The sequence below is a fragment of the Kribbella sp. VKM Ac-2566 genome (assembly GCF_004366005.1).
Classification (GTDB): domain Bacteria; phylum Actinomycetota; class Actinomycetes; order Propionibacteriales; family Kribbellaceae; genus Kribbella; species Kribbella pratensis.
On record NZ_SODT01000013.1, the window covers coordinates 448438 to 504514 of the forward strand.

General features: G+C 69.2%; 57 protein-coding genes (2 of these 57 running past the window's edge). 28 read left to right on the forward strand and 29 right to left on the reverse strand.

All coding sequences use genetic code 11. The features are described from left to right. The 4 genes from EV647_RS32895 to EV647_RS32910 all read left to right on the forward strand — a co-directional run. Positions 1–21: the end of an SDR family NAD(P)-dependent oxidoreductase gene (locus tag EV647_RS32895; RefSeq protein WP_134009924.1), read on the forward strand. The gene continues 729 nt to the left of window position 1, outside the view; 21 of the gene's 750 nt are visible here — the last part of the coding sequence; its start codon lies off the left edge, out of view; its stop codon occupies positions 19–21. Between the two features lie 79 nt (positions 22–100). Next, positions 101–469 carry a cupin domain-containing protein gene (locus tag EV647_RS32900; protein ID WP_133789233.1) on the forward strand — a complete coding sequence of 123 codons (369 nt, stop codon included), beginning with the start codon at positions 101–103 and terminating at the stop codon, positions 467–469. Next, the gene (locus tag EV647_RS32905) at positions 466–879 is read left to right on the forward strand and encodes a hypothetical protein (RefSeq protein WP_134009926.1); all 414 of its coding nucleotides are present in this window, start codon (positions 466–468) and stop codon (positions 877–879) included. The genes EV647_RS32900 and EV647_RS32905 overlap by 4 nt, the downstream gene beginning before the upstream one ends. Positions 880–897: 18 nt before the next feature. Beyond that, entirely contained in the window at positions 898–2589 is a 1692-nt protein-coding gene (locus tag EV647_RS32910; protein ID WP_134009928.1) for a hypothetical protein, read from the forward strand. 37 nt (positions 2590–2626) lie between these two features. Here EV647_RS32910 and EV647_RS32915 read toward each other — a convergent pair whose 3' ends face one another. The 3 genes from EV647_RS32915 to EV647_RS32925 all read right to left on the reverse strand — a co-directional run bounded on the left by EV647_RS32915 (position 2627) and on the right by EV647_RS32925 (position 4472). Continuing rightward, a complete protein-coding gene (locus tag EV647_RS32915; protein WP_134009929.1) occupies positions 2627–3007 on the reverse strand; it encodes a VOC family protein in 381 nt (126 codons plus the stop codon). A 71-nt stretch (positions 3008–3078) separates the two neighbouring features. Then, positions 3079–3813, reverse strand: a complete 735-nt coding sequence (locus tag EV647_RS32920; RefSeq protein WP_134009931.1) for a YafY family protein — start codon at positions 3811–3813, stop codon at positions 3079–3081. Positions 3814–3848: 35 nt separating this feature from the next. After that, on the reverse strand, positions 3849–4472 hold the full coding sequence (locus tag EV647_RS32925) for a VOC family protein (protein ID WP_134009933.1): 624 nt from the start codon (positions 4470–4472) through the stop codon (positions 3849–3851). Between the two features lie 127 nt (positions 4473–4599). Between EV647_RS32925 and EV647_RS32930 the strand changes: the two genes are divergently transcribed. Then, complete coding sequence (locus EV647_RS32930; RefSeq protein ID WP_134009935.1) at positions 4600–6315, forward strand: sodium:proton antiporter; 1716 nt, start codon at positions 4600–4602, stop codon at positions 6313–6315. On the opposite strand, the gene EV647_RS32935 is transcribed toward EV647_RS32930, so the two are convergent. Next, complete coding sequence (locus EV647_RS32935; protein ID WP_134009937.1) at positions 6312–7046, reverse strand: dienelactone hydrolase family protein; 735 nt, start codon at positions 7044–7046, stop codon at positions 6312–6314. The genes EV647_RS32930 and EV647_RS32935 overlap by 4 nt on opposite strands. Before the next feature lie 183 nt (positions 7047–7229). After that, a complete protein-coding gene (locus tag EV647_RS32940; protein WP_134009939.1) occupies positions 7230–8630 on the reverse strand; it encodes a sulfatase in 1401 nt (466 codons plus the stop codon). Between the two features lie 65 nt (positions 8631–8695). Here EV647_RS32940 and EV647_RS32945 point away from each other — a divergent pair, with 65 nt between their 5' ends. The 3 genes from EV647_RS32945 to EV647_RS32955 are packed head-to-tail and all read left to right on the forward strand — an operon-like array spanning position 8696 to position 11857. Then, the gene (locus tag EV647_RS32945) at positions 8696–9829 is read left to right on the forward strand and encodes an ROK family transcriptional regulator (protein ID WP_202876381.1); all 1134 of its coding nucleotides are present in this window, start codon (positions 8696–8698) and stop codon (positions 9827–9829) included. After that, on the forward strand, positions 9826–11439 hold the full coding sequence (locus tag EV647_RS32950) for an alpha-L-arabinofuranosidase C-terminal domain-containing protein (protein ID WP_238177507.1): 1614 nt from the start codon (positions 9826–9828) through the stop codon (positions 11437–11439). Before EV647_RS32945 ends, EV647_RS32950 begins: the two co-directional genes overlap by 4 nt. Before the next feature lie 31 nt (positions 11440–11470). After that, a complete protein-coding gene (locus EV647_RS32955) occupies positions 11471–11857 on the forward strand; it encodes a hypothetical protein (RefSeq protein WP_134009943.1) in 387 nt (128 codons plus the stop codon). Here the strand turns inward: EV647_RS32955 and EV647_RS32960 are convergent. The 6 genes from EV647_RS32960 to EV647_RS32985 all read right to left on the reverse strand — a co-directional run bounded on the left by EV647_RS32960 (position 11835) and on the right by EV647_RS32985 (position 17068). Beyond that, entirely contained in the window at positions 11835–12407 is a 573-nt protein-coding gene (locus EV647_RS32960) for a GNAT family N-acetyltransferase (protein WP_134009945.1), read from the reverse strand. The genes EV647_RS32955 and EV647_RS32960 overlap by 23 nt on opposite strands. Further along, positions 12404–14008 (reverse strand): ATP-dependent DNA helicase RecQ, encoded by a 1605-nt coding sequence (locus tag EV647_RS32965; protein ID WP_134009947.1) that lies wholly within the window; start codon positions 14006–14008, stop codon positions 12404–12406. The genes EV647_RS32960 and EV647_RS32965 overlap by 4 nt, the downstream gene beginning before the upstream one ends. Positions 14009–14042: 34 nt before the next feature. Beyond that, positions 14043–14618: a dihydrofolate reductase family protein gene (locus tag EV647_RS32970; RefSeq protein ID WP_134009949.1), complete on the reverse strand. Its 576-nt coding sequence runs from the start codon at positions 14616–14618 to the stop codon at positions 14043–14045. A 91-nt stretch (positions 14619–14709) separates the two neighbouring features. Beyond that, positions 14710–15450: a class I SAM-dependent methyltransferase gene (locus EV647_RS32975; protein WP_202876382.1), complete on the reverse strand. Its 741-nt coding sequence runs from the start codon at positions 15448–15450 to the stop codon at positions 14710–14712. Between the two features lie 111 nt (positions 15451–15561). Further along, on the reverse strand, positions 15562–16206 hold the full coding sequence (locus tag EV647_RS32980; protein WP_166680482.1) for a VOC family protein: 645 nt from the start codon (positions 16204–16206) through the stop codon (positions 15562–15564). Positions 16207–16246: 40 nt separating this feature from the next. Beyond that, positions 16247–17068 (reverse strand): Fpg/Nei family DNA glycosylase, encoded by an 822-nt coding sequence (locus EV647_RS32985; RefSeq protein ID WP_238177508.1) that lies wholly within the window; start codon positions 17066–17068, stop codon positions 16247–16249. A gap of 34 nt (positions 17069–17102) precedes the next feature. Here EV647_RS32985 and EV647_RS32990 point away from each other — a divergent pair, with 34 nt between their 5' ends. Further along, positions 17103–17777 (forward strand): transglycosylase SLT domain-containing protein, encoded by a 675-nt coding sequence (locus EV647_RS32990; RefSeq protein WP_134009953.1) that lies wholly within the window; start codon positions 17103–17105, stop codon positions 17775–17777. Between the two features lie 11 nt (positions 17778–17788). Further along, a complete protein-coding gene (locus EV647_RS32995) occupies positions 17789–18418 on the forward strand; it encodes a DUF1684 domain-containing protein (RefSeq protein ID WP_202876383.1) in 630 nt (209 codons plus the stop codon). Here the strand turns inward: EV647_RS32995 and EV647_RS33000 are convergent. Further along, on the reverse strand, positions 18398–18826 hold the full coding sequence (locus EV647_RS33000; RefSeq protein ID WP_134009955.1) for a hypothetical protein: 429 nt from the start codon (positions 18824–18826) through the stop codon (positions 18398–18400). The two genes, EV647_RS32995 and EV647_RS33000, sit on opposite strands and share 21 nt — an antisense overlap. A 1-nt stretch (position 18827) precedes the next feature. Continuing rightward, positions 18828–19337 carry a DUF2231 domain-containing protein gene (locus EV647_RS33005; RefSeq protein WP_134009957.1) on the reverse strand — a complete coding sequence of 170 codons (510 nt, stop codon included), beginning with the start codon at positions 19335–19337 and terminating at the stop codon, positions 18828–18830. A gap of 109 nt (positions 19338–19446) precedes the next feature. On the opposite strand from EV647_RS33005, the gene EV647_RS33010 reads away from it, so the two are divergent. Further along, complete coding sequence (locus tag EV647_RS33010) at positions 19447–20169, forward strand: metalloregulator ArsR/SmtB family transcription factor (RefSeq protein ID WP_134010401.1); 723 nt, start codon at positions 19447–19449, stop codon at positions 20167–20169. On the opposite strand, the gene EV647_RS33015 is transcribed toward EV647_RS33010, so the two are convergent. Next, positions 20137–22290 carry a DEAD/DEAH box helicase gene (locus EV647_RS33015; RefSeq protein ID WP_238175059.1) on the reverse strand — a complete coding sequence of 718 codons (2154 nt, stop codon included), beginning with the start codon at positions 22288–22290 and terminating at the stop codon, positions 20137–20139. The two genes, EV647_RS33010 and EV647_RS33015, sit on opposite strands and share 33 nt — an antisense overlap. Positions 22291–22556: 266 nt before the next feature. Between EV647_RS33015 and EV647_RS33025 the strand changes: the two genes are divergently transcribed. Both EV647_RS33025 and EV647_RS33030 read left to right on the forward strand, forming a co-directional pair. Further along, positions 22557–24926 (forward strand): phosphoketolase, encoded by a 2370-nt coding sequence (locus tag EV647_RS33025; RefSeq protein WP_238177509.1) that lies wholly within the window; start codon positions 22557–22559, stop codon positions 24924–24926. A gap of 64 nt (positions 24927–24990) precedes the next feature. After that, positions 24991–25470, forward strand: a complete 480-nt coding sequence (locus EV647_RS33030; protein WP_134009961.1) for a hypothetical protein — start codon at positions 24991–24993, stop codon at positions 25468–25470. Here the strand turns inward: EV647_RS33030 and EV647_RS33035 are convergent. From EV647_RS33035 to EV647_RS33050, 4 genes are read right to left on the reverse strand one after another with little or no spacing between them, the layout of a single operon-like run. Beyond that, positions 25455–26084 (reverse strand): UdgX family uracil-DNA binding protein, encoded by a 630-nt coding sequence (locus EV647_RS33035; protein WP_134009963.1) that lies wholly within the window; start codon positions 26082–26084, stop codon positions 25455–25457. The genes EV647_RS33030 and EV647_RS33035 overlap by 16 nt on opposite strands. After that, positions 26084–26746 (reverse strand): DUF6766 family protein, encoded by a 663-nt coding sequence (locus tag EV647_RS33040; RefSeq protein WP_134009965.1) that lies wholly within the window; start codon positions 26744–26746, stop codon positions 26084–26086. The genes EV647_RS33035 and EV647_RS33040 overlap by 1 nt, the downstream gene beginning before the upstream one ends. 29 nt (positions 26747–26775) lie before the next feature. Next, positions 26776–27258: a vitamin K epoxide reductase family protein gene (locus tag EV647_RS33045; protein WP_238177510.1), complete on the reverse strand. Its 483-nt coding sequence runs from the start codon at positions 27256–27258 to the stop codon at positions 26776–26778. Between the two features lie 2 nt (positions 27259–27260). Further along, complete coding sequence (locus EV647_RS33050; RefSeq protein ID WP_134009967.1) at positions 27261–28169, reverse strand: DUF929 family protein; 909 nt, start codon at positions 28167–28169, stop codon at positions 27261–27263. A gap of 176 nt (positions 28170–28345) precedes the next feature. Between EV647_RS33050 and EV647_RS33055 the strand changes: the two genes are divergently transcribed. Then, entirely contained in the window at positions 28346–28972 is a 627-nt protein-coding gene (locus tag EV647_RS33055; protein ID WP_134009969.1) for an SAM-dependent methyltransferase, read from the forward strand. Here EV647_RS33055 and EV647_RS33060 read toward each other — a convergent pair. Further along, entirely contained in the window at positions 28947–30092 is a 1146-nt protein-coding gene (locus EV647_RS33060) for an MFS transporter (protein WP_238177511.1), read from the reverse strand. The two genes, EV647_RS33055 and EV647_RS33060, sit on opposite strands and share 26 nt — an antisense overlap. An 83-nt stretch (positions 30093–30175) precedes the next feature. Between EV647_RS33060 and EV647_RS33065 the strand changes: the two genes are divergently transcribed. Beyond that, positions 30176–31042: a diiron oxygenase gene (locus EV647_RS33065; protein ID WP_238177512.1), complete on the forward strand. Its 867-nt coding sequence runs from the start codon at positions 30176–30178 to the stop codon at positions 31040–31042. After that, positions 31039–32286 carry an FAD-dependent oxidoreductase gene (locus EV647_RS33070; RefSeq protein ID WP_166680483.1) on the forward strand — a complete coding sequence of 416 codons (1248 nt, stop codon included), beginning with the start codon at positions 31039–31041 and terminating at the stop codon, positions 32284–32286. Before EV647_RS33065 ends, EV647_RS33070 begins: the two co-directional genes overlap by 4 nt. On the opposite strand, the gene sigJ is transcribed toward EV647_RS33070, so the two are convergent. Next, positions 32249–33136, reverse strand: a complete 888-nt coding sequence (sigJ, locus tag EV647_RS33075) for an RNA polymerase sigma factor SigJ (protein WP_134009973.1) — start codon at positions 33134–33136, stop codon at positions 32249–32251. The two genes, EV647_RS33070 and sigJ, sit on opposite strands and share 38 nt — an antisense overlap. A 93-nt stretch (positions 33137–33229) precedes the next feature. Between sigJ and EV647_RS33080 the strand changes: the two genes are divergently transcribed. Further along, the gene (locus EV647_RS33080) at positions 33230–33670 is read left to right on the forward strand and encodes a nuclear transport factor 2 family protein (RefSeq protein WP_134009975.1); all 441 of its coding nucleotides are present in this window, start codon (positions 33230–33232) and stop codon (positions 33668–33670) included. On the opposite strand, the gene EV647_RS33085 is transcribed toward EV647_RS33080, so the two are convergent. Together EV647_RS33085 and EV647_RS33090 are read right to left on the reverse strand one after the other, a co-directional pair. Beyond that, positions 33660–34436 carry a serine/threonine-protein kinase gene (locus tag EV647_RS33085; RefSeq protein ID WP_166680484.1) on the reverse strand — a complete coding sequence of 259 codons (777 nt, stop codon included), beginning with the start codon at positions 34434–34436 and terminating at the stop codon, positions 33660–33662. The two genes, EV647_RS33080 and EV647_RS33085, sit on opposite strands and share 11 nt — an antisense overlap. Positions 34437–34595: 159 nt before the next feature. After that, entirely contained in the window at positions 34596–36272 is a 1677-nt protein-coding gene (locus tag EV647_RS33090) for an ABC transporter ATP-binding protein (RefSeq protein ID WP_134009979.1), read from the reverse strand. Between the two features lie 105 nt (positions 36273–36377). Here EV647_RS33090 and EV647_RS33095 point away from each other — a divergent pair, with 105 nt between their 5' ends. The 3 genes from EV647_RS33095 to EV647_RS33105 are packed head-to-tail and all read left to right on the forward strand — an operon-like array spanning position 36378 to position 38870. Next, entirely contained in the window at positions 36378–37721 is a 1344-nt protein-coding gene (locus EV647_RS33095) for a sensor histidine kinase (RefSeq protein ID WP_134009981.1), read from the forward strand. A 14-nt stretch (positions 37722–37735) separates the two neighbouring features. Then, positions 37736–38362, forward strand: coding sequence for a response regulator transcription factor (locus EV647_RS33100; protein WP_134009983.1), 627 nt, complete (start codon positions 37736–37738; stop codon positions 38360–38362). Positions 38363–38417: 55 nt separating this feature from the next. Beyond that, a complete protein-coding gene (locus EV647_RS33105) occupies positions 38418–38870 on the forward strand; it encodes a hypothetical protein (RefSeq protein ID WP_134009985.1) in 453 nt (150 codons plus the stop codon). A 12-nt stretch (positions 38871–38882) separates the two neighbouring features. Here EV647_RS33105 and EV647_RS33110 read toward each other — a convergent pair whose 3' ends face one another. Beyond that, complete coding sequence (locus EV647_RS33110; RefSeq protein ID WP_134009987.1) at positions 38883–39506, reverse strand: class I SAM-dependent methyltransferase; 624 nt, start codon at positions 39504–39506, stop codon at positions 38883–38885. 80 nt (positions 39507–39586) lie between these two features. Between EV647_RS33110 and EV647_RS33115 the strand changes: the two genes are divergently transcribed. The 3 genes from EV647_RS33115 to EV647_RS33125 are packed head-to-tail and all read left to right on the forward strand — an operon-like array spanning position 39587 to position 42263. Then, the gene (locus EV647_RS33115) at positions 39587–39931 is read left to right on the forward strand and encodes a YciI family protein (protein ID WP_134009989.1); all 345 of its coding nucleotides are present in this window, start codon (positions 39587–39589) and stop codon (positions 39929–39931) included. Then, positions 39928–41118 (forward strand): RNA polymerase sigma factor, encoded by a 1191-nt coding sequence (locus EV647_RS33120; RefSeq protein ID WP_134009991.1) that lies wholly within the window; start codon positions 39928–39930, stop codon positions 41116–41118. The genes EV647_RS33115 and EV647_RS33120 overlap by 4 nt, the downstream gene beginning before the upstream one ends. 17 nt (positions 41119–41135) lie before the next feature. Further along, the gene (locus EV647_RS33125) at positions 41136–42263 is read left to right on the forward strand and encodes an acyltransferase (protein WP_134009993.1); all 1128 of its coding nucleotides are present in this window, start codon (positions 41136–41138) and stop codon (positions 42261–42263) included. On the opposite strand, the gene lexA is transcribed toward EV647_RS33125, so the two are convergent. Both lexA and EV647_RS33135 read right to left on the reverse strand, forming a co-directional pair. Further along, positions 42260–42913, reverse strand: a complete 654-nt coding sequence (gene lexA / locus EV647_RS33130; RefSeq protein ID WP_134009995.1) for a transcriptional repressor LexA — start codon at positions 42911–42913, stop codon at positions 42260–42262. The genes EV647_RS33125 and lexA overlap by 4 nt on opposite strands. A gap of 112 nt (positions 42914–43025) precedes the next feature. Further along, positions 43026–45812 carry a tetratricopeptide repeat protein gene (locus EV647_RS33135; RefSeq protein WP_134009997.1) on the reverse strand — a complete coding sequence of 929 codons (2787 nt, stop codon included), beginning with the start codon at positions 45810–45812 and terminating at the stop codon, positions 43026–43028. A gap of 47 nt (positions 45813–45859) precedes the next feature. On the opposite strand from EV647_RS33135, the gene EV647_RS33140 reads away from it, so the two are divergent. Continuing rightward, positions 45860–46657, forward strand: a complete 798-nt coding sequence (locus EV647_RS33140; protein WP_238177513.1) for a TIGR02569 family protein — start codon at positions 45860–45862, stop codon at positions 46655–46657. Here the strand turns inward: EV647_RS33140 and EV647_RS33145 are convergent. Together EV647_RS33145 and EV647_RS33150 are read right to left on the reverse strand one after the other, a co-directional pair. Continuing rightward, positions 46615–47802 (reverse strand): Cmx/CmrA family chloramphenicol efflux MFS transporter, encoded by a 1188-nt coding sequence (locus EV647_RS33145; RefSeq protein WP_134009999.1) that lies wholly within the window; start codon positions 47800–47802, stop codon positions 46615–46617. The genes EV647_RS33140 and EV647_RS33145 overlap by 43 nt on opposite strands. Positions 47803–47869: 67 nt before the next feature. Next, positions 47870–48445, reverse strand: a complete 576-nt coding sequence (locus EV647_RS33150; RefSeq protein ID WP_134010001.1) for a TetR/AcrR family transcriptional regulator — start codon at positions 48443–48445, stop codon at positions 47870–47872. Positions 48446–48679: 234 nt separating this feature from the next. Between EV647_RS33150 and EV647_RS33155 the strand changes: the two genes are divergently transcribed. Further along, positions 48680–50647, forward strand: a complete 1968-nt coding sequence (locus EV647_RS33155; RefSeq protein ID WP_238177514.1) for a DUF1906 domain-containing protein — start codon at positions 48680–48682, stop codon at positions 50645–50647. Positions 50648–50652: 5 nt separating this feature from the next. Here the strand turns inward: EV647_RS33155 and EV647_RS33160 are convergent, their stop codons facing one another. Beyond that, on the reverse strand, positions 50653–51522 hold the full coding sequence (locus EV647_RS33160; protein ID WP_134010005.1) for a LysR family transcriptional regulator: 870 nt from the start codon (positions 51520–51522) through the stop codon (positions 50653–50655). Between the two features lie 83 nt (positions 51523–51605). Between EV647_RS33160 and EV647_RS33165 the strand changes: the two genes are divergently transcribed. From EV647_RS33165 to ctaD, 3 genes are read left to right on the forward strand one after another with little or no spacing between them, the layout of a single operon-like run. Continuing rightward, positions 51606–52433 (forward strand): alpha/beta fold hydrolase, encoded by an 828-nt coding sequence (locus EV647_RS33165; protein WP_134010006.1) that lies wholly within the window; start codon positions 51606–51608, stop codon positions 52431–52433. Further along, the gene (locus EV647_RS33170) at positions 52433–53233 is read left to right on the forward strand and encodes an LLM class flavin-dependent oxidoreductase (RefSeq protein ID WP_134010008.1); all 801 of its coding nucleotides are present in this window, start codon (positions 52433–52435) and stop codon (positions 53231–53233) included. Before EV647_RS33165 ends, EV647_RS33170 begins: the two co-directional genes overlap by 1 nt. Positions 53234–53288: 55 nt before the next feature. Then, positions 53289–54974, forward strand: a complete 1686-nt coding sequence (ctaD, locus tag EV647_RS33175; protein WP_134010010.1) for a cytochrome c oxidase subunit I — start codon at positions 53289–53291, stop codon at positions 54972–54974. Between the two features lie 261 nt (positions 54975–55235). Here the strand turns inward: ctaD and EV647_RS33180 are convergent, their stop codons facing one another. Continuing rightward, on the reverse strand, positions 55236–56077 hold the 3' portion of the coding sequence (locus EV647_RS33180; protein WP_238177515.1) for a helix-turn-helix transcriptional regulator. Its footprint extends 28 nt past the window's final position; 842 of the gene's 870 nt are visible here — the last part of the coding sequence; the start codon falls outside the window, past its right edge; it ends in the stop codon at positions 55236–55238.

A 56077-nucleotide genomic window follows, 5' to 3' on the forward strand; every position in this document is an offset into this window, starting at 1 on the left:
GGCGGCCGGCTGGCGGTCTGACGGGCCGCGTCACGATCGTTCCCTCGGGAGTCACGCCGTACGGGTGTCCAGCGAAGTTGAACGAGTGGAGGAGGACACCATGCCGAGTGCGAACCTGGCTGCCACGCCGGTGGCGGTCGAGATTCCCGAGTTGACCGGAAGGTACGCCGCGGTGGGCGACTACACCGTTGCGTTCGAGAGCTATCCCCGTGATGTGGACCCGGCGCCGTACTTCGCCGGACTGCCCGACGACCGCTGCCAGTGCCCGCACTGGGGCGTGGTCACGGCGGGGGAGATCACCTTCCGCTGGGACGACCACAGCGAGACGTTCCGGGCCGGCGACGCCTACTACGCCGGACCGGGCCATCTCCCGCTGCTCACGGCGGGGACGAGCATCGTGGAGTTCAGTCCGACAGCGGAACTGGACAAGACGATGGCTGTCGTCGGGGCGAACCTGGAGCGGGCATGAGGACTGTCGCCACCGAGGTCGACCTGTCGGTGGCGCGGGTGGTGGAGTGGCTCGAGACCGGCGTGGCGCCGGACCGGACGTTCGCGGCGGACTGCTTCGCCGACGTGAGCCTGCCGCACTGGCGGGTGCAGTTCGCCACCGGCGCCGCGACGATCGCGGGCCGGCGTCGGTGGCATCCGTACCCGGGCGTGGTCCGGGTCGAGCGTGTCGATCGGACCGAGAGCGGGTTCGTGATGGCGTTCGAGGAGCGGTGGCGGCACGAGGGACAGAACTGGTACTGCCGCGAACAGCTCACTGCCGACGTCGACGATGCCGGTGAGATCACGGAGTTGCGGGTCTACTGCACCGGAGACTGGGACGAGGCGAGGCAGGCCGAGCACGCCGCCGAGGTGACGCTGATCCGGTCGTGAACGCCGTACCGTGATGGTGTGACGAGCCGGCGGGAGACCGAGCTGGCGGCGCGGACCCGGGTGGTTCTCGATGCCGCGGCGGGGCACGTCTTCGGCACCGAGCCGGGGCGGCTCGCGGCCGAACTGTACGACGTACTCGTGCGGACGACCGACGACGCCGGTCGTGCCCGGGTCGCCGCGGCGCTGGCCCGCTGCTGGGCGTACGGCGGGCACGCGGACCGGGCCGCGTCGTTCGCGGACGAGGCGTTGGCGCATGCGGAGCAGGCCGGCGACCCGGAGCTCATCGCGGACTGTCTGGATGCGGTGCTCGCGGCTCACTGGGGACCGGACGAGCTGACGCTTCGGGAGCTGACAGCCGCGCGGTTGGACGAGGTGTCGGCTCACGTACTCGATCCCGAGGCGCGGCTCCGCGGCCATCTCTGGAGCTTGCAGGTCGGCTGGGAGACCCTGCGAGTGCCGGTGATCCAGCGCCAGTTGCGTGCCTTGGAGTTGCTCGCAGCAGAGTCGCCCAGAGCCCGGTTCTTCGCGGCATCCCGGCGGTGGATGTACGACCACGTCCGCGGCGTCGACGCCAGTGAGCTGATCGAGGTCGCAGAAGGTGCTGCCACGGAGGCCGGACTCGCCGATGCCTGGATGGTGACGGGCTCGATGCGTGGGTATACCGCTCTGCACGCCGGCGAGGTCGAGGCCGTTGCCGAGGTCGCGGAGCTGATGGAGCGGTTCGCACGCTCCGAGGGAGTCGTGGAGGTCGCCTCCGAAGCCGCGTCGATCTGGGCCCTGCTCGGTCGTCACGATCGCGCCCGAGCCCTGCTCGAACAGCTCGGCCCGGACGTGCTGGAGTCGCTGCCCCGGGACGTGAACTACCTCCTGAACCTGCACTGCGTACTCGAGGCCGCACTCGCGGTCGGCGACGAGCAGATCGTCGGTACGGCGGCCCGCCTGCTCACGCCGTACGAGAACCGGGCCGTGCTGAATGCCGGAGCCGTCTACTTCCACGGCGTCACCGACGACTCCCTGGCCCGAGCCGCCGCCTTCACGGGCGACCATGCCCGCGCGGACCAGCTACGAGCAAGAGCCCTGGCGACCTACCGCCGCCTCGACGCGACGTGGTGGCAGAACCGCCTGCAGTTCGCATCCGACCCGACCACGCCGGCATCTACCGAGACCGTCGTCCATTTCCGGCCGGTTGGCGACGGGCTGTGGTTGATCGGGTCGGAGGCTCGCCCGCTGCGGGCGCTCCGCGGCTTCGAGTACCTGCACCGGCTTCTGGCTCAGCCGGGCCGGGCGGTGTCGGCGATCGACCTCGTCACCGACGGCACAGCCACGGTGATTCAGCCGGACACCGGTCCGCAGCTCGACCGTCAGGCGGCCACGGCGTACCGGCAGCGACTGTCCGACCTCGCCGCCGAACTTGCCGAGGCCGCCGACTGGGGCGACCTGGCGCGCGTCGAGTCCCTCACCGCGGAACGCGAAGCCCTCCTCGCCGAACTCACCTCGGCCGTCGGTCTCGCAGGCCGCCCGCGCGCGACCGGCTCCACCGCCGAACGCGCCCGGGTAGCCGCCACCAAAGCGATCGCCACCGCCATCGCCCGCATCGAATCGCTGGACCCGCCCCTGGCCACCCACCTCCGCGACGCCATCCGCACCGGCACGACGTGCTCGTACCGGCCGCGCCCGTCCGATCACCTGACCTGGCAACTGTCCGGCTAGCTGGAGAGGTTTGGCGACGCGCGGTGGGTGGGTCGGGTCACGCGGCGGGTGGGGTGAAGACGCCGAACTGGTTGCCGGACGGGTCGCGGAGGTAGGCGAACGCCGGGGTGGCGTCGAGGCGCTTGTTGATCACGGTGCCGCCGAGCTGTTCGGCGTCGGCGCAGGTGGCTTCGATGTCGGCGACCAGGATGTAGAACACCGCGTGGTTCGGCAGTTGCCCGTTGGTGCCGAAGATGCCGCCCATCGGCCGGTCGGCGCCGGAGGCCTTGATGTTGCGGTACTCGAGGCCGGTGGCGGCCAGGGCGCCGTCGGACTCGAAGGTCCAGTCGAACAGGCTGCCGTAGAACTTCTGGGTGGTCTCGGGGTCGTCGGTCGCGACCTCGAACCAGGCCAGCGTGCCGGGGGCCGGAGTACTCATCGATCTCTCTCTTTCATCCGTGGACTTCAGGTGTGCAACGGACCCCACGGTTTCAGCGGTTCGCGACAGCCCTATGTCGGAGTTGGGAAAAGATCTTCGGGACGCAGCGCGGCGTGCGGCAGTTTGGTTTCGTAACCGTCGACCTCCAGATCCCCGGTCGCCAGCGGCCGTGACAGCGGTGTCGCGGTGCGTTCGGCGCGGGTGATCCGATCCATCCGGAACACCCGGTCCTCCTGACGCAGGTGACACCAGGCGGTCAGGTAGGAGCCGTTCGGCCCGACGACGACATGCTGCGGCTCGACCTCCCGCTCGGTCCCGACACCGCCGACATCGGTGTACTCGATCCGCAGCACCTGGTTGTCGCGCACCGCGCGCCAGATCTGCTCCGCGATCTCCCCGTCCGGATCCGGCACCGGCCGCACCAGGAGCCGCACCTTCGCCGCCGCCGTACGCGCCTCGTCGAGATCCCGCTGCGGCATCGCGGCCACGATCTTCTGCAGCGCGGTCCGGGCGTCGCGTGCGAACAGCACATGGTTGCCGCGGCTCAACGCCACCGCGACCGCCATCGCCTCCCGCGCGGTGAAGTTCAGCGGCGGGAGGCTCATCGACCGGTCCACCGAGTACCCACCAGTGCGTCCCTGTTTCGTCGCCAGCGGTACGCCGGCCTGCCCGAGAGCACTGAGATCACGCTCGATGGTCCGTACGCTCACCTCGAAACGCGCCGCCAACTGTCGCGCCGTACGCCCCCGAGGACCCGCCGCCCGCAACTCCTCGGCGAGCGCATACAGCCGATCGATCCGGTTCATGATCGGCACGCTAGCCGCGCCCACGGACAATTCGGTTACTGAGGGAGTTCGGCTCCGGTGCGCTCGGCGAGCATGTACGTGGCGTACCAGGTCGGCCAGTTCTCGTCGGCCTGGCCGGTGCGGGCCTCGTGCTCGCCGTGGGCGGCCGCGGCGCGCCGGAGGGCCGCCTCGAGGTCGTCGACGGAGGTGTACGTCGCGTCGTCGACGCGCCCGGGCAGCCGCTTGGTGACCTCCTGCAGCAGCCAGGTGTTCCCGTCGGGGTCACTGAAGGTCGCGAACGACCCGTAGCTCGACCGCTCGTCCGCCGGCCCGGTCACCCGGCCGCTGGTGTCGCCCGCCTCGAACTGCGCGCCGGGAGCAGCCGGGTGGAAGACCTCGCTGAGCTTGGCACCCTGCGCCAGCAGTTCCGACCGCGCCGCCTCCACATCAGTCACGACCAGGTAGAGCCCTTGCGCAGTCCCCGGCTCGGCCGAGGTGATCTTCGTACCGAACTGGACCGAGGCGGGGGAGCCCGGCGGGGTGAACTGCACGACCCGGAACCCGTTGTCGAACGCGAAGTCCGCGTCCAGCCGCCAGCCGAGGCCGCTGTAGAACTCCTTCGACCGATCGGCATCCGCGACCGGGACGACGACGGCTTCCAGCTTCAGGTCGGTGCTCATGACTTCCTCCAGAGGATTCAACTCGTTCACTGACCTCCACTGTGCGGCCTCGGCGCCCCCGTGACACCAGTGAGAATCCCTGGTCATTACCCGGGCCCACCGGGAGTCGGCCCTAGAGTGCTGTCACGTGGACCATCAGATCGTTCTGATCGCCGGTGCCGGCCTCGCGATCATGATCGCGGCGTCGGTGTTCGCACGCCGGACCGGCGTCGCCGCGCCGCTGCTGCTCGTTGCCCTGGGCATCGGGGCCAGCTACCTGCCGAGTACGCCGGCCATCCACATCGAGCCCGAGATCATTCTCGCGGGCATCCTGCCGCCGCTGCTCTACGCATCGGCGGTGCAACTCCCGGTTCTCGACGTACGGCGGAACTTCGGGCTGATCTCGTGGTTGTCGATCGTGATGGTGATCGTGTCCGCGCTGGTGATCGGGGCACTTGTCCACGCAATCTTCCCGAGTATCTCGTTCGCGCTCGCCACCGCACTCGGTGCGGTCGTGAGCCCGACCGACGCGGTCGCGGCGACCGCGATCGGGCACCGCGTCGGGCTCCCACCCCGACTGATGATCGTGCTCGAAGGCGAGAGCCTCGTCAACGACGCCTCGGCACTCGTCGTCCTGCGTACGGCGGTTGCCGCGCTGGCAGTCACCACCCACTTCAGCCTCGGCCACACGGCGCTCGATTTCGCCTGGGCGGTCGTGGGCGCGATCTTGATCGGGGTAGCGGTCGGCCTACTGACCGTCGTACTGCGGCAGCGTCTGGACGACCCGGTGCTCAACACGACGATCTCGTTCGCCGTACCGTTCCTCGCGTACTTCCCGGCCGAGGAGGCGCACGCGTCCGGCGTACTCGCCGTGGTGCTCGCCGGCCTGCTGACCGGAGCGCTCGGCAGCCGGAAGTTCAGTGCGCGCGACCGGCAGACGCAGGCGACCACCTGGACGACGATCAGCTTCATCTTGGAGAGCGGCGTCTTCCTCGCGATGGGGTACCAGTTGCCGGAGCTCGTCGACGACGCCCGCGCGGAGACGACGATCGGCGAACTCACCGGGCTCGTCCTGCTGGTGGTCGGCCTGCTGGTCGTCCTGCGTTTCCTCGGCCTGGCCTGGCCCTGGCTGCAGAGCCGGTTCGGCCGGGACAACCGAACCGAGCAGGTGAGGGCCCAGCTGGACCAGTTCGAGGAGCACCTGGACTCAATGGAGCCGGCCGGTGCGCGCGAGGAGAACCGGGTCGCTTGGGCGCGCAAACGGCTCGCGCGCGGCCGGGCGGACGCGGATTTCGAGGAGCGCGAACCGATCACCGGCCGCGGCCTGCTGGTGCTCGCCTGGGCCGGGATGCGCGGCGTCGTGACGGTCGCGGCCGCCCAGACGATTCCGGCCGGTACGCCGCATCGCGACACGGTCGTGCTCGCGGCGTTCGTCGTCGCGCTGATCACGCTGGTGCTGTTCGGGATCTCGCTGCCCGCGGTGATCGCGAAGATGCGGTTCCGTCCGGAGAGCAGCGAGGACAAGCGCGACTCGGTGCAAGCGCTGATGCGGCAGATCGGCGAGGCCGCGATCGACGCGGTCGGCCCGCTCGAGGAGCAGACCGTCGACGGTCAGCCTCTCGATCCGGTCGTGGTCAGCACGCTGAAGGACCGGATCGTGCCGCGCCTGGTCTCCGGGAGCCGGCAGCTCCGGGAGACCAAGGCGGACACGCGCGAGCAGATGGAGATCCTGCAGCGCCGCTACCTCGACGCGATGCGCGAAGCCCTCGGGACCGAACGCAGCATCGGCGTCTACAGCTCCGAGACGTACCGGCGGGTCGAAGGATTCCTCGACACCGTCGAACAGCGCTTCAGCACGTCCTAGCGCAGGTGGCGGTTGAAGAACCGCACCATGCTCTCGACCTCGAACCGCGGGACCTCCTTGTGCGCGCCCGCGTTCGCGTGCAGGGACTTCTCAGTCGCCGCGAACGCGTCGAACAACGCCAGCCCGGAATCGCGCGGGATGTGCTGATCGTCCCACTGCAGCAGGAACTCGACCGGCACCTTGATCCGGCGGGCATGCTCGGCGAGCGTCCCGTCGTACCAGAAGATACCGAACACCGCGGCTGCGATCCGGGGATCGGCGGCAGTCAGCGGTACGCCGATCGCGGTGCCCATGTTGAGCCCGAAGTACCCGAACGGGCCGTCGATCTCGGGCAGTCGCTCGAGCGCGTCGAGGGTTGCCTGCCATTCGGGTACGGCGCGCTCGGCGAGATGCAGGTTGTACGGGACGACGATCGGTCCGACCGGTACGCCGGTGCTCATCGCCTCCTGCATCGCGGCGATCTGCTGGTCGTCGAGCGCCGTACGCGGCCGCTCGCCGTGACCGGGCGCGTCGATCGCGACGGCGTGGAAGCCTTCCGCGACGAGGCGCTGGGCGCGGCCGACCATCGGGAGCGCCTTCGCGTCGCGTCCGCCGCCGTGCCCCAGCAGGATGAGCGGGGCGGTCTGGGCGGGCGGTGACCAGAGCATGCCGTGGATGTCGTCGCCGAGGGTGAACTCGCGTTCGAGGACGCCGTTCGTGGTGGTGGTGCTGAGGAAGTGCAGATCAGTCATGGTGGTGCCCTTTCAGGAGTGCCTGGTTGCGGCGCTCCTGGCGACACCTAGTCCGATCGCCCTGCCGTGACGGAGAGAGGGAGCACCCGTCGAGATACAGCGTTCATGGGTCCCACCTCCTCGCGTGAAGTCACGTCCGCCGGTACCGTACTCGCCCGCTCGAAGTGTCCGCCAACGAATTTCTCACCAGTCCGCGACGCGTTCCTGGCTGCGGTCCTCGGTGGCGACGAGGACGTCGAGGAGGAACTCCTGGAGCTCGGTGCGGATGTCTCGGTGCTGCGGGTCTTCCCAAAGGTTCTGCAGCTCGTTCGGGTCGGCGGCGAGGTCGTACAGCTCGCCGGTCCGCTCCCTGTCGGTGGCGGGGGAGCCGTGCTGGACGATGAGCTTCCAATGGTCGCGCCGGAGCATCGTGAGGTGGACCGGGGTCGCGTACGGGTGACCGCTGTTGCGGTACTCGCTCAGCGCCCAGCCGCGACCCGTTGCGCGATTGGTGGCCAGCGGCAGCAGATCCTTTCCCTCGCCGAGGGGCTGCAGTCCGGCGGCGGTGAGGATCGTGGCGCCGAGGTCGATCCACTGGACGAGCTCGGTGTTGCGAGTGCCGGCCGGGATCGTCGAGGGCCAGCGGAGGATGAGCGGGACGCGGACGGCCTCGTCGTACATCATCGGCCCCTTGAGCATCAGCTGATGGTCGCCGAGCATCTCGCCGTGGTCGCTGGTGAAGATAACGAGGGTGTCGTCGCTGAGGCCTTCGGCGTCGAGTGCGTCGAGGATCCGGCCGACCTCCTCGTCGACGAGCGTCACCATCGCGTAGTACGCCGCCTTGACCTCTTGGAGCTCTTCCGGGCTGTACGACGTGAAGCCGCGCGCGTGACCGGCGTACGACTCGTGGGACGCCTCGGTCTGGATCGACGGTTTGCCGATGAGGTCGTCGGGGAGTGGGCGGCTGAGTTCCTTGTCCCGGTAGCGGCGTACGTAGTCTTCCGGGGCGCCGAAGCCGTGGTGCGGGTCGAAGAAGTTGGCGACGAAGAGGAACGGCTTCTCGCGATCACGGGAGTGGGTGAGGAAGTCGATCGTCTGCTCGCCGATCCAATGGCTGTAGTGGATCTCGGCGGGCAACGTGTCGTAGTCGACCTCGGTGCCGGTCAGGTCAGGGCGGAGGGTGTGCAGCCAGCGGTGGTACTCGTTCTCCGACGAGCCCGGGTACGGGTCGTGGGCCCAGCGGAAGACGCGGAAACCGTCGTCGTTCCGCTTCTCGGAACGGCCGCCCAAGCATGCGTTGAGGTGGAACTTGCCGACCAGGCCGCAGTCGTACCCGGCGTCGGCGAGGTCCTTGCTGAACAGGCGCTCGTGGTCCGGCAGTCCGACGCCGTTCGCCCAGAGGCCGTGCTGGTGCACGTACCGGCTGGTCATCAAGCTGGCGCGGGACGGGCCGCAGACCGGGTTCTGCACGTAGCAGTTCTCGAACAGCACGCCCTGCGCGGCGAGCCGGTCGAGGTTCGGGGTCTCGATCTCGTCGTTGCCGGAGGCACCGAGCGCGGAGAACCGCTGCTGGTCGGTGCAGAGGAGCAGAACGTTCGGCCGCATGCGGATCAGTGTATTAAATCTGGAATGTTGACAAAAAGCTGATGCGGCGGTCACAGTCAGGTCCCGTGGGCAGGGAATCGTCCGGACCGCTCCGGCAGCTCCGGGAGACACACGAGGAACGGGTGCTGTCCGCCCTGCGCACCCGCGGTCCGCTGACCCGCGCCCAGCTCGCGGAACAGACGAACCTTTCCCGCGCGACGCTCTCGTCGATCGTGCAGACCCTCCTGAGCAAGCAGGCGCTGACCGAGCGCCGCGGCGAAGATCCGGCCGGCGCTGAACTTCGCGGGCGGGGGCGGCCGGTTTCGGCCCTGACGTTGAATCCGGCCGGTGGACTCGCCCTGGGGATCGATCTCGGGCAGCGCCGGATCCAGGTGACGATCTCGAACGTCGCGCACGAGTTCGTCGCCTCGGGCGCGGTCGCCTGCGCGGAACGTACGTCGTGGGCGCGCCGCGTGCAGCTCGCGCTGGACCTGGTCGACGACCTGACCACCAGCCACGGAATCTCGTTGACCGCGCTCGCCGGCGTCGGCGTCGGCATCGTCGGCCCGGTGGCGGCCGATGCGCGCTCAGAGCGGGCGGAGCTGGTGCGCGAGACCGTTTCGGCGCGGTTCGGCGTACCTGTTCACGTGGACAACAACACGCGGCTAGCAGCGCTGGCGGAGGCGGTGTGGGGCGCAGCGGCGGGCGTCGGCAGCGCGTTGTATCTGCGGCTGTCGTACGGCGTCGGCGGCGGACTCGTGCTCGGTGGACGGCTGTTCGCGGGCGCCGGTGGCGCGGCGGGGGAGCTCGGGCACATCACTGTGGACCGCGACGGACCGGCCTGTCCCTGCGGCGGCCGCGGCTGTCTCGAGCGCTACGTGTCGCTGACGACCCTGCAAGCGCAATGCAACGACATCCTCGAAGCCCGCGACCAGAAGGCCCGCGACCTGGTGACGGACGCCGGCAGGCGCGTCGGCGAGGTTCTGGCCGCGGCCTGCAACACCGTCAACCCGGAAGTCGTCGTGATCGGCGGCGAACTGACCGAGACCGGCGACCACCTGTTCAAACCACTGCAGGCCGCGCTCCGCCGGCACACCCACACCCAGGTCCACCGCACGGTACGAGTCACCCGCGCAGCACTCGGCCCCGACGCTGCCGCCCGCGGCGGCATCGCCCTCGTCCTCACGACCGCTCTCGACCAGGAGGCCTCCCGCCGGTGACTCCCGCCGCGACGATCGACATCCGCCGGGACCGGCGGCACTCCATCGACCCGATGATCTACGGGCACTTCCTGGAGTCCGCGTTCTTCGGCAATATCGAGGGCGGCGTCTTCGACGAAGGCTCACCGCTCGCGTACGGCGGCGACAGTGCGCTTGCGCGGAACGGTCTGCGGAGAGACGTGATCGAGCTCTGCCGGGAACTCGGTCTCCCGGTGGTCCGTTGGCCGGGCGGCAACTTCACGTCGGCGTACCACTGGGAAGACGGCGTCGGACCGCGCAACTCCCGGCCGCGGCGACTCGAGCTGGCCTGGGGATCGGAGGAGAGCAACCACTTCGGGACCGACGAGTTCCTCGCGTGGTGCGCCGAGGTCGGGACTGAGCCGTACCTCGCGCACAGCTGCCGCGATGTCGAGGAGGCGGTCCGTTGGGTCGAGTACACCAACTACGGCGGCGACACCGAGTACACCCGGCGGCGGGCGCGCAACGGCCATCCGGCGCCGTACGGCGTGAAGTACTGGGGACTCGGCAACGAGGTGTACGGCGACTGGCAGATGGGCCACCGCAGCGCCGCCGCGTACGCCGCCGACGCGGCCGAGCATGCCCGCTTCATGCGAGCTGTCGACCCGTCACTCAAGTTCATCGCGGTCGGAAAGACCGACGACCGCGACGGCTGGACCGAGACCGTACTAGGGGCCGTTGGCAACCAGATCGACTACCTCTCGTTCCACTTGTACGGCGCGACGACCCAACTGATCGACGGCGACGCGGAGTACGCCGCGATCGTCGCCCAGTCGCTCTACTTCGAGCAGCAGATCGTCGAGTACTCGGACCTGGTCGGTGGGATCGCAGGCGACCGCCCGCTGGCGCTGGTCCTGGACGAATGGAACATCAGGCACGTCGAGCCCACCACCTGGCCGGAGCCGCAGCCGTCCGACGACGGCGGGACGGTCGCCCGTGAAGTCGACGGCCTAGCGACCCGTCCGGCCCACCGCGTGAACCGGTGGAGTCCGAGAACGCTCGCCGACGCGCTCTTCTACGCCGGCGTCTTCCACGCGCTGCACCGCGCCGGCGGCCGCGAGGTCCCGGTCGCGATGGCGAACACGGTGAACCTGCTGAACGCGAACGGCGTGATCGTTGCCCGTCCCGGCGGTGCCGTGCGCGCGGCGACGTACCACGTCTGGGACCTGTACCAGAACCACCTTGGCCCGATCGCACTCGCGGCCGACGTACGGTCGCCCGGAACATTGACCGCCGTGCGGCAGGGCGACGAGCGCGACCACCACGGCGAGTTCCGCACCTATCCGGCGACCGTCCCGGATCTGGACGTCTCCGCGACCCAGACGGCCGACGGCGACTCGCTTCGCATCGCCGTCATCAACCGCCACCGCGACACCGCGATCCGCGCCGGCCTGAACCTCGACGCGAGTCGAGAAGCCCTGCCGACACGGGCTGCGGCGAAACAACTGACCGCGGACGACGTACTCGCATCCAACAGCCTGACCGCGCCGGACACAGTCAGTTTGCGCGACCTGGGCACCGTCGAACTGACCGACGCGAGCTACGACTTCCCACCTCACAGCATCACCCTGCTGTCCTTCGACCTCACCTAGCCGACCACGTCCGAGTAGTAGGGTCGCGAGCATGGACGGCGACGCGCGGGTGCTGGTGATCGGTCTCGACCCGTACCGGGTTCCCGGGCCGTGGGATCCGGAGCCGGTCGCGACCGGGATTCAGGTCGGGATGGCGGACTTCGCCGCGCACGGCGTCGGCGCACAGACGTGCCTTGTCGGGCTGGACGGCAGCGACGACATCGAGGCGGTGGTGAGCGCGGCGCTTGCGGCACAGCCGTGGGAGTGCGTTGTGATCGGCGGCGGGATCCGGAAGAACGAGGAGCAGCTCGGGCTGTTCGAACGGATCGTCAACCTGACGCGGCAGCATGCCCCAGGCGCGGCCATCGCGTTCAACTCCAGGCCCGACGACACGTACCAGGCGGCCGCGCGCTGGCTCAGCGGAGATCGAGACGCATGAGGATGCGGGGATGCCCGGCGAGGGTCGACGTGGTGTCGGCGGCCTTCGTGAAGCCGGCGTGCTCGAAGTTCTTGCGGATCCCGGCGTACGCCATCGTGAGATCGACCTTGCTGTCGCCGTTGTCGAGCGGATAGGCCTCGACGACCGGCGCCCCGTTCTCGCGCGCGAACTCCACGGCGCCGGCGATCAGCGCGTGCGAAATCCCCTGGCCGCGGTGCCCCGGGCGCACCCGGATGCACCACAACGACCACACCGGCAGCTCGTCCACGTGCGGGATCTTCCGGTTCCGGGCGAACGTCGTCTCCGCGCGCGGCGCGATCGCGGCCCATCCGACCGGCGTGTCACCGTCGTATGCGAGCACGCCGGGCGCGGGCGTCGCCTGACAGAGTTCCTCGACGTAGGCAGCTCGCGCCGGGCCGCGCAGCGAGTTGTTGAGCTTGGACGGGATCCGATAGCTCAGGCAGAAGCACACGTTGGACGTCGGCGACTTCGGCCCGATCACCGCCCGCACATCCTCGAAGACACTGGCAGGGCGTACGTCGATACTCATGGAGCGACCTCGGCTTGCAGGAGTTGGTTGTGGACCATGAACGCCGTACGGAGTTCCTTGTAGCCGACGCGATCGAACAGGACCGTCATCGTGGTGCCGTCGTAGTGCTCGACCAGACCGGGGCCGAACGCGCGATGGACGACCCGGCTGCCGACTGGGAACGGCTGGTCCTCGGGTGGCGCCGCGGTACGGCCGGCGAGATCGTTGTCGCAGTTGCCGCACGGGCCGTCGTACCGTTCGCCGAAGTAGCTGAGCAGCCACTCGCGCCGGCAACCGCCGTACTCCGCGTACGCAGCCATCATCTCGACCCGGGATCTCGCGACCTCGCGACGATCGTGCTCGACGGCCGACGCCGCGGCGACGGCCCGGTCGACGTCGACTCCGCGGGCCAGGTGGAACTGATGGCCGACAGCAACGACCCGGGCGTCGGTCAGCCGGCCCAGCGCGCGCTCGACCCGGGCCGTGCCGAGGCCGGAAGCAGAGGTCAGCGCGGCGATGTCCTTCGGATGGTGTTCGCGGATTGCGGTGGCTACCGCGAGCAGGTCGGCGTCGGTGACGCCGCCGGACGCGAAGAAGCGGTTCAGCCCCAGGTCGGCATGCCGGAAGAACAGCTCGATGTCGGCCGGTTCGCCGTCGCGGCCGGCGCGGCCGATCTCCTGGTAGTACGCGTCCACCGACGACGGCGCCTCGACGTGGCTCACCCAGCGGATGTCCGGCTTGTCGATGCCCATCCCGAACGCGATCGTCGCGACGACGACGCGGCACTCGCCGTCCAGGAAGGTGTCCTGCACCTCGCGGCGTTGTTTCGCGGGCAGGCCCGCGTGGTACGCCTGGGCAGCGACGCCGGCCGTGTTCAGTTCGTGCGCGAGGTCCTCCGCGTGGCGATGCGTGCCGACGTACACGATGCCCGGGCCACGCGACGACCGGACGTGGCTGAGCAGCCGGCGGTTCTTGGTGTCGTCGTCGGCGAACGTGAACACGGCGAGGTTGAGGTTCGGGCGGTCGAACCCGCCGACGACGACAGCCGGGTCGTTCATCTCCAGGCGATGCACGATCTCCTTGCGCACCGGCGGCGCGGCCGTCGCCGTGAGCGCGAGGATCGGCGGTCGTCCCATCGCCCGGACCGCGGCGGCGAGACGGAGGTAGTCGGGCCGGAAGTCCTCACCCCACTCGCTGACCAGATGCGCCTCGTCGACGGCCACCAGCGTCGGCCGGGACGCGGCGAGCAGTTCGAGTACGTCGGGATGCGTGAGTTGCTCGGGGGACAGCAGGACGAATCCGGGCCGGTCGTTCGTCAACAAGTCACGGGCGGCGCGGCGGCCGGCGTGGTCGGTCGCGTTGAGCTCCGCAACCTCGACGCCGGCCGGACGCAACGCCCGCAACTGATCGCGCTGCAACGCCACGAGCGGACTCACCACCACGGTCACCCCGCCGAGCGCCAGCCCGGCCAACTGATAGATCGCTGTCTTCCCGGTTCCGGTGGCCAGCACCGCGAGGACGTCCCGCCCGCCGACCACACCCCGTACGGCGTCCTCTTGTCCCACTCGCAGTGTCTGGAATCCCAGCCGCGCCCGAGCAAGAGCCAGCACGTCAACGGACATCGCGTGCACCCATGCCCGAACGGTAGTACAGCGGTCAGTGCTGCACGGCGTACACGAGCTTCTGGATGCCGTTGGAGTAGGACTCGCTCGAGGTGAGGGTGAGGTTGAGCTTGTCGCGGTCGGCGTCACTGAAGAGCCGCTTGCCGGCGCCGAGCAGGACGGGGAAGACGAGCAGGTTGTACTGGTCGATCAGGCCCGCGTCCGACAGGTTGCGGTTGAGGGTCGCGCTGCCGTTGATGATGATCGGGCCGCCCTCGGTCTCCTTCAGCGCGGCGACGTCGTCGAGGGAGCGGAGGATGGTGGTCTCGCCCCAGTTCGACACCAGGTCGCTGTCCTGGAGGGTGGTCGAGACGACGTACTTCGGCATCGCGTTGTAGCCGGCGAACTCCACGGTCATCCCCGGCCAGACCGGCGAGAACGCCTGGTAGCTGACCCGGCCGAGCAGAAGCGCGGTGGCCTCGGCCTGCTCTTCGCCCTTGAGCGCGTACGCCGCCTCCTCGAACGCGATGTCCTTGAAGGTCCAGCCCGCGTTGCGGTAGCCCGCCTCGCCGCCGGGCGAGTCCACGACGCCGTCGAGAGAGATGAACGCGGTGGTGATGAGGGAACGCATCTGGTGCTCCTTGGTCAAGTGGTGTGTGGTGCTTGTGCCTGAGCGTCGTCCGGGTCGCGGCGGATACGACATCCGTGAAATGTGACGCCGGTCACTTCGCGGTGACGATCCAGGCGGCGGAGTCGAACAGGATGCCGTCACCGCGGTCGTGCGCCGCGAGCATTGCACGCAAGTCGGCCCGAGCGCGCTCGGCGTCGGCCGGGGACAGCTCCGCTAGCAGTGCCAGCGGTTCGCGGAGCTGGAGCAGGTTCTCGTACGCCGTCTCGACGTCGGGACCGTAGTACAGCTGTTCACGCACCGCGGCAAACGTCACCTCGCCGAAGCCCGCAGCCGTGAGGATGCGCCGCGCGACGTCCGGATCCCCGAGCGAGAACGGCGAATCGTCCCGCGCCGTCGCGTCCCCGCCGATCGTCGTTGGGATCGCCTGTGCCCATTCGTTCTCCGCTCGCGCCTGCCAGACCATCGCGACGAGCCGGCCACCAGGTCGCAACGCCCGCCGCAAGTTCGCGAACGCACCCACCGGATCGTCGAAGAACATCACCCCGAACCGGCTGATGCACACGTCGAACGACCCCTCCCCGAAGTCGTACGTCGCCGCGTCCGCGAGGAGATAGCTGATGCGTTCCTCCGCCGTACGCCGTCGCGCCTGCTCGAGCATCCGCTCGGAAACATCCACCCCGACCACATGCCCCCGCCCAGCATCCGCAGCCGCCTCCCGCGTCGTCTGCCCGCCCCCACACCCGACATCAAGCACCCGATCCCCGTCGCGCAGCCCCCAGGCGCCCCGAAACCGCCCCTGCAAGAACCGCATCTCGCCGTCGTAGTCGAACACGCCCCCAGGCTAGGACCTCAACTGGAGATAGTCCCCGGTCACTGGAGACAGGCAATAGCAGGTCCCGACTCCCCATGGCCTATCCCGTGTCCCCGGATCGTGGTTCGGGAGTCAGGCGGCGACGAAGGTGACTGGGGTGCCGTCGGGGTCTTGGGTGTCGGCGGCGGGGGCCGCGGTGGTGAAGGCCAGGTGGGCGATGGTGGCGGCTGGTGGTGGTGCGAGCTTGAGGGTGTCGGGGCCCAGGCGGAAGGTGTCGTCGGATACGCGTTCCATGCCGAGGTGGGTGCCGTAGAACTCGGCCGCTGCCTCGAGGTCGGGTGCCGCGACCGCCACGTGCGCGAAGCCGAGCACCGGGCCCGTCGTGATCGGCGGGACGCGGAACTCTTCCGAGCGCTGGAGCAGTTCGACGCGGACGCCGTTCGGGTCGGACAGAAATGCGAGCCGGCCCTGCCCGCTCCCGGCCACGCGGGGCGACGAGAGCTCGGCGTACCCGAGGGCCATCAGCCGGGCGTAGTCGCCGTCGAGGTCGTCGGTCATGAAGCCGATGTGGTTCAGCCCGTACGTCGCCTGCGGGTCGGGCTGCTCGTGGTGAAGCAGCTCGACCAGCCCGGTCGCGAGCTGGATGTGGACCCGGTGGACGCGCGGACCGGGCATGAACAACCGGTCGACCACCTCCGCCCCGAGCCTGCCGTAGAACGACAAGCTCGCCTCGAGATCCTGCACCCGGCCGCCGACATGGTTCAGCTCGTAGATCACTCCACCACCGTAGCAAGCGCTTTCCGAACGTGCGCTCCGCTCAGCGCGCCTGGCAGAGCCGGCACCACGTCGTACCGCGGCCGCCGACGCGGGCATGCGAAAGCGTCGTACCACATCGCGGACAGGAACCCGACGGATCGTCGCGCCGGCCGGTCAGCCACGTCGGACGCGGCGGCACCCGGCCCGCGCGGACGGACTGCCGCAGAACGGTCCGCATCCTCGCGTGCAAGCGGCGGATGTCGGCGGCATCCAGTTGGGTGCAGGCCCGGCGCGGGTTGATCCGGGCTCTCCAGAGGATCTCGTCGACGAGCAGGTTGCCCAGGCCGGCGACGACGGATTGATCCATCAGTGCCGGCTTCACCTGCCCGCGACGATCGGCGACGCGATCGCGGAGCTCAGGCGCGGTCAGGTCGGCCGCGTCGGGACCGAGCTTGTCGAGCACGCGCTCGATCGCTGCTTGGTCAGGTGCGTAGCGCAGGCCGTGCAGCTTCCGCATGTCGCGAAGACGCAGTTCTCCCTGCGCGAAGCGGAACACGACCCGGTCGAAACGGTGCCGGTCCGCATCCGTCGCCCAGTGCAATGAGCCTGTCATCCCGAAATGCAGCAGGACTGCGGCCTGCCGGCGGGACGGCGTGAGCGGTACGACGAGGTGCTTGCCGTGCCGCCATGGTGGACGGAACTGGTGGCCGGCCAGTGCTCGGTGCAGCTCCGGCCCGGTCACGCCGCGCAGTACGCCGGCATCGAGGACGTCGACCCCACGGATCCGGCGACCGACGGCGTGGTCGGCGAGGACCCGCCGGAAGCCTTCGACATCGGGCAGTTCGGGCACGGTCTCGCAGTACCCGATTGCGGACCGCTGCACGCGTGGCGCTGAGCTGTAGGTTTGAGGAGTGCAGGTGGCGAAGCGATGGGCGTGGGTCGCGGTCGGGGTGCTGGTGGCGGGGGTGTGGGCGGCCTGCTCGGACGACAACAACGACAACGCCGACAAGCCGGCGTCGACCCCGAAGCACTCGACTGCCACCAAACCATCCACGACGAAACCGCCGACGAAGCCCACAGCGACGAGCACGAAGCCGTGGTACGACGACTACGATCCGGCGCACTTCGCGTCCGACGTACGGCGGTACGCGAAGCAGGCTGGGATCAACCCGCAGTTGCTGATGGCAATCTTGTACAACGAGTCGTACAAGCCGCATGATCCGAAGTTCGAGCGGCAGTGGGCGGAGGTGGACTCCGATCCGGCGTTCGGGATCGCGAACATGCACAAGCCCGCGTTCGACGAGACCAAACGCGGCCGGGACTTCGCGAAGCGGAAGTGGGAGGAGCTGCCCGACAACCCCGCGCTGGCGATCCAGGCCGCGGCCTGGCACCTGCACGACCTCGCGAAACGGCTGCCGAGCAAGCGTGCCGATCTCTACACCAAGGACGAGTTGCTTGCCCTCGGCTACAACGCCGGCGGCGGCAACATGCGGATCTTCGCCCGCGGCCGCAAGGCCGGTTCGCAGGCGCAGTCGTACGTCGACCGCCTGCACGACAACTGGGCGAAATCCGCCGAAGCGCTGAAGAGCTGACAGGAGACGCTGTGAACCAACGGAACTTCGGGGCACCCGCGCTGGCCGTCGCCGACTGGCGACGACAGGTCTTCGCGCTCTACCGGGACATCCGCGCCGAGAACGATCCAGCCACCGCCCACGCCCAGTGGCAAGCCGGCCGCAACGAGCTGCTGGCGAACCACCCCGCCTCACCGGTCCCGCCGGAACAGCGCGCGACGTACGCCGGCGCGCCCGTCGCACCGTACCGCACGGACTTCCGTTTCGAGGCGACGATCGAGACGGACGTGAAGCCGTTCAGCTGGGAGTTCCAGTCCGCGACCGACGGCGTGATCCCGTTCTCGCGCGTCGGCGTACTGCAGTTGCCGGTGGGTGACCTGGACGTGTGGTGGCTGGAGTCGTACGGCGGCGGCCTGTTCGTCCCGGTGAAGGACGCGCTGGCCGGTACGTCGACGTACGGCGGAGGCCGCTATCTGATCGACACGGTGAAAGGCGCGGACCTCGGCGGGGACCTTGACGAGTTCGTCGTCGACCTGAATTTCGCGTACAACCCGTCCTGCGCCTACAGCCCGGAATGGACCTGCCCGCTGGCACCGGCGACCAACGTCATCGGCGCCGAGTTGCCGGTAGGCGAGTTGACGTCAGCTTCCACCGACCTCTAGCGCGGTCAACAGGACCAGAACAACGGTCGTGACCGCGAACAGGCCGTGGCCACCCACGACTGCGACGGGGAAGTGCCGTTCCGGAGCATCGGTGCTGGTCGCCACGGAGCCGGCGGATGTGCGGGAGCGATACGTGGGCAACCACCGGGCCAGCATGGTGAAGCCCAGTGCCGCCACCGGCACGAGAAGAACGAACGCGGTCCACGCCAGTGCGTCGTTGTCCACGATCACGTAGAAGATCCACACCACCAGACCGGCCGCGGCCAGGGCGAAGTGGCCGAAGATCAGGGCCGGCGGGAACCGGCTCGCGCTCGGCTTGCGTGGACCGCCGTTGCTGATCCAGGTGTAGAGCAGATAGAAGCCCCCGAGCGCGGTGATCAGCCAGGTGATCAATGCGGCGATAGCCATGTCAGCTCCTCGGTTCGAAACCTTCCGCCTGGTCCTGCTCCTCCGCGACCCGGACGCCGTACCGGAACGCCAGCTTGCCCCCGAGGTAGCCAGAGATTCCCAAGGCCACCAAACTGACGCCCGACAGCACGACCGGCCCGATCGCGACCTGGTCCTCCTCGCCGTGACGCCACCAGGCGTTTGCCGCGTACGCCAGGGTGATGGCGACGTTCAACGTGAGGTGGATCAGCCCGGTCCGGAACGCTCGTGTGCCGCTCGGAAGGGTGAAGAAGTCCAGCAGCCCGACGCTCGCGGCCGCCAGCGCGCCGACGATGCCGATGACGATCAGCCACTCCGAGGAGCGGACCAGGTACGACGCGTCCGACGCCGCGCGGGACCCGATGTCGAAGACGAAGCTCGCCACCCAGGCCCCGATCGGAATCGTGACCAGGACCGGATGGAACGGGTGACCGTACGGGCCCGTGAGCAGTGCACTCACCGGGCGCTTCGCCGCCGTCTGCCGATCGGACATCGGGCCTCCTCATTTCACCAATTGAGTTTGGTCTTATTCATCAGGTTCGGTCAAGATCTCGCGGGTTTCCGGGTTTTCGCCCATCGGGGTGTCCGTTATGGTGAGCAGGGTGAACGACGCGGCGATCGTGGCGCTGGCGGCGCTCGGCGACGAGTCGCGACGCCGGATGTTCGAGTTCGCCCGGCGGGCCGGGCGGCCGATCAGCCGCGACGACGCTGCGGCCGAGGTGGGGATCTCGCGGAAGCTGGCGGCGTTCCATCTCGAGCGGCTGGTCGAGGCGGGGTTGCTGCGGTCGCATTTCGAGCACGTCGCCCGGCTGCGGAAGGTGGGCCGGGCCCCGAAGCTGTACGAACCGGTGGGCACCGACCTCAGGGTGTCGATCCCTCCGCGTCAGCCGGACCTGCTCGCGGAGATCCTGCTCGACGGCGCACTCAGCGACGAGCCGGTCAGCCCCCTGGAATCGGCGCGCCGGGCCGCGTTCCGTCGTGGCGAGAGACTGGGCGAACAGGAGCGGGCGCGGTCCCGGCCGGGGCGGCTGAGCGCCGAGCGGGCGCTGACGTTGTCGGAGGCAACTTTGTCGGGCGCCGGCTTCGAGCCGGTCCGGCCGCGGCCGGGGTGTGTGCGGTTGCGCAGCTGCCCCTTCCACCCGCTGGCGGAGGCGCAGCCGGAGGCAGTGTGCGGTTTCAACCACGCCTTCGTGTCCGGCCTGTTGTCCGGTCTGGAGGCGAACACTGTCGAGGCGGTCCTCGACCCCGACGGCGGTGAGTGCTGCGTGGAGATCACCGCCGCCGGAATTGCGTCAGACCGTGGCTTCGAGGGCTCGGGTCAGTAGGGCGGCCAGGGCCTCGAGCTGGAAGTCGGCGGAGGAGCCGACCTCTTCGTCGGAGCCGTCGAGGGCCTTGGCGGCCAGGCCGGCCTTGGCGTCGATCAGGTCGGCCACCCGGGTGTCGATGGTCTGCGCGGCGATGATCCGCCACGCGGTGACCGGCTCGTCCTGGCCGATCCGGTGCACCCGGTCGATGGCCTGGGTCTGCTCGGCGTTCGTCCAGGACAGCTCGGCGAGCACGACGTTCGACGAGACCTGCAGGTTGAGGCCGACGCCGGCGGTCAGCAGCGAGCAGACCGCGATGGACACCTCGGGATCGTTGACGAAGGCATCGATGTTCTTCTGCCGGGTCCGTGCGGTCTGGTCGCCGCGGATCGACGAGTACTTGATGCCGCGCTCGGCGAACAGCTCCTCGGCGGTGTCCATCACCTCGATGTGGCGGGCGAAGAACACCACCTTGCCGACGTTCTGCGCGAGCTGTGCCGCGTAGTCGGCGGCCAGCCCCGCCTTCGCCTGACCGATCCGGCGGAACAGGCTGAACACGTTGTCGCCGGTCTTCTTGTTCGCCATCTCGGCCCGCTCCCAGCCGGCCACCTGGCGGACCAGGTCGTGGTCGATACCGTCCACGACGATGCCCAGGCGACGGGTCTCGAGGGCGGTCCGGTACCGCTCCACGAGGCGGTCCGCGAGCTCCCGCTCGGCGGCCCGGATCGAGCGCCCGGCGGCACCGTCGAGCTCGACCGGGAGGTCGGCGATCCGGCGGGCCGGGATGTCCGCGGCCACGTCGACCTTGCGGCGCCGGACGATCCCCATGTCGATCACGCTGGCCCGCGCGGCCGCGTTGAACCCGGGGTCGGCCGGGGTCAGGTCGGTCGCGTCGAGCTTCTCCATCAGCTCGGCCCGCGGCGCCTTCTCGTCGATCCAGCCGAGGAACTCCCAGATCGCGGTGAAGTCCTCGATCGAGTTGATCAGCGGCGTACCGGTGAGGGCCATCAGCAGCGGCCGGGCGGTCCGGCTGCGGATCCGGTTGGACAGGTCGAGGACGTTGCGGGACCGCTGCGACTTCTTGTTCTTGATGAAGTGCGCCTCGTCCACGACCATGCCGCGGAACCCGAGGTCGCCGAGCCAGCCGACGTGCCGGTCGAGGATCTCGTAGTTCACGACCACGATGTCCGCGAATCCGTCGATCGTGTCGCCGTCGCCGTGGATGACGGTCGGCGTACGGCGGGGTGTCCAGAGGCCGGCCTCGCGGGCCCAGTTCGTCTTCACGACGTTCGGCACGACGACCAGCAGGGGATACGCGTCGGCGGCCTGCGCGGCGAGCAGTGCCTGGGCAGTCTTGCCCAGGCCGGGTTCGTCGGCGAGCAGGAACGTCCGGTGGCCCTGCGCCGCGGCTTCGATCAGCCCCGCCTGGTGCGGCATCAGTTCGAGGCCGCGGCGGCGGAGCGCGTCGATGCCACCGGCCAGCTGGAGCGACTTCGGCTCGGGCAGATTCATGGTGGCCGAGGCCGCCGCGTGCTCGAACGAGCGCAGCAGCGGCCCGATCAGCTCCCAGCCGCCGAGCCGGCTCGGCTTGGCCGCGCGGGCCGGGGCGTTGGAGAAGTCCGGGGCGAGGAACGGGTTCGCGAGCTGCCGCGCCACGACCGCCTGCGGCACCACCCGACGGGTCTGCGTCTCCGGGGGAGCGGCGGGTTGCTCCGGCTCCGGCTCCTCGGGCGCCTCCATCCCGGCGTCCTCCAGCATCTGCCGCCGGAGCGCGGCCGCGGCCTCGGAGATCACCGCGTCCTCGGCCAGCAGGCCGAGCAGCGAGGGCTCCATGGCGGCGGTCTTCGCCAGGATCGTCGCGATCCCGTCGAGCCGCCGGAGCTGCTCGGTGCGGTACGCCTCGGTGGCGGACTCGGCGCCGTTCACCCGGGCCCGCTCCTCGCGGACCAGCAGGGCGACGACCTGGAACTTCGTCCGGGTCGACGGCTTGATCGCAGCGCGGGTGACCGCGGCCTCGACCTCCCGGACGGCCTGTGCGAGGACCTGGATCAGACCGTCGGACTCACCGTCACGGACGCGACGCCGGCGACGGGGAGCGGAACGGGTAGCGCCGGGCTGGCGCTGACCTCGTCGGGCCAACATTTCCTCCTGTGTCGTGCCACGGCGGAGCCGTGACGGAATACCGGACCACGCGGGGACCGACCCGCCGACGGGGCGCGACCCCGTGACGTACCCAATGACGTGCAGAGGGCCGTTCAGAGGGTCCTCCAGGAACACGGCTCAGAATGCACCGCTCCTGTGTGCGCGATCGAGATCCCATGCTACCCGCACTCGGCCGAATGTTGCAGACCGGCACCGGGTACCAGCCCGGAACACGAAGAACTTCGCCGATCTTCGAAGGGCCCACCGTGGAGCAGATCGAGACCAAGGCACTGCGCGACGACGAGTTGCGAAGGATCGACGCGTACTGGCGCGCGGCCAATTACCTGTCCGTCGGCCAGATCTATCTGCTCGCCAATCCGCTCCTGCGGGAGCCGCTGCGACCGGAACACATCAAGCCGCGGCTGCTCGGCCACTGGGGGACGACGCCCGGGCTCAACCTGATCTACACGCACCTGAACCGGGTCATCAGGCAGCGGGACCGGGACATGTTGTTCGTGACCGGCCCTGGACACGGCGGGCCGGCGTTGGTGGCGAACACGTGGCTGGAGGGGAGCTGGACGGCGGCGTACCCGAACACGACGCGGGACGAGGCCGGGATGGGGCGGCTGTTCCGGCAGTTCTCCTTCCCGGGAGGTATCCCGAGTCACGTGGCGGCGGACGTGCCGGGCTCGATCAACGAGGGCGGCGAGCTCGGCTATTCACTCAGTCACGCGTACGGCGCTGCCGCCGACAACCCGGATCTGGTCGTGGCCTGTGTCGTCGGCGACGGTGAGGCCGAGACCGGTCCGCTCGCGGCGTCGTGGCACTCGAACAAGTTCCTGAACCCGGCGCGCGACGGCGCCGTACTGCCGATCCTGCACCTGAACGGCTACAAGATCGCCAACCCGGCGTTGCTGGCGAGGATCGGTGACGAGGAGCTGACCGCGCTGATGCGGGGATACGGGTACGAGCCGTACCTGGTCGACGGCGCCGAGCCGGCCGAGGTGCACCAGGCGCTGGCGGCCACGCTGGACCGGTGCCTGGACCGGATCGACGAGATCCACCGCGAGGCACGGTCCGCGGATCAGGCACCCGCGCGCGCCGCCTGGCCGATGATCGTGTTGCGTACGCCGAAGGGATGGACGGGTCCGCGAACGGTCGACGGCGAGCAGGTCGAGAACACGTGGCGATCGCATCAGGTGCCGCTGTCCGGCGTCCGCACGAACGAGGACCATCTGCGTCAACTGGAGGACTGGCTCCGCAGCTACCGGCCGGAGGAACTGTTCGACGAGCAGGGCCGTCCTGTCCCGGAGCTCCTCGAGCTCGCACCGGGTCCGGAGCGGCGGATGGGATCGAGTCCGCACGCCAACGGCGGTGTGCTGAGCCGTGACCTCGAGCTGCCGCCGGTGGAGGAGTACGCCGTACCGGTGAAGGTGCCCGGCGCCGAGGACGGGGAGCCGACGAAGGTCTTCGGCGCGTTCCTCCGGGACGCCTTCCGGCGGAACCCGGACAACCTGCGGCTGTTCGGCCCGGACGAGACCGAGTCGAACCGTTTGAGCGCGGTCTACGAGGAAACCGGGAAGCGGTGGCTCGCCGAGCGCCGGGACACCGACAACCACCTCGCACCGGACGGCCGCGTGCTGGAGATCCTCAGCGAACACACCTGCCAGGGCTGGTTGGAGGGGTACCTGCTCACCGGGAGGCACGGTCTGTTCTCGTCGTACGAGGCGTTCGTCCACATCGTCGACTCGATGGTCAACCAGCACGCGAAGTGGCTGAAGACGATCAACCGCCTCGAGTGGCGGCGGCCGGTCCCGTCGCTGAACTACCTGCTCACGTCGCACGTCTGGCGGCAGGACCACAACGGGTTCTCGCATCAGGATCCGGGGTTCATCGATCATGTGGTGAACAAGAAGGCCGAGGTCGTCCGGGTCTACCTGCCGCCGGACACGAACACGCTGCTGTCCACGATGGACCACTGCCTGCGGACGCGGAACTACATCAACGTCGTGGTCGCCGGCAAGCAGCCGCAGCCCAACTGGCTCGACTGGGACGAGGCGGCGGTGCACTGCGCTCGAGGTGTCGGCGTGTGGGACTTCGCGAGCAACGACGAGGGCGACCCCGATGTGGTGATGGCCTGCGCGGGCGACGTACCGACGATGGAGACGCTGGCCGCGGTCGACCTGCTCCGCGAGCACCTGCCGGACCTGCGGATCCGGGTCGTGAACGTCGTCGATCTGATGCGGCTCCAGGACGCGACCGAGCATCCGCACGGGCTGCCGGACGCGGAGTACGACGCGCTGTTCACCACGGACAAGCCGGTGATCTTCGCGTACCACGGCTATCCGTGGCTGATCCATCGCCTCACCTACCGGCGGCACGGTCATGCCAACCTGCACGTCCGCGGCTATGTCGAGGAGGGTACGACGACCACGCCGTTCGACATGGTGGTCCGCAACAACCTGGACCGGTACCACCTCGCGATGGACGTCATCGACCGGGTGCCGTCGCTGCAGTCCCGCGCAGTGTCGACGCGGCAGTACTTCGCGGACCAACGCACCCGCCATCGTGCCTACGTCACCAGGCACGGCGAGGACCTGCCGGAGGTCCGGGACTGGCGCTGGTCAGCCGGGTAGCTCGACCGCGACTGCGACGCGGCCGGCATCTACAGTGGCATCGGGTCCTAGCTTGGGAGGGCGAATGGCAGAGGATTCGCATGTGCTGGAGGCCGGGCACGCTCCGACGCCGTTCACGGCCGCCGAGATCCGGGACGCGACGACGGTGGGGAAGTCCATCACGCGCCGCGTCGAATCGGTCGGCGCGGAGCCGTTCCTGCTGATCAGCACGTACGTCGAGTGCGACGAGTCCGGCGCCACGCTGGAACGTTCGCAGCGGTCGCTCGACGGCGCTCCGCTCGGCGAGCCGCAGGTGATGAAGACGACCTGGCTGGACCTGCAGCGGCACGCCTCGTTCACGGCCGACGGTACGACGATCGAGCCGGAACGGATCGAGACCGCGATCGGCGCGCTGGACTGCCTGCGCTACACCGTGCGGGACGGCGGGACCGACGAGATCTTCTGGTTCGCGACCAGCCTGCCCGGCATGCCGATCCAGCAGCTGACCCGGACCGACGGGCGGATCGTGGCATCCGTCTCCGTGGTCGACTACACGGCCTCCTGACCGAGCAGGTCGACCGCGACCCGGAGATCGTCGACGAAGCGTTCGAAGTCGCGCCGGAACTCCTCGGACCGAACCACAGATGACGGATGCACGGTGGCCACGGCCGGCAGGCCGCTCGGCAGCTCCACCCGTTTGCCGCGCTCTTGCGTCACGCGGAAGGTGGAGCCCAGGAGAGCCTTGGCCGCGACCGAGCCCATCACCACGACCAACGAGGGCTTCACGATCTCGAGCTCGCGGCGCAACCAGGGATGGCATGCCGTGATCTGACTGGCAGCGGGCGTCTTGTGGATCCGTCGCTTCCCCTGCCGTTCGAACCGGAAGTGCTTCACGGCGTTCGTCAGATACACCTCCGACCGCACGATCCCGGCCTCGGCCAGCGCCTTGTCGAGCAGATGCCCGGCCGGACCGACGAAGACGTGCCCTTCCTTGTCCTCGTGGTCGCCGGGCGTCTCGCCGACGAGCATCATCCGCGCCCGCACCGGTCCTTCACCGGCGACGGCCTGCTCGGCGTCCTGCCACAGGTCGCAGCCGCGGCAGTTGCCGAGCTCCGCGCGTACCTTCCGCATGCCGCCCTGCTGCGGCACCCACTTCTCGGCTCCGGGATGTTTGGTCATCAGCCGCCCGTTTCGGAGTGCGGCGCGTGCACCGGTTTGGACTGCGCCGAGCGCCGCTGCCGCAGATAGATCGACCCGCCGATGATCGCCGCGACGGCCAGGAACTCGCTCTGCCAGTTCTGCAGCGACTCGTACCAGAACTGCGAGGTCCCGAGATACTGCCAGGTCGTCACCGCCGTGCCGCCGTGTTGCAGCTCCTCCTCGCTGTACGTCGCCGCGCCGGTTGCCGCGTGCAACCAGAACGACAGCAGGAACACCAGGCCGAACGCGATCGCCAGCGAGTTCTCGTACAGCCTGAGAATCAGCTCGGAACCGTGCCGTACCGGCCACGGCGCGGTCCGGTCGGACCGATGGTCGCGGGGATCCTCGTCCTGCGGCGCCGGCTCGTCGATGGGCCGGGACTCGGCCGAGCCCTTCTGCACCAGGTACGCCGTGAGCAGGACGTACATGAACATCTGCAGGAACTCGGACTCCCAGTTCTCGAACACCGCCTCGCCGAACGACGACGAGCCGACGTACTGCGCGAACGTCTGCGGCGCCTGGCCGTGCTCGGTGAGCTCGGAGTTGTCCTGGGCGTGGCCGACGACTGCCAGGCCGATCAGGAAGCAGAAGAACAGCACCAGGTTTGCCAGCAGTAAAGCCCGCAGTCGTAGCCATCGCATGCGGCTCCAGTACCCGCTGCGACGCTATTTCATGACGCGGGCGGGACCAGGGCCAGGCGGATGATCACCAGCGCGAACAGAACCAGCGTCAGAGCGTGAACGACCGTGCACCACAGGCAGATCGCGTTGATCTGGAACAGTTCGGCCCAGATCAGGTAGCAGACGAACACGACTCCGGTCAGTACGCCGGCCAGCCGCAGGCGGCTCGGCCACGGTGACGACGTACGCCACATCTGCGGCACCGAGAGGGCGGTCATGCCGGCGAAGAACGCGAGGCCGAGCAGCGCGACCGGGATCCCGAAGACGTTCGAGTACTGGCTGCTCGTCACCTTGGCGCAGTTGACCACCCCGGTGTCCGGGCACGCGAGCGTGGTGCCGGCGGTGAAGTGCTCGTAGGTCAGGTACGCCGCCACCGCGAGACCGGCGACCGACACCACCAACGTGGCCCAGGGGATCCAGCCCAACGAGGTCCGGGACGGGTGTTGTGCGGTTTCGGTGCTTGAACTAGGCACGCTCAGCCCTTCGCCGCGCCGAGCTTCGCCGCCGCCGCTGTCACCGCGTCGGTCGAGCAGACCTTCGCCGGCTGGTTGTTCGTCAGCTTGCAGATCGCTGCCGTGTACACGTTCGCGGAGCCGTCGACCGCCTTCGCGATCGGGCTCGACGGGTCCTTGAGCGCGTCCGCGATCTCGGTCTGCGTCTTACCGGCCAGCAGATCCGGGCTGTACGTCGCCCCGGACCCGACGTACTTGCCGCCGAGATCGATGAACGGGATCGAACCGTCGCTGTCGACGTACGGCGGCTTGTTGTACGTGTCGAACGTCTTCTGGTCCTCGGCCGTCGGGGTGTCGAGCGGCTTGTACCCGTTCCCGACCATCTCGTTCGTGGTCGTCTCGACGCCCGTGAACGCGAGGTACTGGCTGGTGTACGTCGCTCCGTGGAACGACAGCGTCGGCGTGTTCGGGAAAACGTCCTCGGACGCGGAATGCGTCGTACCGAGGTTGCTGAACGTCCCGAACCGGGACAGTGCGACGGTGACCGGCCAGCGCTCCGCGGCGCAGTACGGGCAGAACTCGGCGCCGATGTAGAGCACCTTCGGCTTCCCGTCCGCGGTCAGCGCCGGCGCCGTGATCGCCGACGGGGCGGCCTTGACCTCACTGGTGCCGACCGCGGCGAACGTCGAGTCGGGGATCGAGGAGAGCGCGGTGACGAGACCCGCGTCGGCCGCGCCGCTCGGACCGGTCGCGGTCTTCTTGCCGCCGCCGACCAGCCGGATCGTCACCAGGCCGCCGACGATCACCACGACCAGGACGACCGCGCCGACCGCGAGCAGCAGGCGCCGCCGCCGCTCCGCCTGCTGCTGGGCGGCCAGCTGCGCCGCGATGCGCTCGCGGGCCGCAGCCTTCTGTTCGACACGCCGTGCCATGACTCTCCTCTGATCGCGCGCAGGCTCCTGAAGGACAACTATCCATCGCCCCCGGAAGTTCCTGCCTCTCCGTCACCGAGAGATTACAGATCGCGCGCGTTGTCACCGGACCTGGGGAGGATTCCTTCCCGGATCGGGCAGGAAAACCTCCCCAACACCTGTCTAGGCTGCGGGACATGGACTGGCAGGCGTGGCACACGAAGTACGACGATCCTGAATCCGCACTGTCGCGGCGGTTGGAGGCGGTGCAGGCGCAGGTACGCGCGGCACTGGATCGAGCCCCGGCGGGTCCGGTTCCCGTGATCAGCCTTTGCGCGGGGCAGGGCCGAGACCTCATCGACGTACTGGAGGACCATCCGCGGCGTGGCGACGTACAAGCGCGGCTGGTCGAGCTCGACTCTGAGTTGTCGGCGTTTGCCCGCGAGCGGGCGAGCGGTCTCGATCAGGTCGAGGTGATCACGGGCGACGCGTCGCTGACCGATCAGTACGTCGGTATGGTGCCGGCTGAGCTGGTTCTGCTGTGCGGGATCTTCGGCAACATCACGTCCGCGGACATCGAGCGCACGGTCGCGACGACCCCGCAGCTCTGCCGCACCGGCGCGACGGTGGTCTGGACGCGCCATCGCGACGAGCCGGACCTGGTGCCGACTGTCTGCGACTGGTTCGAGGCGCGCGGCTTCGAGCGGGTGTGGGTATCCGCTCCGGAGGCCGATTTCGGAGTGGGCGCGCACCGATTCACCGGCGTACCGGAACCACTGGTGACAGGGCAGAGGCTGTTCAGTTTCGTGCCGGGCGCAGCATGAGCAGCCCGAGCGCGAGGAGTACGGCGAGGGCGAGATAACCCACATCGAGTACGGCGACTGTCGCGACCGTGGCGACGAGCAGCGGACCGCCTGCATCGCCGAGTTCGCGTCCGAGCTCGGCGGTGCCCATGGTCTGGCCGAGTCGCTCGGGCGGCGTACTAGCGGCCAGCGCCGCGAACCCGAGCGGTGTGATCACACCCGTGCCCGCACCGATCAACGCGGACGCGATCAGCAGGAACGCAACGCCGGGCAACGCGGCGCAGACGAAGCCGACCGCTGCCAGACCCAACCCCAGTGCGATGCCGGTGCTCGTCGTCAGCTGGCCGGCGTCGAGTGCGCGGCCCGTCCGCGGTTGCACGACCGCCGCAGTCGCCGCGAGCAATGACACGGCCGCGCCGGTCGCGATCGTGCCGAGCCCGTCCGCCGCGCCGGTGACCGGCAGGAACCCGACACCGACCGACAATGCCGCCGTCGCAGCCGCGAGCGCCGTGGTGGGGCGCAGGAACACCGGGTCGGTGATCCGCCGCGCAAGATCCAGCAGGGTCTGCCGGGTCCGCGGCAACGGCGGCACCGCAGGTACGGCGATGAGTGCCCAGACGGCAACGCCGGCGGCGAGAACAGTCATCACGCCGAACAACAACCGGAACCCGCCGAGCCACACCAACCCACCACCGAGCAATGGCCCGGCCGTGTACCCGATGCTCTTGTAGAACCCGTAGCTACCGAAGGCGCGCCCGTGCTTCGCCGATGGATTCAACCGGGCAACCAACGCCGAGGCGGCGGGGGAGAAGGCCGAGGCCGCCGCACCCTGTCCGAGGCGCGCAACCCACAACCAGCCGGGCCGGTCCACGAGCACATAGGTTCCTGAGGCAATCGCGAAACCGGCGAGTCCGAACAGCAGCATCGGGCGCGCGCCGATCCTGTCCGCGATCGTGCCGAACACCGGTTTCAGCAGCACCTCCGCCCCGTCGTACAGGGCGAGCAGCAAACCGAGCGTGAGGAGCGACGTGACGGCGTCGGACGAGGAGGCGCCGAGGTTCGCCGCCACCGCGTGCGCGCCGAACGCGGTCGTGAACCCGGCCGCGTACAACGGCGACATCGTCATCGCTCGATCCGTCACAGGGAGGAATGTAGTCCTCGACAGGATTTGAACCATCGAGTATGTTACATAGACGATGTCATATCGACTCGGAGGTGTGCTCGATGGACAAGACCGCTGAGCGGTTGCTGGGGTCGGCGAGCCGGTTGTCCCGGGACCCGGAGACCGAGATCGACTGGGACGCTCCGGTCGGCGACGGGTACGGGATGTCGCCGGAGTGGAGCACGCTCTACGGGACGCCGTACTGGGACGAGCTGACCGAGACGCAGCAGCGGGAGCTGACCCGGCACGAGTCCGCGTCGGTGGCAACGACCGGGATCTGGTTCGAGATGATCCTGCAGCAGATGATCCTCCGGGACGTGTACGACAAGCCGCCGCGGAGCGCCGAGTTCCAGTGGGCGCTGACCGAGATCGCCGACGAGTGCCGGCACTCGATCATGTTCGCTCGGGCGACCGAGCGGATGGTCGAGCCGGCGTACCGGCCGCGGCTGCTCGCGCGCGAGCTCGGCCGGATGTTCAAGACGGTCGCGACCGGTGAGACGGCGTACGCCGCGATTCTGGTGGCCGAAGAGGTACTGGACGTCATGCAGCGCGACTGGATGCGGGACCGCCGGGTCGAGCCGCTGGTGCGGACCGTGAACCACATCCACGTGGTGGAGGAGTCGCGGCACATGGTGTTCGCGCGTGAGGAGACCCGTGAACGGCTGGCCGGCGCGGGGCGTGCGCGGCGCTGGGTGAGTGCGCTGGTGATCGCGATCGCCGCCGACATGATCGTGTCGAGCATGGTGGGTCGTGAGGTCTACGCGAACGTCGGGCTGGACGCCGAGCGCGCCGTCGGCGAGGCGCGGCGCAACGAGCACCACCGGTCGTTGCTGCGGACAAGCTGCGCGAACCTGATGGACTTCCTCGGATCGGTCGGGCTGCTGACGCCCGCGGCGGCCCGGGTGTATCGGCGGACCGGTCTGCTGTGAGTTATGTGATCTCGGGGGAGTGCTGCTCCGACGCGAGCTGCGTCGCGGTCTGCCCGATGAACAGCATCCACCCGTCGCCCGGCGAGCCCGGGTTCGGCGCCGGGGTGAGTCTGTTCGTCGATCCGCGGACCTGCATCGACTGCGGGGCGTGCGCCGACATCTGTCCGGTCGACGCAGCGCAACCGGCCGACCAGGCGGCGCCTCAGGACGTGCAGTGGAACGCGGCGTACTTCGCGGAACGGGAGCCGCTCGAGGCGACGGACCTGGACAGCTGGGAACCGCCGTCGTACCAGGTCTGGGGCGACGGTCCGCGCCGGGTGCTCGTCGTCGGCGCCGGACCGGCCGGGATGTACGCGACGCGCGAGTTGTTGCTGCGGACAACGGCCGAGGTGACGCTGGTCGACCGGAGTGACCGGGTCGGCGGCCTGGTGCGGTTCGGTGTCGCGCCGGACCACCCGCGGACCAAGCAGATCATCGACACGTTCGAGCGGATCGTCGGGCACTCCCGGGTGCGCTGGCTGCCGGGCACCGACGCCGCTTCGATGACCAGCGGGTACGACGCGGTGATCCACGCGGTCGGAGCGCGCCGCAGCCGGCGGCTCGGGATCATCGGCGAGGAGGCGGCCTGCACCGCCGAAGACTTCGTTGCCTGGTGCAACGGGCGTCCCGGTGCGTCGCTGCCGGTCGAGCTGAACGGACCGCGGGCAGTCGTGGTCGGGAACGGGAACGTCGCGATCGACCTCGCGCGGATCCTGCTGAGCGACGAGGAACGCCTGCGCTCGATGGACGTGACCCCGGAGGTACGTCGCACGCTCGCGGCCAGCGGGATCAAGGAGGTCGTGCTGCTCGGTCGGCGCGGACCCGAAACCGCGGCGTACACGGAAACGGCGTTGCAGGAGTTGCTCGCCGCGGCCGGCGACCGGGTCGAGCTCCGGTACCACGCCCGGCCGACCAGCTGGACGTCCGACGGGCTGACGCTCGACTCCGGCGAGACGATTGCGGCGGGCAACCTGTTCACCGCGATCGGGTTCGAGGGCCAGGCGATCGACGGGCTGCCGTTCGACGCGGAGCGCGGGATCGTCCCGAACGTCCGCGGCGCCGTCGTCGGCCGGTCCGGTCACTACGTGGCGGGCTGGATCAAACGCGGCGCTCGCGGTGGGATCGGCGTCAACAAGGCCTGCGCCCAGGAGACCGTGACGACGCTGGTCAGCTCTTCCAGGGCTGCAGCTTCTCCGGGTTCCTGATCGCCCAGATGTTCGTGATGTGGTCGCCGGCCACGTCGAACGCGATCACGGTCTCGACGACACCTTCGAACTCGATCACCAGCCCGGGCTGACCGTTGACCGTGCGCTCGATGAGCGTGCGGCCGAGGTTGAACACCGGGAGATCGGCGAAGTACTGCGCGACGTCGGTGCCACCGTGCACCGGCGCGAGCGAGGCCTTCACGATGCCGCCACCGTCGGCGACCGCGGTGACCTCGGGATCGAGCAGATTGACGAGGGCCGCGATGTCGGTGGCCTCCCAGGCCGCCTTGAACTCCCGCACCAGCTCCGCCCGCCGCGCCGACGGCGCCGCGGGGTGCTCGGCCTCCCGGATCCGGCGCCTGGCCGACGAGGCCAGCTGACGGCACGCCGCCGGTGTCCGCCCGACGATCTCGGCGACCTCCGGGAACGGGTACCGGAACACGTCGTGCAGGATGAACGCGACCCGCTCGGCCGGCGTCATCGCGTCGAGTACGACGAGGAACGCCATGTTCACCGACTCGTCCAGCGTCACCCGGTCCGCGGGGTCGGCGGATCCGGTGTTCCACTCGGTGGTTTCGGGCAGCGGCTCAGGGATCCATTCGCCGACGTACCGCTCCCGCCGGGCGCGGGCGGACCGCAGCAGGTCGAGGCAGATCCGGCTCGCGACCTTGGTCAGCCACGCAGCGGGGTTGTCGATCGCCTGCTGCTCGTCCGGGGTCATCGCGTACCAGCGCGCGTACGTCTCCTGGACCACGTCCTCGGCGTCGGCCAGCGACCCCAGCAGGCGGTACGCGAGATTGATCAGCTGCCGCCGCTCGCTCATGATCGCGCTCAGGCCCGGGTCACTCATGTCGGTCCTCTCCTCGTTCATACCTGGTACGACGGAACAGCCCGGCGAACTGTGAGGTCTGACAGTTCACGGCGGCATCTCGTCGTACCGGTCATGACTACACAGAACGCTGTATCCGAAGTCGAGATCCGCGAACGTGTCGACGTCCTGCTGGCGGCGATCCGCAGCGGCGACCTGGACGCGGTCAGGACCATCTTCGCCCCGGGCCTCGTCTCCTTCGACATCGAGCCCCCGCTGCGGCACCTCGGGGCGGAGAAGAAGTGGGCGAACTGGGAGCGCGTCTTCGAAGTCTTCGAGTTGCCGCTCGAGTACGAGGTCCGCGACCTGACCGTTCTCGTCGACGGAGAGCTCGCCGTCGTCTACGCCGTCAACCACATGAACGCCGCACTGCGCGGCGCGGGCAAGATCGACTACTGGCTGCGCTGGACGGCCGCCTGGCAGAAGATCGACGGGCAGTGGCTCATCGTCCACGACCAGGTCTCCGTCCCCACGAACTTCCAGGACCGCACCGCGGCGATGGATCTCATGCCCTGAGCCAGGCCGGCCACGGGCGCAGCTCGCCGGCCGCCTCCGCCAGCGCGGTCAACGCCTGCTCAACGGTGGGATTGGGCATGAGCAGGAACCGCAGGCTGTCAGGCAGCTCACCGCAGGCTTCGGCCAGCGTCTGGCCGAGGCTGTAGAGGTCCATCGCGGCGGACACCGGCTCGCAGGCCTCTTGCGCCGGTGACGCGTAGCCGAGCGTACCGACCGGGTGACCGGCCGGCTGTGCGCTCCCGATGGCCCTGGCACTGCCGTAGTCGATCAGGACTGGTCGACCGTCGCGCAGGACGATGTTGTCCGGTTTCACGTCGAGATGAGCGAGACCACGCGCGTGCAGTGCCATCAGAGCCGGAAGCAGCTGAGATCCCAGGAGAGCGGTCTCCTCGACGCTCAGAACGCCGTTCTCCTCCAGTTCGTCGCCCAGCGTCGGGCCGTCGACGTACTCGACGAGAACATAGGGAATCGCGGCGTCCGTGCCGTCGCCCAGCAGCCTCGGGACGGCCGGGTGAGAGTTGCCGGACAGCGCGGCGGTCTCACGGCGCAGGGACTTGACCGCGCGGGGGTGCTGGATCTGGTGAGGGCGAGCGGCCTTGAGGACGGCCGGTGCCCAGAGTGCGACCGACCAGACCAGCCAGGTCTCGCAACGATGGCCGACGCCGAGGCGTTCGACGGCGAACGTTCCGCCAGGCAGTTCGCAGCGCTCGGCCCAGTCCCAGACGGGCAGTCCGTCCTCGGTGTCTGTCTCTATGTCGGCTAACACGATTCTCTCCAGCAAGATCGAAGCCTGCCGCCGGGAGGCCGCCCGGCGGCAGGCTGGTGGGTCAGCCGCGCGAGCGGCTGCGGGAACGGCTGCGGCTGCGCGAACGGGACCGGCTCCGGGACCGTCCGTGGTGCATGACAGGCTTGATACGCATCGGATTCACCTCCTTCCAGCGAGTTGGTGGTCGAGGGTGACGACCCGGTCGGCGATCGCCGCCAGGTCGCGATCATGGGTGACCATCAGCACCGTGCGGTGTGCGGTCGTGGTCCGGATGGCCTCGATCACCGCGGCCGCGGAGACCGGGTCGAGCGAGGCGGTGGGCTCGTCGAGCAGGACCATCGGCGCCGGCGAGACGGCGGCCCGGGCGAGCGCCACCCGGCGGCGCTGACCGCCCGACAGCCGTACGCCGCTTTCGCCGAGCGGGGTGTCGTAGCCGAACGGCAGCCGGCCGGCGAACTCGTCCACCAGGGCGGCCCGCGCGGCCGCGACCACGCCGGCCCGGGTGGCGTTCTGGTTGCCAAAGGCAATGTTCTGGGCGATCGTCGCGTCCAGCAGCCACGGGTCCTGCGGGACGAAGGCGAGCCGGTCCCGCAGACTGCGCTGGTCGCAGTCGCGGATGTCGACTCCGTCGAGCAGGATGCGTCCGGCATCGACGTCGTACAGGCGCAGCAGCAGGTGGAGTGCGGTGCTCTTGCCGATGCCACTCGGGCCGAGCAGACAGACGGTCTCGCCGGCGGTGATGTCGAGGTCGAACCGGTCGAGCACGGGGCGCCCGGGTTCGTAGCCGAAGGTCACGCGCTCGAACCGGATGCCGGAGCGCAGCCTCGGTGCCGGCCGGGCGTCAGGGCGATCCTCGACCGCCTCGTCGCAGTCGAGCACCTCGCGGACCCGAACGGCGCTGGCGCCGGCCTTGGCGAGTACGACGGACAGCCGGGTCAGGCCGCGGACGGGGGAGTAGAGGTCCCGGAGGTACGCCAGGATGACGAGAAGCTGGCCGACGGTCAGGGCCCCGGCCAGGACGTGCCGTCCGCCGACGACCAGGACCAGGGCCGCCCCGATCGCCAGGACGATGTCGGCCATCGGGGTCCAGCGCGCATCCACGTCGACGGCGCGCAACTCGACGTCGAGGACGGCGCGGTTCCGGCTGCCGAAGATCGCGGCGGCCCGGTCGATCCGGCCGAACGCCTGGACGGCGCGAACGTTCCGGAGCAGGTCGGTCGTTGCCCCGGCCAACCGTCCGGCCTCCGCACGGGCGTCCCGCTGTGCGGCGCGGATCCGTCGGCGCTGCCGGACCGCGAGGACGCCGAGCACCGGTGCGACGGTGAGTCCGACCAGTGCGAGCTCGGGGTCGAACGCGATCAGCAGGGCGAGTACGCCGATCAGCATCACCGCGTCGGGAAGCAACGACGTGGTCACCGCGACAACCGCGTCGAGGAGCCGGCCGACGTCCGTGGTGAGCCGCGAGACCAGCTCGCCACTCCGCATCCGGTCGTGCCACCTCAGCGACCGCGTCATCGTGCGCTGGAACATCGTCGCCCGCAGCGCGGCACCGATCCGCTCAGCCGCGCCTTCGACGGTCCGCAGGCTCGCCATGTCGAGCACACCGATGACGGCGGACAGCACGACGCTGCCCGTGCCGGCGAGGACCAGTACGGCAACGGGTGCGCCGGCTGCCGGCGCAGGACCGAAAGCATGGTCGACAGCGAGCGCCAGCGGCCACGGGCGGAGCAGCACCGCGCCGACCCGCAGTACGACGAGGCCTGCCGCGGCGGCGAGCGAAGGCAGCTCGACTCGTGCGGCGGGCCCGGCGACTGCGAGCGACATCGGAAGCTTCATGCCGACCACGCTCTCCGCAGGCTGGTCGGCTTCGGTAGTGCACCTTGGTACTAGGACCGTTGTCGGGCTGCCGTGCCGCGGTGGGCGCACCCTACGATCCCTGACATGGGGAGACTCCGACGCGCGGACCGCGGCCAGCTGACCGAGCGCACCAGACAGCACGGCTCCACGGTCGGGTTGCTGGTGCGCTTCACAGCAGCCGGTGTGATCGTGCTGCTCTCGCTGGCCGCGCTGATCGCCTTCGTGGCGCGGCAGGCCGGCGTCGAGCAAGCGACCGAGTCGGCCCGGCAGGTCACCTACGTGACAGCGCGGGGTGTTGTTGAACCGCGACTGGACGCTGCGGTGGTGGACGGGGAGCCCGCAGCGCTGCGATCGTTCGACGCGGCGATGCGGAAGTACGTGTTGCAAGGGTCCCTGGTCCGGGTGAAGTTGTGGAACGCCGACGGCCGGATCGTGTACTCGGACGAGCCGCGACTGATCGGTCGGCAGTTCCCTCTCGGACCCGAGGAGCAGGAAGCGCTGCGGCGGCAGGGCAGCAGTGAGTCCGAAGTGAGTGACCTGAGCCGGCCGGAGAACCAGTTCGAGATCCCGTACGAGAAGTTGCTCGAGGTGTACGTCGGGGTGCGGGGGACCAATGGTGAGCCGATGCTGTTCGAGGCGTACTTCGAGTATCAGGCGGTCACCGCGGCGGGACAGGCCGCGTGGAAGCGGTTCGCGCCGCCGTCGTTGGGGGCGTTGCTGGTGCTGGAGTTGGTGCAGATTCCGTTCGCGTGGTCGCTGGCCCGGAGGGTGCAGCGGCAGCAGCAGGACCGGGAGCGATTGCTCCAGCACGCCGTCGACGCCTCGGACGCCGAGCGCCGGCGCATCGCGGGGGAGTTGCACGACGGCGTCGTGCAGGAGCTGACCGGGTTGAACTATGCGTTCGATGCGATGCGGCTCGGTCACCCGACCGACGACCAGCGGGCGGAGTTGATCGCGGACGGCGCCGGGCGGCTGCGGGCGAGTATCGGATCGCTGCGGTCGTTGCTGGTCGACATCTATCCGCCGAACCTCGCCGAGGAGGGGCTGGCGTCGGCGCTGGCCGAGCTGGCAGCCGGACTGGAGCGGGCAGGGGTCGAGGTTCGGCTCGAGACCGACGGCGCGGAGGAGCTGCCACCGGCTGTTGCGGCGCTGTTGTTCCGGACCGCGCAGGAAGTGGTGCGGAACGTCGCTGCGCACAGCGGAGCCGCCGAGGTGCTCATCAAGGCCGGTCGCGTCGACGGGCGTGCGGTGCTGATCGTCGACGACGACGGGCGCGGATTCGACGAGTCGCGGCTCGGAGAGCGCAGTAGCGACGGGCACCTCGGGCTACGCTCGATCGGCGACCTGCTGGCCGAGTCGGGCGGCACACTGACTGTCCGGGCCGCGCCCGGCCAGGGGACACGGGTGGAAGCCGAAGTGCCGGTGTGACAGGGGGAGAGCGGATGATCCGGGTGTTGATTGCCGACGACCATGCGATCGTCCGGACCGGCTTGTCCCAGTTGCTGGGTACGGCGGACGACATCGAGCTGGTCGGGGCCGCCGGGGACGGTGCCGAGGCGGCGACGATGGCGGCCGAGTTGCGGCCGGACGTCGTACTGATGGATCTGTCGATGCCGGGGACCGACGGGATCGCGGCGACCGAGCGGATCGTCGCGGCGGCTCCTGAGGTGCATGTGCTGGTGTTGACGTCGTTCAGCGATCAGACGCGGATCCTGGACGCGCTGCAGGCCGGGGCCGAGGGGTACCTGCTGAAGCACAGCGAACCCGAAGTGATCCTGGCCGGGATCCGGGAGATCGTGTCCGGTGGCTCGCCGCTGGATCCGAAGGCGGCCCGGGTGCTGCTGACGAACCGGCGCTCGCCCGGGCCTGAGACGAAGCTGACCGACCGGGAACAGGAGGTGCTCGCCATGGTCGGCGCGGGCCTGCCGAACAAGACGATCGCCCGTCGGCTGGGGATCAGCGAGCGGACCGTCAAGGCGCACCTCACGAACGTGTACCAGCGCCTGGGCGTCACGGACCGCACGCAGGCTGCCCTGTGGGCCCAGCGTCAACGCCGCGACGACGACTAGGTACTAGTACCAAGGTCCGATGGTGCCGGGACGCCGGTTGCGACACGATCGAGTCATGAACGGCCACCCGGAAGACGCCGACGACGTACGCCGACGGCCTGTGGTCCTGCACGCCGGTCAGTCCGAGGCGACGGCGCCCCGTCGTACCCGGCGCTACCTCGCGTGGGCGGGCACCGGACTGCTCGGAGTGGTTGCGGCGGGAGGCCTGGTGGCCGGTGGTACGGCGGTGTGGTCCGCGTTCGACCCTGGGACACCGGGCCGGTCTCCGGCGCCGCTGTGGTTCCCACCGCCGGAGACGATCACGCCGCAGAGCGAGAAGGTCACCCCGACCCCCGACGACCACGGCGGCGACCGCACGCGCACGCCGAGCCCAACCGCCACCACGGAGCCCGGTGACGACAAGGGCGGCGACCGCACCGGGTCGGGCAAGTCCAGCACGACCAGCGGGTCGACGTCCGGCAAGCACGGCTCCGGAAAGTCCTCGGACGACGGCCCCAACCACCACTGACTTCAGGTGTCTTCAGGGCCGGCGGGCGGTGCCGAGGATGTGTGGGCTGGCCGGGGTTACCTGGCCGGGTGGGAACGCGAACTGTTCGACTTCCTCGATCACGAAGCCGGCCGCGGTGATCGCCTCCGCGGTGTCCCGGTGCACGTGACAACCACCCACGAACAGCGGCCACAGAGTCGCGTCCGCGACCCGCTGAACCGTCTCCAGTCGCCCGCCGTCCGCGGCCACATGCTCGTAGAACCTGAGTTCGCCGCCCGGCCGCAGGACCCGCCGTGCTTCGGCGAGTGCGGTCTGCTGATCCGGGACCGAGCAGAGAACGAGCGACATGACGACGACATCTGCCGATGCGTCTGCAGCGGGCACGTGGTCCGCCGTACCGTCGACGACCTCGACCGGAACAGGTGCCGTCGCGGCCTGACGCGTGGCCTGGGCTCGGAGATAGGGCTCAGGCTCGACGGCGAGGACGCTGACCACATCGGCGGGGTAGTGGGCGAAGTTGCCGCCGTCACCCGCACCGACCTCGACCACCCGGCCTTGCGCTCCGGCGAGCAGCCGGCGCCGATGATCGGCCGCGCCCTGCTCGTCCATGGCGGGCCGAACCCGCGTGTAGATCCGGGCGAACAACGGACGTCTCATGCACCCACCATCGCAGATTGTCGGATCGCGGCACGGGCCGATCGTCTCCTGAGCGAGACTGTCCTCAAGGAGGTATACGGGTGAAGTACGTGCTGATGTTCATCGAGACCGAAGAGTTCGCGACCGAGTTCGCGGCCCTGGCGCCGGCCGAGAAGGAGGAGGCGTACCGGCGGGTGTACCAGTGGTTCGACGACCACGCGGACAAGATCACCAACCGGGGGAGCAAGTTGCAAGGCCGGGAGACCGCGACGACGGTCCGGCTGGACAGCGGGCAGCTGACCACCGACGGGCCGTTCATCGAGGGCAAGGAGGTCGTGTCCGGGTTCACCGAGATCGACGTCGAGGATCTCGACGAGGCGCTGCGGATGGTGAAGACCTGGCCGGCCTGCCCGGTGATCGAGATCCGGCCGGTCGCCGAGATGTGAGTACCGAAGACGAATTGGCCCGCGTGGTGCGTGACCACGCGGGGCGGTTGGCCGGGGCGTTGGTGTCGCTGCTCGGGGACTTCTCCGCCGCCGAGGACCTGGTCCAGGACGCCGTCGAGATCGCGCTGAAGCGCTGGCCGGTCGAAGGTATTCCGGAGCGACCGGACGCGTGGCTGTTCACGGTCGCGAAGCGCCGCGGTCTCGACGTACTGCGTCGGCAGCAGAACTACCGCGCGAAACTCGCGCTCCTGCAACCGTCGGAGCAGCCGCCGGCGGATGACCGGCTGCGCTTGATCTTCACCTGCTGCCACCCGGCGTTGGCACGCGAGGCTCAGGTGGCGCTGACGCTCCGGGTGGTGTGTGGTCTGACGACCGCCCAGATCGCGGCCGCGTTCCTGGCATCCGAGTCCGCCGTCGCGCAGCGGATCACGCGCGCGAAGCGCAAGATCACCGACGCCGGCATCCCGTACCGGATCCCGCGCGACGACGAGCTCCCCGACCGCCTCAACGAAGTACTGACGGTCATCTACCTGCTCTTCAACGAGGGCTACCTGTCGAGTACGGCGGAACGCTCTCACTCGCGCGATCTCGTCGACGACGCCGAATGGCTGACCGCGCTGCTCCACGGCCTCCTGCCCAACGAACCCGAGGTAGTCGGCCTGCTCGCCCTGATCAGACTGCATCGAGCCCGTACGGCGGCCCGCTTCACGCCGGCCGGCGACCTCATCCTCCTCGAGGACCAGGACCGTACGTCGTGGGACCACGCGGCGATCGCCGACGCAACCGCTCTCCTCATGCGCACCGCCCGCAGGCACCGCGCACCCGGCCCGTACCAGCTGCAGGCCGCGATCGCCGCCTGTCACAGCGAGGCACCCACCTGGGCCGAGACGGACTGGCCGCAGATCCTCGTCCTCTACGACATGCTCCTGACGCTGCAGCCGACACCCGTCGCCGGTCTGCACCGAGCCATCGCGCTGTCCTACGTTCGCGGACCTGCAGCCGCCCTCGCAGAGCTCGACGGAATGACCGCCGGCCTCCAGCAGTACTCCCTGTTCCACGCAACCCGCGCACAGCTCCTCCGCGACCTCGGCCGCACTGCCGAGGCCCATGACGCCGACGAGCGTGCCGCCGAGTTGACCGCCAATCCGGCACAGCTCGGGTTGCTCAAGGAGCGCCTGGCCCGCTGAGCCACCATCCTTGCTCCATGGGTGCGGAGGGGCGGGGCGAACGGTTGTGGTTTCTCGACTGGTTGCGTGTGATCGCGGTGTTCGGGGTTTTCGTGTTCCACACCCTGCGGCCGTTCGACGACGGCGACTGGCATGTGAAGAACGCGCAGACGAGCGAGGGGATCTCGGTCGCGATCGCGTTCCTGGGGTTGTGGGGGCTGGCGTTCTTCTTCATGATCTCCGGCTCCGCCGCGTGGCTGGCGCTGCGGTGGCGGAGCGCGCTCGAGTTCCTCCGAGAGCGCTCTTTGCGGTTGCTCGTCCCGTTCGTCGTCGCGTACGTGCTGCTCTCACCGCTGCAGTACTTCATCGAGGAGCATCACAAGGGCCGGTCGACGTCCTCGTTCCTCGGCGATGCGGGGACGTTCTTCAGCGATCTGGCCGGCGATGCGCCGCTGTGGTTACGCGACACGTACCACCTGTGGTTCCTGATCTATCTGATCCAGTTCGCCGTACTCGGACTGCCGGTGTTCCTGTTGCTGCGCGGTAAGACCGACTGGATTGCGCGACGGTGTCAGCGGCGCGGGTCGATCCTGTTGCTCGCCGTACCACTCGTGCCGATTCACCTGGTGCTGCTCGCTGCGCCCGGTCCGGAGCATGGGTGGGGCGAGTTCGTGTTCTTCTTCGACTTCTTCGTCGTCGGGTATCTGGTGATGTCGGACGAGAGACTCCTGGCCGCAGTACGACGGGACGCCGTACCAGGGCTGATTCTCGGCATCGGTGCGTTCGTGCTCGGTGTCGTCACCGGCATCATCGACTTCCTCGACGGCTGGTGGCCGAGCCCGGGCTACTCCTGGCCGTACGCCTGGTACTCGCCGCTCATCACCCTCGCCGTCTGGGGATGGCTGGTCGCCGTCCTAGGTCTCGGCCTCCGCGCCCCCGCCCTCCAACGGCCACTACCCCCGCGCCTGGCCCGAGCCGCCATGCCCTACTTCATCATCCACCAGCCGGTGATCCTCGCAATCGCCTACTTCATCGTCACCTGGCACACCAACCTCTGGCTCAAGTACGCCGTACTCCTACCCACGACCTTCGCCATTTCCGCCCTCCTAGCCTGGCTTCTGTCATCCACCCCCGTGATCAACCAGTTGTTCGGCGTGAAGCGTTAGACGCTGCGGAGGACCGAGACGACTACGCCGAGGATGGTGGCGTTGTCGCCGTCGATGACTTCGTAGGCGGGGTTGCGGGGTTCCAGGTAGACGTGGTTGTTGCGGCGGCGGTAGACCTTGACCGTTGCCTCGTCGTCGAGCATCGCGGCGACGATCTGGCCGGAGTGGGCTTCGGACTGCTGGCGGACGACGACGATGTCGCCGTCGCAGATCGCGGCGTCGATCATCGACTCGCCGCGGACGCGCAGGCCGAAGACGGTGCCGCGGCCGGTCAGTCCGCGGGGGAGTTGGAGTACGTCGTCCACGTGCTCGATCGCGGAGATCGGCGTACCGGCCGCGATGTCGCCGACCACCGGCACCGGCACGTTGTCGTCGCTCGTCGCCCCGGCAGCCGGCTCCTGGAGGAACATCCGGACGTCGATCGGCCGCGAGACCGACGGGCTCCGGCGGAGGAACCCCTTCTCCTCGAGGCTGGCCAGGTGCTTGGACACCGACGACGAGGAACGCAACCCGACCGCGTCGCCGATCTGCCGGCTGCTCGGCGCATACCCGTGCCGCGTCACCCAGTCCCGGATCACCACCAGAATCCGTTGCTGCCGCTCCGGAAGCGCCCCGGTGTCGAGGTCGCCGAACAGGTCGAGATCAGTCACCGCGGAAGTTTAGATCGCCCCCGCCCGGCCAGCGCACACCGACTCGCGAGGAGCCGTGCGTCGGTCCATCACCCGAAGAGCAAGCGTGCGATCGAATCGCTGTGCGCGCCCGTCAGTCCTGACTCAGGAGGGCGACGAGCTGCTCACGGTCGAGGTCCTCGGATCGTGGGGCGTGGATGCGGTCGCAGATGATCAGCGCCTCTTGCCACGCGGCCTTGGCCTCGGCGATCCGGCCGACCGCGCGGTACGTGTGCCCGAGATTCGTCAGTACGACGGCCTCGCCCCAGGGGAACCCGAGGTCGCGGTGCAGGCGCACGGACTCCAGGTGGCAGCTGAGCGCTTCGTCGTACCGCCCGCGGGAGCGCTCGATGCCGGCGAGCGTGTCGAGGACGGAGCCCTCACCTCGGTGGCTCTGGATGGTGCGGTAGTAGCGGATCGCCTCCCCGGCGGCCTCGGCCGCTTCGTCGAGACGGCCGGCTGCGTGGTACATCGCGGCCATGTTCCCGAGCGTGTTCGCCTGTCCGCGTTCGTCTCCGAGCCGCCGCTTGATCGCGAGCGCCTGGTGCGCGAGGTCGATCGCCTGGTCCGTCCGGCCGAGCATGTCGTGCGACACCGACAGGTTGCCCAGGCCCCGGGATGCCTGGAGGTCGAGGCCCGCTGCGCGGAAGATCTCCACCGACCGTTCGAAGTGGACGATCGCGCGTTCGCAGTCGTCGCGCTGATCCATGTAGCGCAGCCCGAGCGTGTTGTTGATGAAGGCCTCGGGCAAGGGATCGTCGAGCCGGGTGCAGCTGTCCTGGGCGAGCAGGAGGAGTTCGGTGAGCAGGTCCAGGTCGCGGCCGCTGAGATCGCCTTCGCACGACTCGACGAGTTCGTAGGTGTGCCGGTCGTGGCCGGTGGCATGGGCGAGCCGGATCACCGCGGCGAGCGTCTGCCGCTCGTCGTTGTACCACTGGACGGCTGCCGCGGCGTCCGGGAACTGCTGCGGAGTGATGCCGGCTGCTGGTGGAGGGAGCTTGCGGTCGGATCCACGGTCGTCGCGCAGCAACCGTGCGTTGTAGCCGGTGTGCGTGTACCAGCTGAACAGCCGCTCCAGCGCCTCGGCGCGGTCCGGACGCAGCCGGCCCAGTTCGGCGGCGTGTGCGCGGACCAGGTCATGCATCTCGAAGCGACCGTTGCCGAGATCCTCCACCAGGTGCAGGTCGGCGAGCCGGGCGAGCAGGCGACGGGTGTCCGTAACTGTTGCCCCAAGCAACGCAGCGACGGCCGGTACGGCGAAGTCGCTGACCGGGAGCAGACCGAGGTGCTCGTACAACCGCGCCGTGGCGCCCTGCAACGCCCGGTGCGACCACGAGAAGATCGCGCGCAGATCGGTTGCCTCGTCACCACCGTCGAACGTGTCGAGGACCGACTGTTCCGCGTGCAGCTGCGCGAGCAGTTCGGCGACCTGTTGCGGCGTCCGTCCGGTGGCGTGCTCCGCGATGATCGCGAGTGCGAGCGGCAGGTGCCGGCAGCTCCGGGCGAGTTCGCTGACATGGTCCGTCTGGGTGTCGGGCGCGATCGATCGGATCAGCCGCTCGGACTCGACGGGTGGGAGCTCGCCGAGTGTGATGCGATGGGCGCCGTCGCGGACGACGAGGCTGCGCAGCCGGTCCCGGCTGGTGGCGATCACCAGGCAGCCTCGGGCGGGCAGCAGTGGGCGGATCTGCTCGGCATCGCGCGCGTTGTCCAGCAGGAGGAGCATGCGCCGGCCGTGCAGGGTGCTGCGGAGCAACGCGGACTGGGCTGCTTCGTCGCTCGGGATCCGTTCGGCACGCAGGCCGAGACCGCCGAGCAGCAGCCGGAGCGCCGCGGTCGTCGGCATGGCGTCGCCCGGACCGAATCCTCGAAGGTTGAGGTACAGGTCGCCGTCAGGGAACAGGTGCCGCACCCGGTGCGCCCACCTGATGGCCAGACTCGTCTTCCCCGCGCCGCCGATGCCGCAGATCGCCGCGATCACGGTCGCCGGATCCTTCTCGTCGGGCGCAGGCAGCAGTTCGTTGAGCTCCTTCAGCTCGTCCTCGCGGCCGGTGACCCTGCTGTTCTCGGCGGGGAGTTGCCGGGGTACGACGACGGGCGGGTCCGTGGCGGGTCCGGAGTCCGGTGTTGAGTCGGGTTGGGCGTCCGCGGCGAGCAGTTCGGCGTACAGAGCGCGGAGCTCGGCACCCGGATCGACTCCGAGTTCGTCGGCGATCAGACGGCGTACGTCGTCGTAGCAGGCGAGCGCCTCCGCGTGGCGGCCGGTGAGGTCGAGCAGCCGGATCAGGCGCTCCCACAACGGTTCGCGGAGCGGGTACTGCGCGGTGAGGTCGCGGACCTCGACGAGCAGCGGCTCGAGGACACCGCCGGCGATGTCCAGGTCGATCCGCCGCTCCCGGGCCGCGAGATAGCGCTCTACCAGACCGGGGAGGGCGGCCGTGGTGAACCAGTCGGCCGTCAGGTCGGAGAACGGCGTGCCGGTCCACAGATCGAGCGCCGCCGCGGTCGCCTTGCGTTCATCGGCCGGCACGGGGAGTCGGTGTGCGCGCTCGAGTTCGTCGGTGAAGCGGAGTACGTCGATGTTCTCGCGGGGGAGCGTGAGCGCGTAGGCCTCGGGATGCGCGCGGATGACCTCGGGGCCGAGCAGGGTGCGAAGCCGGGAGACGCAGGTCTGTACGGTCGGGCGCAGACGGTCCGGCGGCTGCTCGCTCCAGACCCGGTGTCCGATCGCCTCGATCGGCACTGGTTCACCTGTCGACAGCGCGAGCACCCCGAGCAGATCCCGCAACCGCGGCGCCGAGACGCGGGCCTCGGTCCCGTCCACGAAGACTCCGAACGGACCGAGGAGCCTGACCTCGACCTGCCTCGCACCGCCACCCATTCAGCCTCCCACCGCCGCGTCAACCCTAGCGATGAAAGAGTGCAGTTATGCAGGGACCGTCGCGATTGGTGCTGGACGCTTTCGGCCTGGCAGAGCCGCCCGTTCGGTTGGCCGGGGGACGGGGGGAGACCTGGCGTTCCGGAGCGGTCGTACTCAAGCGCGCCGACGCGGAGTCCGGATGGCGCGCCGAGGTGTTGGACAGCTTGCCGGAGTCCGGAGACTTCCGGGTGCCGCGGCCGGTGCGGGCCCGGGACGGTGCGTGGGTCGCGTCCGGATGGGAAGCCAGCGAGCTGCTGGTCGGTGCGACGGATGTGCGGCGGCAGGACGAGATCCTCACCGCCGCGACCGCCTTTCACGAGGCCGTTGCCGGGCTGCCGCGGCCGGAGTTCATCGACAGCCGCCACGATCCGTGGGCGGACGGCGACCGCGTCGCCTGGCGAGAACAGTCGGTCGACGGAAGTCCGGCGTACGTCGACCTGGTCGGGCCGCTCGTTGCCGCGTGGCGGCCGGTGGACCTGGCGGCGCAGGTGGTGCACGGTGATCTGCCGGGAAACGTGATGTTCGCCGACGGTCTCCCGCCGGCGATCATCGACTGGCCGGTCTACTGGCGACCGCCGTCCTGGGCGGCGGCAGTCGCGGTCGCCGACGCACTGTGCTGGTACGCCGCCGAACCGGAGCTGGCTGCACGATGGGCGCACCTGCCGGAGTGGGGCCAGATGCTGGTGCGCGCGCTGATCTACCGCATGACGACCGACGACCTCGCCGGCGGTGCCGCGACCTGGACGGACGACCGACGCGCGGCCTACGCGCCGGTCATCGAGCTCGCGCTCTCGTACGCCGGCTGAGTGCTCCGGCCCGCGGCCCGGACGGCGAGCGGAATGGTGCCGAAGGCAAGCACTCCGAGACCCGCGCCGATCCAGCCGACCGCGGAATAGCCCGCGCCCGCGTCGAGCGCCAGGCCGCCGAGCCAGGGCCCGACCGTGATGCCGACGTTGAAGGCCGAGATGTTGAAGGCGGCGGCGAGCGTCGGCGCGGATCCGGCGACGCCGAACACCCGCGAGTTCACCGCCGGGTTCGTGGCGAAGCCGAACGTCCCAACACCGATGATCGCGGGAATGGCGAGCCACGGTGTGCCGGTCGCGAGCGCGAGCAGGATCGCCGCGGCGACCACTCCGGTCAGGCTGATGACGAGCGTGCTGAAAGGTCGCCGATCCGCGGTGCGTCCGCTGATCGTGATCCCGACCAGCGCGCCGACGCCGTACAGCGCCAGGATCACCGGCACCCAGGCGGCGGACAGCCCGGTGGTCTCGGTGAGCAGGGGAGCGAGGTAGCTGAAGATCACCAGGATCGCGCCGGTCGACAGTGCCGTCGTCCCGTACGCGAGCCAGAGCTGCGGATTCGCCATGCTGCGCAGCTCGAGACGCAGCCGGGGAGCACTCTGTCCGCGTCCCCGCGGGATGGTCGCGGCGACACCGCCAATCGCGAGGACCGACAACAGGGCGACCGCCCAGAACGCCGACCGCCAGCCGAGGTGCTGGCCGAGCAACGTCCCGGCAGGCAGCCCGACGATCGTGGCCACAGTGAGACCGCCCGCCAGGACGCTCATCGCCTTCGCACGTGCTTCCGGTCCGGCCAGTTCGATCGCGGTCACCGAGGCGACCGCCCAGAATCCGGCGTACACGAAGGCGCCCGCGACCCGGGTCGCGAGCAGCACGCCGTACGACGAGGTGAGGGCGCCGGCCACATGGGTCAGCGCGAAGATCGTGAGGAAGACGAGCATCGCCGCGCGCCGGGACCAGCGCAGCGTTGTGACGGCCAGGATCGGTGCGCCGACGAGCATGCCGACGGCGAACGCGGAGATCAGCAACCCGGCCGCGGGGATGGAGACGTTGAGATCGGTCGCGATCTCGGGGAGCAGACCGGCGAGCATCAGCTCGGACGTGCCCTGGGCGAAGATCGCCAGGCCGAGCAGGTAGACAGCGCGGGGCATCGGAGCCTCTCAATATTAGATCGGTCGGTTCAAAATCTGGGCGTGCTGAACCGAGAGCCGGCAGGAATCAGAAACTGCGCAGCGTCGCCTCGACGACGATCCGCTGACTCTCGGGTGTCGCGCCACGGCGGGCGGCCACGCGCAGGCCGCCGAGAACGGTGAAGACGTACGTCGCGAGCCCGGCCGCGTCCTGCTCCGGGTCGAGCTCACCGGCGGACTGCGCCGCCTGGATGGCGGTCGTCAGCGCGGCGAGTTTCGCCTCGTGGTCGCGATCGAGGAGATCGACGACCTCGGCGTCCTTCGGGCCGAGCTCCACGATCGTGTTGATCACGAAGCAGCCGGCCGGCTCGTCGGGATCCGGCTCCACCGCGGTCCACAGGATCTGCCGGACCCGCTCGCGGATCGGCAGTGTCGCGTCCTGGATGACCTCGAGTTGGGCGGCGGTGAAGCGATCGACGTACCGCCGCAGGGCACGGTCGAACAGATCGCGCTTGCTGGTGAAGGTGTTGTAGATGCTGCTCCGGCCGAGTCCGGTCGCCGCGCAGAGGTCCTGGGTCGAGGTGGCCTCGTAGCCCGACGTCCAGAACACCCGCATCGCGGCATCCACGGCACGATCCTCGTCGAAGGTCCTCGGTCTCGGCATGCCGCCGAGCCTAGCATGTTATGGACCGATCGATCCAAAACAGACCGCCCGACGGCTGAACTTGCTGCGCCGATAGCATCTGGGCATCGAGGCGAGTGCCGGATGCTCTTCGACAGGAGCGCAGGCGCTCGCCTTCACTTGGGGGCACCGTCCAACGATGAACTGGGGAGCAATGTGAGGTTGTTCAGACCTGGGGGGCTCGCTCTTGCCCTTGGCCTGGTCGCCGGAGTCGCTTTGAGCGGGCCGGCCACCGCTGAAGACACCAAAACCGTCTCGTACCGCGGCTACCAAGTGACCGTCCCGGCCAGCTGGCCGATCGTCGACGTAGCCGCCAACCCAACCACCTGTGTCCGACTCGACCAGCCGGCCGTGTACCTGGGCCGCAGTACGGCGCAGTCCAACTGCCCCGCGCACCTCGTCGGTCGGAGCTCCGGCCTGATCCTGGAGCCGCTGACCACGTCGCAGCCGTCCAGCGACGGACTGCTCCGTCGCGCGGTCACCGACGCGGGCGTGCTCGCGACGGCGTACTACGCGCCGGGGTCGGAGCGTGCGGCGAGCGACCTGCTCGCGACCGGCCGGGTGGTGACGAAGACGTCGTCGGTACGAGTGGCCGAGCAGGCAGCCGTGACTCCCACGATCGTTGCAACCGGCAACTTCGCGGGCCAGGGTTTCGACGCCTGCGACGCGCCGCCGCAGTCCACCATGGACGCGTGGCGGCCGAACTATCAGGGTATCGGCGTCTACATCAGTGGCGGAGTGCGTACGTGCGCCACGCAGCCGAACCTGACCTCGGACTGGGTCGCGACGAACGCCGCGAAGGGCTGGCAGTTCCTGCTCCTCGACGTGGGTCTGCAGGCGCCGTGCACGACGAGGTTCCCGGCCGCGAGCCGCATCTCGCCCATCCTGTCGACGGCAGTCACCCAGGGCCGGAACGCAGCGATCAACGCGGTGGCCGCGGCGCAGGCGCTCGGGTTCGCGCAGCGGAGCGCGATCTACAGCGACATCGAGGGCTACCCGTCGACTGCCGTGTGCAAGGCGTCCGTGCTTTCGTACCTGAGCGGCTGGACGCAAGAGCTGAACTCGCGTGGCTACCTCGGCGGCGCGTACGTGAGTGCTTCGTCGGGCGGCGCGGATCTGGCCAGCGCCTACACGAGCACGGCCTACACGCGACCGGACAACATCTGGTTCGCGCACTGGGGTTACACGCCCGTCGGGTCGACTCGGTACATCCCGGATACCTACTGGAACAACCACCAGCGGGTCCACCAGTACGCCAACCTGACTGAGACCAACGGTGGCGTGACGCTGAACATCGACAAGAACTACCTGAACCTGACCGCTCCGCCGCCTCCGGTGAGTAGCTTCAGCGTGTCGGGTGGGGTCGCGGCTGCCACGCTGCGGTGGACGAAGCCTGCCAGCACGACGCTCGGGCAGATCATGGTGCGCGCCGCATCGGGCTCGACGCCGCCGCAGCTGCCGACGGCTGGTACGCCGATCTACAACGGCACCGCGAGCATGTTCACCCACACCGGGCTGGCGAATTCGGCCAGCTACGCGTACCGCGTGTGGGTCAAGGACAGCAAGGGCAAGATCGGCCCGGGCGTCGACGTACGGCTGGTCGGTTCGAAGGCGACGATCGGGGCGAGCGCGGCCTCCATCATGTACACCGGCGCGGTGACGCTCTCGACGGCCGTGACCCGGCTGGACGGCGCCAAGTTGGCCGGCGTACCGGTGGTGCTGTACTCGAAGGCGAAGAACGCCAGCAAGTGGTCGACGGTCGGCACGTTCACCTCCGACGCCAACGGTGTGGCGAAGGCGACGCAGAAGCCGGCGGTGTCGACGTACTACATGTGGGGCTACAACGGAGCCACCGGCGTGCTCGGGACGCGGAGCGCGGCGGCGCTCGTGCAGGTCCATCCGGCGATGTCGGCGTACCTGACTCCGGCGGCGATCAGGCTCGGCGGATCGACCTTGCTGTACGGCTACCTGAATCCGCCCCATGCGGGTACGACGGCGTACCTGCAGCGTCGCTCCGGTACGTCGTGGGTTGCCGTGACGACCGGGAAGCTGACGACGAACGGGAAGTACGCGTTCTCGATCAAGCCGACCGCACGCGGCACGTACACGTACCGCGTGGTGTGGCTGGCGGACGCTGACCACCAGGGCACGCAGACGGCCTCGAAGGTCCTGACCGTCAGTTAGGCCAGCTAGATCAGGGCGGCCGCCGCACTCTGCGCGAGCTCGATCGCGTGCGCCGCAAGCGGTGAGTGCGTGCGGCCGGCCTGCCACAGCAAGACGATCTCCCGCGGCGGGAGTTCTGGCGTGAGTTGATGCAGCGCCAGACTCTCGTCGTCGCGGAGTACGGCGAGACGCGGCATCAATGCCGCCCCGAGGCCCGCACGGACCATCGCGAGTAGTGCCTCGTTGCCCTCGGTGCGGAACACGACCTGCGGGCGGATGCCGCGGGCGTTCAGGAAGTCTTCGATGACGGCCTGGTGGCAGATCGCGGGATGCGCGACCAGTGACAGTCCGTCGAGCCTCTCGAGTGCGACCGGCCCGGCCGGGAAGTCGCCGGGCCTCGCGACGAGGAAGTACGGGTCGTCCAGGAGCTTGAGGTTCTCGATGCCGTCGCCGCCCCGGCCGTCGAAGAACATCATGTCGAGCCCGGCGAGGTCGGGATCATCGGTCTCCTCCTCGAACAGCCGGATGTCACATCCCGGATGCGCGTCGCGGAGTCCGCGGATCACCTGCGGCAGCAGCGTGTTCGACACGGTTTGGAACGTGCCGATGTCGATTCGGCTGTCGCCGGCCCGGAATCGCTCGATCCCGTCGCGCATCTCGTCGGCGCGACGCAGCAACTCACGTCCGTGCTGCAGGACGACGGTGCCCAGCGGGGTGATCCGGACCGGCTTCGGCCCACCGGGCCGGTCGAACAGCGGACCGCCGGCTGTCTTCTCCAGGACCGCGATCTGCTGGCTGACGCTCGACTGCGTGTACCCGAGCCTGCTCGCGGCGCGGCCGAACGATCCCTCGTCGGCGACAGCGGCCAGCGTCGCCAGATGACGTAACTCGTACATGCCGACACTCTATCGCCGATGGCGATCGCTTTGATAAGAATCAATCGCTTTTCACGATGATCGTCCGCTTCTACGGTCGAAGCATGACAACTTCCGCAACTTACGCAGTCAACAACGTCGAACTCAGCGCGGAGACGTACGGCGACCCGGCTGATCCCGCGGTCCTGCTGATCCATGGCGCCGGAGCGTCCATGCTCTGGTGGGACGCCCGGCTGTGCACCGAACTGGCGGCGCGCGGACGCTTCGTGATCCGCTACGACCAGCGCGACACCGGCCGCTCGACGTCGTTCCCGACCGGCGAACCGGGCTACGCGATGAGCGACCTGGCGGCGGACGCCGTCGGTCTGCTCGATGCGCTCGGTGTCGAGCGGGCGCACGTGGTGGCGGAGTCGATGTCCGGCGGTACGGCGCTCATGCTCGGCGTCGACCACGCGTCGCGAGTCGCTTCGCTGACGTTCGTGTCGACGAGCACCGGCGACGACGGGCTCCCGCCGCCATCGGCTGACATGCCACGGTTGGGTACGCCGGACTTCGCCGACGCCGCTGCGGTCGAGGAATACGTCGTACGGTCGATCGAAGCCGAGGCGGCCGGTCACTTCCACGAAGCCGAGGCCCGCGCGCTGGTGCGGGAGGACATGGCGCGAGCGCGGAACTACGAGGCCTCGCTGACGAACCACTTCGCGATGACCTTCGACGGCCCGCGGAACGGTGGCTTCGGGGACCTGACGATGCCGGTCCTCGTGCTGCACGGCGATGCGGATCCGCTGCTCCCGCTGCCGCATGGTGAATCGATCCGTGATGCGGTACCAGGCGCTCGGCTAGCAGTGCTGGCGGGCATGGGACACGGACTGTCGGCGCCGTACTGGAAGACCTTTGTCGACGAGCTCGTCGCCCACACTGAGGAGCGCTGATGAAGTTCGCGATCTGGCTGCCGCTGTTCGACGAGTTGTCCGATCCGAGGGAGGTCGCGCGGCTCGCGGCGGCGGCCGAGGAGGCCGGGTGGGACGGGTTCTTCCTCTGGGACCAGTTGTGGTGGCGGGAACCGATCCGCGAGGTGTCGGATCCGTGGATCACGATGAGCGCGATGGCGACCGCGACGGAACAACTGCGGCTCGGGCCGATGGTTTCACCGATCGCACGCCGCCGACCGACCAAGTTGTTGCGTGAGACAACAACCCTGGACCGGCTCTCGGGCGGCCGGTTGATCCTCGGCGTCGGGCTGGGCAGCGACCGGTTCGCGCAGGAGTACTCCAGGACCGGCGAAGAAGTGGACGACCGGAGGCGAGCCGAGCGGATGGACGAGACGCTGGACATCCTCACCGCAGGGTGGTCGGGGGAGCCGGTGAACCACCACGGCAAGCACTACCTCGTCGACGACGTGCAGTTCCTGCCGCGCCCGGTGGCCGGCAAGGTGCCGGTGTGGCTCGCCGGGTTCCCGGGCAATGCGAAGCCGGTCCGGCGGGCGGCGCGGTACGACGGATTCTTCCCGGTGAACCTCACGTCACCGGATCAGGTGGCCGAGCCTGCCGCCGTACTGCGTGAACTTCGGGGCGATCTGGACGACTACGACATCGCGGTGGCCCTGGAGCCGTCGGTCGATCCGCGCCCGTACGCCGAGGCAGGGGCGACGTGGTGCCTGATGGACGTCGACCCCGCGACGCTGCGACTGGCCGACGTACGCGCGATGATCGCTGCCGGGCCCCAAAGCTAGCTGATCGCGATCCATAGGTGTCTAATCGAAGGGAAGCGGCAATACGGAGGAGCGCATGGCCACTGTCAGCGGGCATGCCGGAGTCACCGAGCGCACCTCGACCGCTGCCGAGGTGGGGCGGCGGCCACTGGGGCAGGTGATCGGCCGGCTGTTGTCGACGACCGACCACAAGGTGATCGGCCAGTTGTACCTCGTCACGTCGTTCGCGTTCTTCCTGATCGCCGGCGTGATGGCGCTGGTCATCCGCGCCGAGCTGGCCGAGCCGCGACTACAGATCGTGAACGAAGAGGTGTACAACCAGCTCTTCACGATGCACGGCACGATCATGCTGCTGCTGTTCGCGACGCCGCTGTTCGTCGGGTTCGCCAACGTCATCATGCCGGTGCAGATCGGGTCGCCGGACGTGGCGTTCCCGCGACTGAACATGTTCAGCTACTGGTTGTTCCTGTTCGGCGGGTTGATCACCCTCGGCGCGTTCCTGAGCCCGGGCGGGGCGGCCGACTTCGGCTGGACGGCGTACGCGCCGTTGAACGGAGGGATACGATCGCCGGGGATCGGGGGAGACCTGTGGATCATGGGACTGTGGATGGCCGGTCTCGGCACGATCCTGGGTGGCGTCAACTTCATCACCACGATCATCACCATGCGCGCTCCGGGAATGACGATGTTCCGGATGCCGATCTTCTGCTGGAACATCCTCATCACGTCGATCCTGGTGCTGATCGCGTTCCCGATCCTGGCGGCGGCCCTGCTGGTGCTGGAGGCGGACCGCACGCTGGGCGCGCACGTGTTCGATGCCGCGAACGGCGGTGCGATGCTGTGGCAGCATCTGTTCTGGTTCTTCGGGCATCCCGAGGTGTACATCATCGCGCTGCCGTTCTTCGGCATCATCACCGAGATCCTCCCGGTGTTCAGCCGCAAGCCGATCTTCGGGTACTACGGCCTCGTCGCGGCGACGCTCGCGATCGGGGCGTTGTCGATCGCGGTCTGGGCGCACCACATGTTCGTGACGGGCGGCGTGAACCTGCCGTTCTTCTCGTTCATGACGTTCCTGATCGCCGTGCCGACCGGGGTGAAGTTCTTCAACTGGATCGGCACGATCTGGGGCGGGTCGGTCTCGCTGGACACGCCGATGCTCTGGTCGGTGGGGTTCCTCGTCACGTTCCTGTTCGGCGGTCTGACCGGGATCATCCTCGCGTCGCCGGCGCTGGACTATCAGTTGAACGACTCGTACTTCGTGGTCGCGCACTTCCACTACGTCGTGTTCGGCACTGTGGTGTTCGCGATGTTCGCGGGGTTCTACTTCTGGTGGCCCAAGCTGACGGGGCGGATGCTCGACGAGCGGCTGGGCAAGTTGCACTTCTGGTTGCTGTTCGTCGGCTTCCACACGACGTTCCTGGTGCAGCACTGGCTGGGCGTCGAGGGGATGCCGCGGCGGTACGCCGACTACCGCGCGGGCGAGGGCTTCACCGTGCTGCACCAAGTGTCGACGGTCGGCGCGTTCGTCCTCGGAGTCTCGACGTTGCCGTTCCTGTACAACATCTACAAGTCGCGCCGCACCCCACGGGTGGAGGTTGACGACCCATGGGGCTGGGGCCGCTCGCTGGAGTGGGCAACGAGCTGCCCACCACCTCGCCACAACTTCGAGAAGCTGCCCCGAATCCGCTCCGAGTCCCCAGCCTTCGACCTCCACCACCCCGACCTCGCCATCAACGCCCACGGCGAAGAACTCGAGGTCTGACCCCCGCACCAAGCTGCTCCACCGCGCGGCGAGCAGGATTCACCGCTGCCGAGCCACCGCCTGCCGCCGGCCAGGCCTCCCGGGAGCCGAATCTGGGGAGGATCTCCAGCCCACATCGGGAAAAATCCTCCCCAACCCACCGCCACCCGCTCGGACCCCGGACGCACGCCTTTCCGGAACATTTCGTCACCGGCTGGCAGTTTGTTCCGCAAACCACCACCACGGATCAGTCACAACCGACGACCGGCGGGCGCGAGCGGTCTACGGCAGGCGCGCGAGGAGGCGGGTTAGTTGTTGTTGGGTGTGGTGGGGTGACGGGCTGGTGGAGGCCAGGAGGTCCAGTGCTTGGGTGTAGGCCTCTACGTCGTCGCGTTTGTCCAGGTAGAGCGCGCTGGTCAGGTGCTCCAGGTAGACGATGTCGGGCAGGTCGCGTTGCGGGAAGCGGAGCAGGCTGAACGCGCCTCCGGTGGCGGCGTGGCCGGGGCTTTCGAGGGGAACGATCTGCACGGTCACGTTCGGGCGGGCGACGGCTTCGCGGAGCGCGTCGAGCTGGCTCCGCAGTACGTCGGTGCCGCCGATCGGCCGGTGCAGCACGGACTCCTCGATGACAGCCCAGAGCTTGAGCGGCGGCTCACGGTCGAGCACCCGTTGCCGGCGGGTGCGCAAGGCGACGACCCGCTCGATCTCGTTGTCGGTACGAGCCCCGCCAGGCGTGAGCTGCGCGACGGCGCGCGCGTAGTCGGCGGTCTGCAGGAGGCCGGGCACGAACTGGATCTCGTACGTCCGGATCAGCTCGGCGGTCGCTTCGAGCCCGAGATACGAGTCGAACCACTCGGGCGTGACGTCCCCGTACCGATGCCACCAGCCCGGGTCGTTGGCCTCGCGGGCCAGCCCCAGCAGCCGATCGCGCTCGCGGGCGTCCTGCACGCCGTACAACGTCAGCAGGTCGGAGACGTCACGTTCCTTGAACCCGACCCGGCCGAGCTCGAGGCGGCTGATCTTCGACTCCGAGGAGCGGATCGCCCAGCCGGCATCGGTGCGGCTGACGCCGGCGCGCTCACGCAGCTCCCGCAGATGACTCCCGAGCATCATCCGCAACGCCG

What these genes read in the sequence shown, in the direction of transcription:
- EV647_RS32915 (WP_134009929.1), bottom strand. Translation starts at nt 3,007, where the DNA reads ATGAGTACTCCGGCCCCCGGCACGCTGGCCTGGTTCGAGGTCGCGACC.
- EV647_RS32935 (WP_134009937.1), bottom strand. Translation starts at nt 7,046, where the DNA reads ATGACTGATCTGCACTTCCTCAGCACCACCACCACGAACGGCGTCCTC.
- EV647_RS32965 (WP_134009947.1), bottom strand. Translation starts at nt 14,008, where the DNA reads ATGTCCGTTGACGTGCTGGCTCTTGCTCGGGCGCGGCTGGGATTCCAG.
- EV647_RS33030 (WP_134009961.1), top strand. Translation starts at nt 24,991, where the DNA reads ATGGCAGAGGATTCGCATGTGCTGGAGGCCGGGCACGCTCCGACGCCG.
- EV647_RS33000 (WP_134009955.1), bottom strand. Translation starts at nt 18,826, where the DNA reads ATGGCTATCGCCGCATTGATCACCTGGCTGATCACCGCGCTCGGGGGC.
- EV647_RS33170 (WP_134010008.1), top strand. Translation starts at nt 52,433, where the DNA reads ATGAAGTTCGCGATCTGGCTGCCGCTGTTCGACGAGTTGTCCGATCCG.
- EV647_RS33145 (WP_134009999.1), bottom strand. Translation starts at nt 47,802, where the DNA reads ATGCCCCGCGCTGTCTACCTGCTCGGCCTGGCGATCTTCGCCCAGGGC.
- EV647_RS33125 (WP_134009993.1), top strand. Translation starts at nt 41,136, where the DNA reads ATGGGTGCGGAGGGGCGGGGCGAACGGTTGTGGTTTCTCGACTGGTTG.
- EV647_RS33090 (WP_134009979.1), bottom strand. Translation starts at nt 36,272, where the DNA reads ATGAAGCTTCCGATGTCGCTCGCAGTCGCCGGGCCCGCCGCACGAGTC.
- EV647_RS33140 (WP_238177513.1), top strand. Translation starts at nt 45,860, where the DNA reads ATGCAGGGACCGTCGCGATTGGTGCTGGACGCTTTCGGCCTGGCAGAG.
- EV647_RS33050 (WP_134009967.1), bottom strand. Translation starts at nt 28,169, where the DNA reads ATGGCACGGCGTGTCGAACAGAAGGCTGCGGCCCGCGAGCGCATCGCG.
- EV647_RS32920 (WP_134009931.1), bottom strand. Translation starts at nt 3,813, where the DNA reads ATGAACCGGATCGATCGGCTGTATGCGCTCGCCGAGGAGTTGCGGGCG.
- EV647_RS33095 (WP_134009981.1), top strand. Translation starts at nt 36,378, where the DNA reads ATGGGGAGACTCCGACGCGCGGACCGCGGCCAGCTGACCGAGCGCACC.
- EV647_RS32905 (WP_134009926.1), top strand. Translation starts at nt 466, where the DNA reads ATGAGGACTGTCGCCACCGAGGTCGACCTGTCGGTGGCGCGGGTGGTG.
- EV647_RS32970 (WP_134009949.1), bottom strand. Translation starts at nt 14,618, where the DNA reads ATGCGTTCCCTCATCACCACCGCGTTCATCTCTCTCGACGGCGTCGTG.
- EV647_RS33035 (WP_134009963.1), bottom strand. Translation starts at nt 26,084, where the DNA reads ATGACCAAACATCCCGGAGCCGAGAAGTGGGTGCCGCAGCAGGGCGGC.
- EV647_RS32900 (WP_133789233.1), top strand. Translation starts at nt 101, where the DNA reads ATGCCGAGTGCGAACCTGGCTGCCACGCCGGTGGCGGTCGAGATTCCC.
- EV647_RS33065 (WP_238177512.1), top strand. Translation starts at nt 30,176, where the DNA reads ATGGACAAGACCGCTGAGCGGTTGCTGGGGTCGGCGAGCCGGTTGTCC.
- EV647_RS33005 (WP_134009957.1), bottom strand. Translation starts at nt 19,337, where the DNA reads ATGTCCGATCGGCAGACGGCGGCGAAGCGCCCGGTGAGTGCACTGCTC.
- EV647_RS33165 (WP_134010006.1), top strand. Translation starts at nt 51,606, where the DNA reads ATGACAACTTCCGCAACTTACGCAGTCAACAACGTCGAACTCAGCGCG.
- EV647_RS33100 (WP_134009983.1), top strand. Translation starts at nt 37,736, where the DNA reads ATGATCCGGGTGTTGATTGCCGACGACCATGCGATCGTCCGGACCGGC.
- ctaD (WP_134010010.1), top strand. Translation starts at nt 53,289, where the DNA reads ATGGCCACTGTCAGCGGGCATGCCGGAGTCACCGAGCGCACCTCGACC.
- EV647_RS32955 (WP_134009943.1), top strand. Translation starts at nt 11,471, where the DNA reads ATGGACGGCGACGCGCGGGTGCTGGTGATCGGTCTCGACCCGTACCGG.
- sigJ (WP_134009973.1), bottom strand. Translation starts at nt 33,136, where the DNA reads ATGAGTGACCCGGGCCTGAGCGCGATCATGAGCGAGCGGCGGCAGCTG.
- EV647_RS33080 (WP_134009975.1), top strand. Translation starts at nt 33,230, where the DNA reads ATGACTACACAGAACGCTGTATCCGAAGTCGAGATCCGCGAACGTGTC.
- EV647_RS33150 (WP_134010001.1), bottom strand. Translation starts at nt 48,445, where the DNA reads ATGCCGAGACCGAGGACCTTCGACGAGGATCGTGCCGTGGATGCCGCG.
- EV647_RS33040 (WP_134009965.1), bottom strand. Translation starts at nt 26,746, where the DNA reads ATGCGATGGCTACGACTGCGGGCTTTACTGCTGGCAAACCTGGTGCTG.
- EV647_RS33110 (WP_134009987.1), bottom strand. Translation starts at nt 39,506, where the DNA reads ATGAGACGTCCGTTGTTCGCCCGGATCTACACGCGGGTTCGGCCCGCC.
- EV647_RS33055 (WP_134009969.1), top strand. Translation starts at nt 28,346, where the DNA reads ATGGACTGGCAGGCGTGGCACACGAAGTACGACGATCCTGAATCCGCA.
- EV647_RS32940 (WP_134009939.1), bottom strand. Translation starts at nt 8,630, where the DNA reads ATGCGGCCGAACGTTCTGCTCCTCTGCACCGACCAGCAGCGGTTCTCC.
- EV647_RS32925 (WP_134009933.1), bottom strand. Translation starts at nt 4,472, where the DNA reads ATGAGCACCGACCTGAAGCTGGAAGCCGTCGTCGTCCCGGTCGCGGAT.
- EV647_RS33015 (WP_238175059.1), bottom strand. Translation starts at nt 22,290, where the DNA reads ATGTTGGCCCGACGAGGTCAGCGCCAGCCCGGCGCTACCCGTTCCGCT.
- EV647_RS33160 (WP_134010005.1), bottom strand. Translation starts at nt 51,522, where the DNA reads ATGTACGAGTTACGTCATCTGGCGACGCTGGCCGCTGTCGCCGACGAG.
- EV647_RS33105 (WP_134009985.1), top strand. Translation starts at nt 38,418, where the DNA reads ATGAACGGCCACCCGGAAGACGCCGACGACGTACGCCGACGGCCTGTG.
- EV647_RS32960 (WP_134009945.1), bottom strand. Translation starts at nt 12,407, where the DNA reads ATGAGTATCGACGTACGCCCTGCCAGTGTCTTCGAGGATGTGCGGGCG.
- EV647_RS33135 (WP_134009997.1), bottom strand. Translation starts at nt 45,812, where the DNA reads ATGGGTGGCGGTGCGAGGCAGGTCGAGGTCAGGCTCCTCGGTCCGTTC.